Source organism: Thermoanaerobacter sp. CM-CNRG TB177 (genome assembly GCF_018588165.1).
Lineage (GTDB): Bacteria > Bacillota > Thermoanaerobacteria > Thermoanaerobacterales > Thermoanaerobacteraceae > Thermoanaerobacter > Thermoanaerobacter thermocopriae.
Genome location: NZ_JAFCAC010000099.1, coordinates 1 through 43,308, shown reverse-complemented (window position 1 = coordinate 43,308; position 43,308 = coordinate 1). Strand labels below are relative to the sequence as shown.

The 43,308-nt window shown below is 33.9% G+C and carries 34 protein-coding genes, 3 pseudogenes and 1 other annotated feature; of the genes and pseudogenes, 2 read left to right on the top strand and 35 right to left on the bottom strand.

Features of this window, described 5'->3' with window-relative positions:
* Positions 1–94: 94 nt before the first annotated feature.
* The 20 genes and pseudogenes from I4N53_RS11425 to I4N53_RS11330 all read right to left on the bottom strand — a co-directional run bounded on the left by I4N53_RS11425 (position 95) and on the right by I4N53_RS11330 (position 25,021).
* On the bottom strand, positions 95–865 hold the full coding sequence (locus tag I4N53_RS11425; RefSeq protein WP_214496305.1) for a hypothetical protein: 771 nt from the start codon (positions 863–865) through the stop codon (positions 95–97).
* Between the two features lie 38 nt (positions 866–903).
* Complete coding sequence (locus tag I4N53_RS11420; RefSeq protein ID WP_214496304.1) at positions 904–1,665, bottom strand: TSUP family transporter; 762 nt, start codon at positions 1,663–1,665, stop codon at positions 904–906.
* A gap of 187 nt (positions 1,666–1,852) precedes the next feature.
* Positions 1,853–2,815 (bottom strand): tRNA dihydrouridine synthase DusB, encoded by a 963-nt coding sequence (gene dusB, locus I4N53_RS11415; RefSeq protein WP_214496303.1) that lies wholly within the window; start codon positions 2,813–2,815, stop codon positions 1,853–1,855.
* Positions 2,816–2,959: 144 nt separating this feature from the next.
* Positions 2,960–6,610 (bottom strand): 5'-nucleotidase C-terminal domain-containing protein, encoded by a 3,651-nt coding sequence (locus tag I4N53_RS11410; RefSeq protein WP_214496302.1) that lies wholly within the window; start codon positions 6,608–6,610, stop codon positions 2,960–2,962.
* Between the two features lie 373 nt (positions 6,611–6,983).
* Complete coding sequence (locus I4N53_RS11405; protein WP_214496301.1) at positions 6,984–8,150, bottom strand: mannitol-1-phosphate 5-dehydrogenase; 1,167 nt, start codon at positions 8,148–8,150, stop codon at positions 6,984–6,986.
* A 1-nt stretch (position 8,151) separates the two neighbouring features.
* Positions 8,152–8,592 (bottom strand): PTS sugar transporter subunit IIA, encoded by a 441-nt coding sequence (locus I4N53_RS11400; protein ID WP_214496300.1) that lies wholly within the window; start codon positions 8,590–8,592, stop codon positions 8,152–8,154.
* Positions 8,585–10,639 carry a BglG family transcription antiterminator gene (locus tag I4N53_RS11395; RefSeq protein WP_214496299.1) on the bottom strand — a complete coding sequence of 685 codons (2,055 nt, stop codon included), beginning with the start codon at positions 10,637–10,639 and terminating at the stop codon, positions 8,585–8,587. Before I4N53_RS11395 ends, I4N53_RS11400 begins: the two co-directional genes overlap by 8 nt.
* Positions 10,640–10,649: 10 nt before the next feature.
* The gene (locus tag I4N53_RS11390; protein WP_214496298.1) at positions 10,650–12,086 is read right to left on the bottom strand and encodes a PTS mannitol transporter subunit IICB; all 1,437 of its coding nucleotides are present in this window, start codon (positions 12,084–12,086) and stop codon (positions 10,650–10,652) included.
* 152 nt (positions 12,087–12,238) lie between these two features.
* Positions 12,239–12,616, bottom strand: a pseudogene (locus tag I4N53_RS11385) (6-phospho-beta-glucosidase); the annotation flags it as partial.
* A 93-nt stretch (positions 12,617–12,709) separates the two neighbouring features.
* Positions 12,710–13,042, bottom strand: a complete 333-nt coding sequence (locus I4N53_RS11380; RefSeq protein ID WP_214496297.1) for a PTS lactose/cellobiose transporter subunit IIA — start codon at positions 13,040–13,042, stop codon at positions 12,710–12,712.
* Between the two features lie 17 nt (positions 13,043–13,059).
* Entirely contained in the window at positions 13,060–13,371 is a 312-nt protein-coding gene (locus I4N53_RS11375; protein WP_214496296.1) for a PTS sugar transporter subunit IIB, read from the bottom strand.
* Positions 13,372–13,849: 478 nt separating this feature from the next.
* Entirely contained in the window at positions 13,850–15,259 is a 1,410-nt protein-coding gene (locus tag I4N53_RS11370; protein ID WP_214496295.1) for a glycoside hydrolase family 1 protein, read from the bottom strand.
* A 255-nt stretch (positions 15,260–15,514) separates the two neighbouring features.
* On the bottom strand, positions 15,515–16,324 hold the full coding sequence (locus tag I4N53_RS11365) for a Cof-type HAD-IIB family hydrolase (protein ID WP_214496294.1): 810 nt from the start codon (positions 16,322–16,324) through the stop codon (positions 15,515–15,517).
* A gap of 68 nt (positions 16,325–16,392) precedes the next feature.
* Positions 16,393–17,871, bottom strand: a complete 1,479-nt coding sequence (locus I4N53_RS11360) for a glycoside hydrolase family 1 protein (protein WP_214496293.1) — start codon at positions 17,869–17,871, stop codon at positions 16,393–16,395.
* 73 nt (positions 17,872–17,944) lie between these two features.
* Positions 17,945–19,246, bottom strand: coding sequence for a PTS sugar transporter subunit IIC (locus tag I4N53_RS11355; protein WP_214496292.1), 1,302 nt, complete (start codon positions 19,244–19,246; stop codon positions 17,945–17,947).
* A gap of 275 nt (positions 19,247–19,521) precedes the next feature.
* A complete protein-coding gene (locus I4N53_RS11350) occupies positions 19,522–19,821 on the bottom strand; it encodes a PTS sugar transporter subunit IIB (RefSeq protein ID WP_214496291.1) in 300 nt (99 codons plus the stop codon).
* Between the two features lie 97 nt (positions 19,822–19,918).
* Positions 19,919–20,254, bottom strand: a complete 336-nt coding sequence (locus I4N53_RS11345) for a PTS lactose/cellobiose transporter subunit IIA (protein ID WP_214496290.1) — start codon at positions 20,252–20,254, stop codon at positions 19,919–19,921.
* A 219-nt stretch (positions 20,255–20,473) separates the two neighbouring features.
* Positions 20,474–23,179: a sigma 54-interacting transcriptional regulator gene (locus I4N53_RS11340; protein WP_214496289.1), complete on the bottom strand. Its 2,706-nt coding sequence runs from the start codon at positions 23,177–23,179 to the stop codon at positions 20,474–20,476.
* 214 nt (positions 23,180–23,393) lie between these two features.
* Complete coding sequence (locus tag I4N53_RS11335; protein ID WP_214496288.1) at positions 23,394–24,008, bottom strand: DUF47 family protein; 615 nt, start codon at positions 24,006–24,008, stop codon at positions 23,394–23,396.
* Between the two features lie 14 nt (positions 24,009–24,022).
* Positions 24,023–25,021 (bottom strand): inorganic phosphate transporter, encoded by a 999-nt coding sequence (locus tag I4N53_RS11330; protein WP_214496287.1) that lies wholly within the window; start codon positions 25,019–25,021, stop codon positions 24,023–24,025.
* Positions 25,022–25,238: 217 nt separating this feature from the next.
* Between I4N53_RS11330 and tlp the strand changes: the two genes are divergently transcribed.
* Complete coding sequence (gene tlp, locus I4N53_RS11325; RefSeq protein WP_029688453.1) at positions 25,239–25,502, top strand: small acid-soluble spore protein Tlp; 264 nt, start codon at positions 25,239–25,241, stop codon at positions 25,500–25,502.
* Between the two features lie 9 nt (positions 25,503–25,511).
* On the opposite strand, the gene I4N53_RS11320 is transcribed toward tlp, so the two are convergent.
* From I4N53_RS11320 to I4N53_RS11290, 7 genes are all read right to left on the bottom strand, one after another.
* Positions 25,512–26,435: a pseudouridine-5'-phosphate glycosidase gene (locus I4N53_RS11320; RefSeq protein WP_214496286.1), complete on the bottom strand. Its 924-nt coding sequence runs from the start codon at positions 26,433–26,435 to the stop codon at positions 25,512–25,514.
* On the bottom strand, positions 26,432–27,535 hold the full coding sequence (locus tag I4N53_RS11315; RefSeq protein WP_214496285.1) for a PfkB family carbohydrate kinase: 1,104 nt from the start codon (positions 27,533–27,535) through the stop codon (positions 26,432–26,434). The genes I4N53_RS11320 and I4N53_RS11315 overlap by 4 nt, the downstream gene beginning before the upstream one ends.
* Positions 27,536–27,665: 130 nt before the next feature.
* Positions 27,666–27,989 (bottom strand): AzlD domain-containing protein, encoded by a 324-nt coding sequence (locus I4N53_RS11310; protein ID WP_214496284.1) that lies wholly within the window; start codon positions 27,987–27,989, stop codon positions 27,666–27,668.
* Positions 27,971–28,672, bottom strand: coding sequence for an AzlC family ABC transporter permease (locus I4N53_RS11305; protein WP_214496283.1), 702 nt, complete (start codon positions 28,670–28,672; stop codon positions 27,971–27,973). Before I4N53_RS11305 ends, I4N53_RS11310 begins: the two co-directional genes overlap by 19 nt.
* Positions 28,673–28,737: 65 nt before the next feature.
* Positions 28,738–31,188: a leucine--tRNA ligase gene (gene leuS, locus I4N53_RS11300; protein ID WP_214496282.1), complete on the bottom strand. Its 2,451-nt coding sequence runs from the start codon at positions 31,186–31,188 to the stop codon at positions 28,738–28,740.
* 59 nt (positions 31,189–31,247) lie between these two features.
* Positions 31,248–31,455, bottom strand: a binding site (T-box leader).
* Between the two features lie 63 nt (positions 31,456–31,518).
* Positions 31,519–32,274: an iron export ABC transporter permease subunit FetB gene (gene fetB / locus I4N53_RS11295; RefSeq protein ID WP_214496281.1), complete on the bottom strand. Its 756-nt coding sequence runs from the start codon at positions 32,272–32,274 to the stop codon at positions 31,519–31,521.
* On the bottom strand, positions 32,275–32,997 hold the full coding sequence (locus I4N53_RS11290; protein WP_214496280.1) for an ATP-binding cassette domain-containing protein: 723 nt from the start codon (positions 32,995–32,997) through the stop codon (positions 32,275–32,277). It lies immediately after the preceding gene.
* A gap of 233 nt (positions 32,998–33,230) precedes the next feature.
* On the opposite strand from I4N53_RS11290, the gene I4N53_RS11285 reads away from it, so the two are divergent.
* On the top strand, positions 33,231–33,719 hold the full coding sequence (locus I4N53_RS11285; RefSeq protein ID WP_214496279.1) for an ECF transporter S component: 489 nt from the start codon (positions 33,231–33,233) through the stop codon (positions 33,717–33,719).
* Positions 33,720–33,869: 150 nt separating this feature from the next.
* Here the strand turns inward: I4N53_RS11285 and I4N53_RS11280 are convergent.
* The 8 genes and pseudogenes from I4N53_RS11280 to I4N53_RS11245 form a co-directional block, all read right to left on the bottom strand.
* Positions 33,870–34,547, bottom strand: a pseudogene (locus I4N53_RS11280) (acyl-CoA dehydratase activase); the annotation flags it as partial.
* A gap of 6 nt (positions 34,548–34,553) precedes the next feature.
* A pseudogene (locus I4N53_RS11275) lies at positions 34,554–35,655 on the bottom strand (2-hydroxyacyl-CoA dehydratase).
* The gene (locus I4N53_RS11270) at positions 35,656–36,654 is read right to left on the bottom strand and encodes an acyl-CoA dehydratase activase-related protein (protein ID WP_012994428.1); all 999 of its coding nucleotides are present in this window, start codon (positions 36,652–36,654) and stop codon (positions 35,656–35,658) included. It abuts the pseudogene before it with no gap.
* Positions 36,655–36,702: 48 nt separating this feature from the next.
* The gene (locus I4N53_RS11265; protein WP_214496278.1) at positions 36,703–37,287 is read right to left on the bottom strand and encodes a TetR/AcrR family transcriptional regulator; all 585 of its coding nucleotides are present in this window, start codon (positions 37,285–37,287) and stop codon (positions 36,703–36,705) included.
* 326 nt (positions 37,288–37,613) lie between these two features.
* Complete coding sequence (locus I4N53_RS11260; protein WP_214496277.1) at positions 37,614–38,777, bottom strand: M28 family metallopeptidase; 1,164 nt, start codon at positions 38,775–38,777, stop codon at positions 37,614–37,616.
* Between the two features lie 218 nt (positions 38,778–38,995).
* On the bottom strand, positions 38,996–41,521 hold the full coding sequence (locus I4N53_RS11255; protein WP_013149747.1) for a transglycosylase domain-containing protein: 2,526 nt from the start codon (positions 41,519–41,521) through the stop codon (positions 38,996–38,998).
* A gap of 167 nt (positions 41,522–41,688) precedes the next feature.
* Positions 41,689–42,858 (bottom strand): iron-containing alcohol dehydrogenase, encoded by a 1,170-nt coding sequence (locus I4N53_RS11250; protein ID WP_013149746.1) that lies wholly within the window; start codon positions 42,856–42,858, stop codon positions 41,689–41,691.
* A 338-nt stretch (positions 42,859–43,196) separates the two neighbouring features.
* The coding region (locus I4N53_RS11245) for a UPF0236 family protein (protein WP_214496306.1) at positions 43,197–43,308 on the bottom strand (112 nt) is incomplete at its 5' end.

Below are 43,308 nucleotides of genomic sequence, written 5' to 3'. Positions count from 1 at the left end.
TTAGTTTTGTCGCTTTGGAACATCGGAGCGACGATGCAAAATATCTCCTTTGAAAATTTTTTAACTTTGTCAACAAACTGAGGGATAGTACATACTATCCCCTTGAATACTCAAAAACTTCAGTATATTCACTCATAAAAATGTCAATAGGTAAAACCCAATATCCGTCATTATAGTCAATATCAATACCTGTAATTTTATAATATCCTCTCCAAGGAATCAATGAACAATACCAAACTTTTGAGTTGCTTTTATGAGCACTCCAATAATATCTCTCTCCTATATGTTTTGCAAGTTCATCGACAACTGCAATTCTTTGTTGTAAAGTCGTATTAGGCACATAAAGTCCCCATGCTTCTCCAAAGTTTTCATGATAAAATCGAATAGACTCGTATATTACTCCTTTATTTGGTTCTGCAGTGAGTAAGCATTCATCATCAACGCTCCCATGATATCTTCCGCTATCGAATATAGCAGCATGTCTAATAGCACCTTGTATGTGAAATCCCGGGCTTGTGGCTAAAACAATATCGCCTATAGTAAAATTTTCAAAAGAGATATTGTTGCGATAGACTTCTTTTTTTCTTTTGGAAGAAATGTTTATCCCAAATACTTCTTCATAATATACGTTTTTTAACAGTTCATAAAGGCTGATTTTATATCTTTTCTCTTCAAACTTTTCCTCATAGGGTTTTGATATCATTATGTGGTCTCCAATTTTCAAAAATCTATTATAAAAAGTTTTTTTGGGTATTGTGTTTTTCCTTTTAATTGCCTCTTTTTGATAGAATTCTATAATGTCAATTCCTTTATATTTTTTTGTTCTATTTTCCTCCCACATATATGCATCATCTCCATGATACATATATGTGGTTAATCCCTTTTATTTGTGCATGTCTTACTTTAATGATTTGTTATATCAAAAATCATTTTCACTGCATACAACAAAGTGACAGAAATCAATATAGGCCTTATAAGCCGAGCTCCATTTTTTATAGCCAGCTTTGTCCCCAATCTTGCCCCCAGTATCATTGCTAACGCCATGGGAATTGCAATAGAATACAATATCTTACCATGTAACGCAAACATAATTAGTGAAGTTATATTGCTTACAAAATTCAGTATTTTCCCATTTCCTGCACTTATTTTAAAATCATAATTCAAAAGTGTTAAGAATAAAAAAATGTAAAATGAACCTGTTCCCGGTCCAAAAAAGCCATCATAAAAGCCAAGAATTATAGAAATTATAAGGCCTATTGCAATAGTCTTTTTATTAACGCCTTCAAATTTGTTTTCATTGCCTATATTTTTAACAAATAAGGTGTATATTGCAACAAAAATCATTAAAATAATTATAATTATCCTTAATTGTGAGCTGTCTAACAAAAGTACAGTTTTGACTCCAAGAATTGCACCTAATAAAGTCCCAAATACCAAGTATTTTAACAAATCTCCATCATACACTCTATACTTTATAAAAGTTAAAGAACTAGTAAAAGAAGCACAAGAAGCAGCAAATTTGTTAGTTCCAAGTGCAAAAGCTGGAGGTACTCCAAGTACTAAAAGACCTGGAAGACTTATTATACCGCCTCCACCTGCTATAGAATCAATAAATGCAGCTGCAAATCCAATACCACAAAGTGCTACAATATATTCAATCGACAACGTTACCACCTCGACGCTAAAATAAAAATACCCCTCCATTTCATAATATCATCACTTTTATGTTTTGTCACTTATCCTTTGCTGGAACTTGGGTAGAAATTTTTTAACAATTGCTGTATTTATGCCCGATAATTTGAAATAATTTTTTATGAGTCCTTCACAACTTGGCAGGCCTCATAAATTAAAGCTAAGTATAAGTTTTTGCTATATTTAATAAAAACTCTTTTATTTCTTCATACTTTTCCATTTTAAACACTGCTTCTCTCAGTCTTGCACTTCCATGTAATCCCTTTAAATACCAAGCAATGTGTTTTCTCATTTCTAAAATACCTGTTCGTTCTCCTTTATATTCTATCATCATTTCCAAATGCCTGATAATCACTTCTATTTTTTCTTGTATTGTCGGCTCAGGAAGTAATTCTCCGGTATTTAAAAAATGTACAGTTCTTTTAAATATCCAGGGATTACCCTGCGCACCACGTCCTATTAAAATTGCATCGCATCCCGTTTCCTCCAACATTCTTTTTGCATCTTCTGGTGTAAATATATCACCATTGCCTATAACAGGTATTTTTACACTTTCTTTGACTTTTTTTATTATACTCCAGTCAGCTTTTCCAGAATAAAATTGTTCTCTCGTCCTTCCATGTACTGCTACTGCTTTAACGCCAACCTTTTCAGCAATTTGCGCTATTTCCACAGCATTTACATGGTTGTCATCCCACCCTTTTCTTATTTTAACTGTCACAGGCTTATTTGATGCTTTAACAACAGATTCCATCACTTTCTCTGCTAATTCTGGTTTTAGCATGAGTGCCGCTCCATCACCATTTTTAACTATTTTAGGTGTAGGGCATCCCATGTTTATATCGAGAATTAAAGCTTTACTGTCATTTAGCCTTTTTGCTATTTCTCCCATAATGTCTGGGTCAGAGCCGAATATTTGTAAAGCTACACTTTCTCCTTCATCGATGTCTGTCAAAAGCTTTGTATTTTCACTGCCATAATAAAGACCTTTGGCACTCACCATTTCTGTATATGCAAGACCACAACCCATCTCTTGACAAATTAATCTAAAAGGCTTATCTGTAACCCCTGCCATAGGAGATAAAAAAACATTATTTTTAAGAATTATATTACCTATTTTCAAAATTACTTCATCCTTTCGCTGTAAATTCCTCTATATAATCCACTTACCTATATATTTTATCACATTATCACATACTTTCTTCTCTTAACTGTCTTTGCAAAAAAGAAAAGCTGCGGTTTCCCACAGCTTTTCTTTCTTTACATTTTATTTCGTATATTTTGCGTATACATATCCAAATCCGCCCTTATACTGTATCTGATACCATCCATTATATTCTCCAACTACCTTTAGCAATGTTCCATATGGTACTGCTCCTATTTTCTTTGCATTTATAGAATTCTCCACTCTTACATTTAACCCGCTCTTAGCAGTGACTTTTACAGCTTTCAAAACAGTTACATTTGACGGATTGGGCGTTGCAGCAACGTATTTGCCGTAGATATATCCTGTTTTGCCATTGTAGTCAATCTTATACCAGCCGTTGACTTCTTCAAGCAATGTCACAACTTTTCCGGCAGGAAGTACTCCTATAATTTTGCTTGAAGTGCTTGCGCCTGTCCTCACCTTAAGCGCTGATGCAGTTACAATGCCATAGTTGTATACAGGTTGTGGTGCAGGTTGTGGTGCTGGTGCTTCAATTTCTTCTTCTACAGGTGTTGTTGAGATATACCAGTAATTTTCAACAGTTGGTGTAATTGTACCATGCTCTTGAATATATCTGATCATCAAATTCCTTACCTGTCCGTCATCGCCATAAGCTTTTGCGGAATCAAATACGATTTCTGGATTTGTTATTCCAGCAGCTTGCATGAATCCGCCGCCACCATTGAATCTATAGTTGTTTATTGCTACTGTGAATACATCATCGTCTTTGACAAGTTTGCCATTTACTTTGAGGTTCTTAATTCTGTGCCCTGCTGGTTCTGTTAAATCTATTACATAGCTTGCGCCGTATAGTTGGTCAAGATTATAATCTGGTATATTTAAAGTAGGATCTTTTGTTATAGGTTCATCTGGAGAAGAAACTTGTTTGTAATATCTTGCTGACCATTCCATCCAGTCTTTTAATTGTTTGCCTGTCATCTTTATTCCATACAAGTAGTTTTCATATACATATACACCCATAATGTCTTGAATTGTTATATCGCCTTTCAATATCTTTGCTGAACTGCTAAGTGGTGCAGCAATTGATAGATCAGTTTTTGCATAATATTTTTGAACTTTGTTGATAAGGTCCATTATAGCTGTCTCTTTTACTGTCTGTTCAGTACCTAAGAAGTCACCTGCTGCAACACCGATTTTTGTTCCTATATATTTAAGTGTTGCATCTTGATATGGTTGTGCAAGGTTTAAAATATCTGGGTCTGCTTGTACAGAATCATCCATTTTTATAGTTGCACTCCATTTGCTATCTATTACCCATTTTCCATCAGCATTTTTGCTTATATTAAAGTTTATCTGTGATACATATTCGCCCCATCTTCCAGGTTGTGTTACTATAACTGTTTGCCCTGCAGAATTCGTATAGGTACGTTGTGGTATATTAGCATGTGTATGCCCTGCAACTATTGCATCAATGCCATTTACTTGCGTTGCTACAGCAATTACCTGATTTTCTGGAATAATATCTGTTGGTTTTTCTTCACCAGAATGCATTGTAACGACTACTATATCTGCTCCTGCTTCTCTTAACTTAGGTACCCATTTATTGGCTTCTTCTACCAAGTCATTGAAGTGAAGCCCTGCATAGTGGTCTTTATCTTCCCATGATGGTATAGTTTTGGTCGTAAGGCCTAATATACCAACTTTTACAGGCCCTTGCGGTGTATCAAATGTCTTAATATAGTAAGGGTCAACAAAGTTTGTTCCGTCATCTTTATAAATATTTGCTGAAAGCACATGTATGCCTTCACTTCTCATGTCTTTTATAACTCTGTTTAAAACGTCAAGCCCATAATTGTATTCATGGTTGCCCAACGTCCAAGTATCATATTTCATTGCACCCATTACTTTTGCTAATGGATACTCTGTTTCAGTATCTATTTTGTTATAGTAGTAAGAAAGAGGTGTTCCTTGAATAGTATCTCCATTATCTACTAATACCACATAAGGATATTGAGCTCTTACTTGTTTTACATAGGTAGCTACTTTTGCAAGACCTCTATTCGCAGGTTTTGCAGTGTTGTAGTCCCATGGGAATATATTGCCATGTATATCTGACGTAGCAAGTACTGTTATTGTCGCATCACTCATTTTAGCCGGTGCAATTCTATTATCTATTTTTGAAGTAATTGTCTTTTGGGCTTTAACTGCATCTATAAATGCATCTCTTACAAGCTTATATGTGTCAATATAAGTTTTTGCAACATCATGGTCTGTAAATCCTGTAAAGCCATCTCCGCCAGTGCCCATAAAGTTGTTTGTCGCAACAAGATAAGTTTTATCCATAAGTATTGGCGTTCCGTCGGACTTTCTCATGTCAAATACTCTTTGCATTGAAGGCTTAGATGGATCATACTTGAAAGTAAGTCCCGCAACCTGTATACCCTTGCCACCATCTTGTACAGCCTGCTCAAGGATAGTTTTTACTTGCGCCCCTGTCATTTTCATTGTAACTATTGTGTTGTCAAAAGGCATCAATTGATACATCATTCCAACAGTTATATCGCCTTTTGGAATATCAATCCTTAATCCACCATTATTGGCAAATCCAAAATCTGCTCCTACTGCATCCTTTGTAACTTGTGCTGCCCAATTGCCTAAGAGAGAGTCTCCATAAGGTTGCGCACTTTGAGTCCTTGTCAAGTCAATTGCAGCTTGACCTATCACTTCGTTAAATATTGGTCCTACATCTTGAACAGCTTTATCGACAATGGCTTGTACTTCAGGATCCACTACAGGATTTTGTGTAGAATACAAACCTGCAATGTCAATATATTGCATATCATCTGTTGTAACTGTGCCATCATCATTTAATGTAATCTTTAAATTGATAAATCCTTTGCCATAGTTTGCAGCAACCCCAACAGGTATTCCATTTACTCTGGTAGTAACAATTGTATGTGTATGTCCACCGAATATAGCATCTACACCTTTAACTTGTTTTGCAAAGTCTATAAGATTACCTGTAGCATTACCTGACTTATCTTGATATGCGCCCATATGTGCCAGTACAACAACAATTTGCACACCTTGTTGTCTTAACTGCTTAGCTAAATCATTCACAATTGATACAGGATCTTTAAATTCAACATTTTGTATATATGCAGGCATTATTATATTTGGGAATTCTTTATTGTCTACGATGCCAATTATGCCGATTTTAACCCCATCTTTTTCAATCATTACATAGGGTTTTACATAATTCACCAGTTGCCCCGTTGTTTTATCATACACATTTGCTGCAAGAACAGGAATTGTAGAATTTTTCAATGTAGCATTTTGCGTATCAATTACCGAATCAATTCCCCAATCATATTCATGGTTTCCAAGAGTCATTGCATCAAAACCAATATTTTTCATCATTTCAATGACTGGTTGTCCTTTTAAGACGTTGGAAAGCGGCGTTCCTTGGAACATATCTCCGCCAGATAAAATTACAGTTCTGTCAGGATTTTGAGCTTTTATGTCTTTAATTTGTTTTGCCAAAACACCTGCTATTTGCTGCTTATAAGTTGTCCCATCACTTAATTTACCATCATTTTGTAAATAACCGTGAAAATCGGTGACTACTATAAAGTCAAATGTTTTTGACGTTGCAGCAAAGGCTATCTGCGGTATTGCAGAAAAAAACATGCTTAATACCATTATTGCTGCAACAAGTATAGCCAGTATCCCTGACCTTGACCTAAACATTTACATCCTCCCTTTCACTAAATCCTTGGAACAACTAAATAAATATATCTCCTATTGACCACCTCCATATAATACAAAAATGAGGAAAAATTTCTGACATTTTAAGCATATCAGATGAATGTTAAGTTGAAGTTAAACTATTATTAATTTTGTGTAAATTACATCATACATCAGATGTCAGACAAGTCTTAATATAATTATATGAAATACTTTTTTGACCTTCAACAGCGATTTAGAACAATGTCACATATTTATTTCCAATTTTACTCCCCTTTGCTTTTTCTTTTATACGTTTACTTAGTATTGTAAACATTTTTAAATTTATTATAATAATCTTCCATTAAAAAAAAGATGATATAGAATTCAATCTATATCATCTTTTTCTAAAAGTTTCTTTCAATTCTTTATACTTCTTTACAATTTCCTGCAATAAACCACTATTTTCTTCTAAACCTGTAACTTTGCTTATTGTTTTTTCTAAACCGAAATTTTTAATGTCATTTTGGATTTCACAAGCTTTAGGGTCTTCCTTATAATCAAACAAAAGCCCTGCAGCTATACCGTATAGTATAAATTGGGGCATAACTCCAATTTCGTAGCAAAACTTAGCAGGCATTATTAACCGGTCATTTCCCGCTAATTTCCTTGTAGGCTCTCTCCCTACTCTTACAACTTCGTCTTTTAAATAGGAGTTTTTAAACCTTTTTATTACCTTACTTGCGTATTGGCTTAAAACATCTTTTTTTATATTGTGCTTTTTAGAAAGCGCAAGAGAAGCTTCTTCTTGCATTCCAGACACTATATTTCTTATAAAATCATCTTCAATCGCTTCATGTATATATTTATACCCTTTTAAATATCCTAAATATGCAGTGGTAGCATGGGCTCCATTTAATAAAAATAATTTTCTCTCTATATAAGGTTCAAGGTCATCGACAAGTTCCGCCCCTTTGATATTTAAATCCCCAATAATTGCTTTTTTCTCAATATCCCATTCATAAAAGTCCTCTACAGCTACATCTATTGGTAGCTCCTTTTTTATTTCTACATTTGGCACTATTCTGTCAACTGCTGTATTAGGAAAACCAATTTTTTGATTTACGTAATCAACAAAATCTTTATCCCCTTTTTCCAATATACTATTTTTTAGTATATTTGTTGCAAACAGTGCATTTTCGCATGCCATTATATTCAAAGGTTTATCAATGTTAGCTTTTCTTATCTTTAAATAATTTCTTAATTTTTCCCCTATGCTCTTAAGATTATTAGCTCCTACTGAAGTCGTAATTATATCTGCATCTACAATAGCCTTGGATAGATTTTCTTCATCTTCGATATGAATAGCTTTGATGTTTTTTACTTCTTCCTTTTCCACATTATCTTTTAAAATAATCACATTATATCTTTTATAATTATTTATGCTTTCTACTAATTCTTTTGATATATCAACAAAAGTTATTTCATATCCAGACTTATACAACAAATATCCTATAAATCCTCTGCCTATATTCCCTGCTCCAAAATGAACCGCTTTTAACATATTATTCATCACCTTTTTGAAGTATTTCTATTATTTCTTGTTTTGTCCTTGCCTTTTTCAATTTCTCGACATTTTCTTCATACTGGCAGGTAAGAGCTATTTTTGATAATATCTCTAAATGTTCATCTCCCTTGCCTGCAATTCCTATGACAATATAGGCAATATTTCCATCTCCAAAATCTACTCCTTTAGGATATTGCGCTATAACTATTCCAGATTTTTTTATATATTTTACATACTCAGAAACACCGTGAGGAATAGCAATACCATTACCTATATAAGTTGTTACATCTTCTTCTCTTTTTTTCATACCTTCTATATATTCTTTTTCAACATAGCCATTTTTAAAAAGCAAATTTCCTACTCTTTCAATAGCTTGTACTTTAGACTCCGATGGTACATTTAATACGATATTATTTTCGTTTAGTATTTCTTTATTCATCCTCCAAAGCCTCCTGTGTATCATTTAGTATTTTAACTAAGCTATTTCTAATATCTTTGATATCACCAAACCTTAATATTTCATTAAAGGCTTTATCCTCAATTAATGAAATACTTATTTTACCTAACATCTCTAATATCTCACTGCTTTCTGTTTTCCTTGCCAGCATCACAAGAAAAGTATCCACTTCTTCATAAGAAAAACCAGCACTTTTCATCTTTAATGGAGTTTTTAGTTTATAGACGCCGACAAAAGGCATTACCATTTTGTCACTTCTTGTATGAATTAAAGCAATGTGGGTGTTTGGTATGACAACATTGCCCATGGCTTCCCTTTTAAAGATTAGCTCTTCTATTTCTTTTGCATCTTCAGTAAGCATTAAATCATATAAATCTTTTGCAATGAATTTTATTAAATCTGCAATAGTTTTTGCTTCCACGTATTTTAATTGCAAATTCCGAAGTATTTCATCTGCTATTTCAAAGTTTTGTCTCTTTTTCACCATCGGCAAATTCCCTGGCAATTCTTTTTCTTTCTTGACTGCATATTTCTCTATAAACTCTTCGACCTTTTTAATATCTTCTTCTGTCAAAAAAGGCGATACCACAATTACATTATCTTTTAAATCTTCAAGCTTTACTGTAGAAATTATTAGGTCATAGTCATCACTCTTTTTCTTATACTCCCATATTGACCCTATGTCAATAGCATCAATTTCTCTAAAAAGAGTTTTTAATTTAGCTGATAATATTCTCGCAGTTCCCATTCCATTCGGACATATAACAAAAACTCTCAGTTTTTTTGATAAAGCTTGCTGTCTTTCAATTGCAGCTCCAATATGCATTGTAATATAACCAATCTCTTCTTCAGGTATCATGAGATTATATTTAGAAAAAATTAACTTGCAAGCTCTATTTACCGCTTTAAACAAATCACCATAGTAATTTTTAATTTCTTCTACTAATGGATTGGTAGTCTGAAGTCCCATTGTCAATCTATAAAGGGCAGGTTCAAAATGCTGTGACAGCCCTACAATAAGTTGTTCGTCGCAATTTATCTTTATGTTTAAAAGCCGAGAAACTTCTTCCACAACCTCTTTTGATAAATCTTGTAAAGAAATGCCAAGTTCTTCAAATCTATTTTGTTTATAAACGTATTTTTTGGGACTTAAATGAATAGCCAAATATGCCAATTCAGCATCTGGCAAATATATTTCATTTTCTTTCAATATTTTTTCTACATCTTTCATGAAAATAAATTCATTAGAAAGTAAAATGTCCTTTACAAATTCATCGTTAAGTTGTATTGGCTTGTCTATTTTTGTTCTGTAAATAGAAACAAGTAAATGTATAAACATTCCAAAGTAATTTAAGTCAGATAAGTGATCATGTATAACATTTTTAATTTGTTGTACAATTCTTTTCACTAATTGAACTAACTCATTGTCAAAAACTGTGCTAAAAAATGTGTATACATATTTGTCTTTTTCATCATTATAGACAAAAGCTAAAAGTTTTTCTATGGGTTTATAGTTATAAAACAGCTCCACAATTGCATTTCTTTTATCTAATTCACTTCCTTCTACTTTAATCCCGTAACCTCTTCTTCTGATAAGAGATAAATTTCTCATTTTCAACCATTCTTCTATTTTGTCTAGATAGAGACTTATAGTTCCTTCTACAACATTAAATTGATAACTAAAATAAGCAGCTTTTATAGGTTCCTCTGAAAGCAACAATTGTATTGTCATCAATATTTGTCTTTGCTCTGGAGTTAAGAGCCATTGGAGAGGAATAGCACCTAAAGAAGCATGGATTTTATCAAACGCTTCTTCCTCTCCTTTTAAAATGATTTGTCCATTGTCCTCTACAATAACAGCGTTATATTTTTTTAAATTATGGTTTATAGAGGCTATTTCTCTCATAATAGTTCTTCCACTTACATCCATAAGCTTGGAAAGGTCCTCTATATTAGAAGGACCTTTCTCTAATAAAGTTTTTAATATAAATTTTTGTCTTACAGTTAGATCTTCCATACTCTTCACCATAAATTTTATTTTATTTTTTAAGGTTCTTTACAAATTCATCATAGATTGTATTGTCTAAAAAGTTTTTGACCGTTACAATTTTAGCATTTGGCACAACTTGAGAAGCCCTTTCCGCAAGATTCTCTTGGGTAAATACAACGTCCGCTTCTTTTGGTATTTGATTTACAGCTGAATGCTTAACAGCAATATCAAGTCCTGCTTCCTTTAATTTCTTCTTTAAAATAGTTTCTCCCATTGCTGACGAACCCATACCAGCATCGCAAGCAAAAACAATCATTTTAGGCATGCCATCTATTTTTTGTACATTTGGCTTTACTTCTTCAACTTTTTGTCCTTTGCTTTGCGCTTTGAGTCCGCTGACTACTGAACGTGCAAATGTCATACTTTCGGCAGACATGCTCTCTTCACTAGCTCTCTTAACAATCACTGATGCTATAAGGAAAGATACAACTGCTCCAACTGTAATACCTGCAAGTACAGGCAACAAACCGCCTTTTGGTGCCATAGCTATCTCTGCAAATATACTACCAGGTGAAGGTGTAGCTACCAAGCCCGCTTTTGTCAAAACAAATGTCGCATCTGCAGCCATTCCACCGCCTATAACTGCCAAAAGTAGTAATGGATTCATCAAAACGTAGGGGAAATATATTTCATGTATTCCGCCAAAGAAGTGTATTATGATAGCACCTGGAGCTGATTGTTTTGCATCGCCTTTTCCAAAAAGCCAGTATGCCAGTAAAACTCCCAATCCCGGACCTGGATTTGTTTCCAATAAGAAGAATATTGACTTTCCAAACTCTTTAACTTCTGCTACTCCAAGAGGAGCCAGTATACCGTGGTTAATAGCATTATTTAAAAATAAAATTTTACCCGGTTCTATAAAAATCGCTATTAAAGGTAATAAGCCTTTGTTTGTCACCCATTGAGCTGCTGCACCCAATCCTACTGAAATTCCATTTACCACTGGTTCAATGAAAAGAAATGCTAAAATTGCTAATAAACCACCTAAAATACCTGCTGAGAAATTGTTGACAAGCATTTCAAAACCTGCTGGGATTTTTCCCTCTACAAGCTCGTCAAATTTTTTAATGACATAACCTCCTAAAGGACCCATCAGCATGGCACCGAGAAACATCGGTATAGATGAACCGATTATGATACCAGCTGTTGCAATGGCTCCTACTACTCCACCTCTTACATCGTATACAAGTTTACCACCAGTATAGCCAATTAAAATTGGCAAAAGATACGTTATCATAGGTCCAACAAGTTTAGCCAAATGTTCATTTGGAATCCACCCTGTTGGAATAAAGAAAGCAGTAATAAGTCCCCATGCTATGAAAGCACCAATATTAGGTATTACCATGCCAGCCAAGAAGCCACCAAGCCTTTGCAACTTCGCTTTTACACTTCCGCCACCAGTTATAAGAACATTGGTGTTTTGCATAAGTTTTACCTCCTTTTCGCATTTAATCTTCTATAATTATTGTAAACCCCTATATGCATTTATGCAATTCAAAGAAAATCAGTTTTGTCATTCGTTTTCTTTGACAAAATTGAAGATAAAAAAATAACCGGTAAAAAACCGGTTAAACTAGTTTATTTATAATACTGCGGCAAATAATCTTTATTCTGTTCAATTATATCATCAAGTATTTTTTTGGCAATCGTCGCAGAAGGTACAAGCGGATGTACTGATAATGCTTGTAAAGCCGTATAATAGTCGCCTTTCACCCCTGCTTCTATAGTAAGTTCTTCATAAGCTTTCACTGCTTGCATTAAACCTCCTATTTTTGTCGAAACGTGTCCAATATTTATCGGATGTGCACCATTTCTATCTATTATTGCATTTGTTTCTATTACTACATCGTCTGGTAAATCTGCAATTGTACCATTGTTTCTAACATTGACCACATGTATGTCTTTTTTGTCATTATATATTGAACATATCAATGAACAGGCAGCATCAAAATAGTGAGGTAGTTCATTATACCTCTTGATAAAAACCTCAATAAGTTCGGGGGGATATAACTAGAACCCCCTCCAATTACAGCAATTTTTAAATCTTTTTTAAACTTCAAAAGCTGCTCCACTCGTTTGGTAAATAACTTTATATAGCTCAATCATCTCTGTTATTAACTCTTTAGCAAGAATTGCATTCATAAGATGGTCTTCCGCATGGACTAAAAGAAGTGTCACTTCTTGTTTTTCACCTTGAGCTTCTTTGTGTATCATATCCGTCTGAACGTGATGAGCCTCTAAAAGCTCTTCACTCGCTTTATTTAAACACCTTTCGGCCTCCTCAAAATTACCCTTTCTTGCATGCTTCAATGCCTCAAAACAATTGCTTCGTGCATTTCCTGCATGGGATATAATAGCAAATACAATTTGTTCAAGGTCCATTTTTTACCTCCCATTTTTTATTTGTTTTTTAATGTTTCTATTGCTAAATCTAAAGTCTTCGCCCCATCAATAATTCCATATATATTCGGAGGAATTACTCTGTAAACTTTGTTTTTCTCTTTTGTAAGCTCTGCCACATATTTTTCTTTATACCTAATCTGAGGTCCTAGTAATACAACATCATAATCATCTATTACTTTTTCTAAATTATCTGCTGCTTCTGCACAAATGTATAAGTCTTTCATCCCTCTTTTTTCGCCCTCTTTTTTCATCTTTTCAACTAATAAACTTGTAGACATTCCTGCACCACAAATCAATAGAATCCTCATTGTACCTAACCTCCTACTGGTTGTCCCTCAGCTTTTTATTACATAAGGATAAGTTCTACTATTTGCTTTATCCGTGATAAAACATTTCAGGTAGATAACCCTTTGCCGTCCTCATTTCATGCTCCTTCTACTTGATATTCGGCAGAGGCTGCACTTCACGAAAAATCGTTGAAAATTAGAATCTTCATAAATTATCAAAATTTCAGTTCCTTAATAAGAATTTTTAAAAATACTTATTTTAATAAATGTTTATTCATTTATATAACAAGTCACTGCAGTCCAACCTCGTTAGGATGGACTGCATTAAGTTTATTTATAGCCTTTTGGAATTTATCCACCCAATAAAATCAGAATTTATTTTAGTTATTTTTTCAAACTTATTGGTAGTAGAATTATTATCGTCACTTTGTTTTAAGTTCTTTTATTGATGAATATTGTTTTGTATTTATTCCACCATAATTTAACAAAATTAGTTTGATCATAACCTCTCACCATTTGTAGCTATAACATCTTTATACCAATAAAAACTTTTCTTTTTAATTCTTCTTAAGTCTTTTAAATCAAATTCATCTCTGTTGACATATATAAAACCATAACGCTTGCTAAATCCTTGATGTGTACTGACAAGGTCAATTGCTGACCAAGGGCAATATCCTATTAAATTCACTCCATCAGAAATAGCCAACCGTGCTTGTTCTATATGCTTACGTAAGAATTCAATACGATAATCGTCGTTAATAATATCACCTTCTTCTAGCTTGTCATAAGCACCTAGACCATTTTCAGTTACTAATAATGGCAAATTATATCGGTCATTTAATTCGCGTAATGTAATGCGAAAACCTATCGGATCGATTTCCCAACCAAATTGTGTTTTTCCTAAGTATGGATTTGCAACTCCACGGTAAAAGCCGGGTTCTCCAATAGTAATTTGCTGGTCTCCAATTGAATTTTCAACAGAATCATTACTGCTATTTTGCGCTACTGTCACCGTTGAGTAATAATTAAAGGCAATAAAATCTGGTTTTGCAGATTCTAATATTTCCATATCACCTTCTTGAATAGTTGGTGTACATCCTTCTTCCTCCATATAGCTCCATGCAACACTATTATAACGCCCAAATACTGGCATGTCCAAATATAACCAATTTCGAATTGATGAAAAATTTTGTGCTGCTAAGATATCTTCTGGTTTGGAAGAGGCTGGATAAACATAAGCAATATTCGGCGCTGGCCCAATTTTCGCATTTGGACACATTTCGTGACATAAATTTATTGCTTTTGCCTGAGCCAAAAACATATGATGATTTTGTTGGTACAATTCTTTTTTCGGATTTTCTATATTAGGATTTACAATGCCGATAACTGATCCATATAAAATCATCATATTCTGTTCATTAATAGTTAACCAGTACTTTACTCGATCTCCAAAGTATTTAAATAATGTTCTAGCATAATTTTCAAATGCATCGATAGTTTCTCTATTCGACCATCCTCCCTTTTGTTGCAAAGCATAAGGTAAATCAAAATGATACATGGTAACGATAGGTTCAATATTATAGGACAGCAATTCATTTATAAGATTATTATAAAAATCAATGCCTTTTTGATTGATCTCCCCTGTTCCATTTGGATAAATGCGCGTCCAAGCGATAGAAAATCGATAGGCTTTTAATCCCATTTCTGCGAATAATGCAATATCTTCTTTGTAACGATGGTAATGATCACTTGCTACTTTGAAATCCGATGTCCCTTCTGGATATTTTGCCACATCAATAACCGATAGTCCTTTTCCGTCTTCATTCCATGCCCCCTCTACCTGATATGCCGAAGTGGAAGCTCCCCATAAAAAGTCTTTTGGAAATGGTTTTATGTTTTGATGCACCATTTTAAGAAAACCTCCTATCTCGATATTTTAAAACTAGCTTTAAAAAGCTCTTTTTTTATGAACTTTAAAAAAGTAGAAGCAGTTATGGCTACAGATATTTAGACAGTTCAAAACATTGTTCCCACACCTGCAAACACTGGAAATAATACAAAGGGTCGCTTGAGGATATTCTTAATATCTATCTGTCTTGTTTTGACGAATGTCATATAAGATGAAAACAGAAGATCCATGAATCACGCTATGCGAAAGGTTTAGCTAAATTTCATAATATTTTTTTAACGTATGTGCAATTCCATCTTCATTGTTTGACAACGTAACTTCATCTGCAATCGCTTTTAGTTCTTCACATGCATTTCCCATAGCAACCCCCAATCCGGCAAATTCTATCATCGGAATATCATTTTGTGCATCACCAAATGCCATAACTTCCTCTGGTTTGATATTCAAAATGTTACAGATAATCCGTAAGGAACTCGCCTTACTTACTCCCTTCATCGTTGCCTCCAAATAAAATGGCGCTGATAGAGTAAATGACAGTTCATTTTCAAATGGTGCCATAATTTTTTTAGATGCTGATAGCAAAACCTCATTTGGTGCTGCAATTAAGATTTTTATTGGGCAGAAATTAATATCATCGGCAAGATTATTTACTATTTTTATTTTTAAATTATTATTCTGGCTTTCATACCTAATCTGATATGCATCTTCGTCCGTTGTATAAATGTACTTACCATCATCCATAATCGGAGTTACTGGAAATGTCTCCAAATGTTTTAATAGTCTAGTTGCTGTTTCCCTCCGTATACTTTTTTGATAGATTACTTTTTGCGTCGTAGCATCAATAACTTTACCACCATTGTAAGATAATAATAAACCATGATATTTTTCAAGTTCCAATTCTTCACTTTCTCCTAATAAACCTGGAGAAGGGCGGCCAGAAGCCAGTACCACAATTACACCCTGTCTTTGAACTGCAATTAATGCATCTTTTGTTTTTGGTGTGATTATTTTTTCGTCATTAATAAGAGTTCCGTCTACATCCAAAACTATCATCTTGTAGCGCATATTTATCCCGCCCTCCTAATAGATTAAAAACTTAATTGCAATATTAATCAATCATTCAGCTTTTTCAATTAATCTAAATCTTCCCCATTTGTTTCAATCACCTTTTTGTACCAATAGAAACTATCTTTCTTGCTTCTTTCTAACGTCCCATTTCCCAAATCATCACGATCAACATAAACCAATCCATACCGTTTCTTCATTTCTCCAGTTGAAGCAGAAACCAAATCAATACATCCCCACACCAGATATCCCATCAAATCAACACCATCAATATTTATTGCATCTCTCATTGATTTAATATTTTTGCGCAAATAATCAATACGGTAAGTATCATGTATGCTTCCATCTTTCTCTTTTTTATCATCCCATCCAATGCCATTTTCTACAATCCATAAAGGTTTATGGTAACGATCATATAAAGTATTTAATGCAATTCTTAAACATGCTGGATCAATAGCCCATCCCCATGCATTTGTCTCTAAATATGGGTTTTTTACTCCCATCATAAAATTACCGCCGCTTTTGTCAACTTCTTCATGTGTGGTAACTGTAGTTGAACCATAACAAGAAAAAGCTAAAAAATCGCCTGTATACTTTTCAATAAGCTCAAAATCTTCAGGTTCTGTATCCAGTACAATACCTTCTCTTTCATACTTTTTTAACCGATAAGCTGGATAACGTCCGCCTATCTGTACATCTGAATAGAATAATATTGTCTGCATCATTTCCATAACCTTTAATTGATCATTAGGATCACATGTATAGGCATAAATTGGCTGATACGCCAGCATGTGTCCTACTTTTATATTCTCATTAATTTCATGTGCTGCTTTCACAGCCTTTGCACCAGCAACAAATTGATTGTGAGCTGCTTGTGCTTTGTTTTGAGGTGATGGATCAGACAATCCACCCGCAACAAAAGGAGCGAACTCCATAACATTAATTTCGTTAAAGGTTAGCCAGTACTTTACTTTTCCTTCATAATGTTTAAAAACTGTCTTTGCATAGTTTTCAAAGAAGTCTATACATTTTCTGTTGGACCAGCCTCCATATTTAATTGTTAATTGAAGAGGTGTTTCACCATGTGATAATGTTACCAGTGGTTCAATACCATATTTTTTACATTCATCAAAAACTGCGTCATAAAATTTTAAACCCTCTTTATTAGGCTCTGGATCATCACCATTTGGGAAAATACGCGCCCAATTCATACTTAAACGAAAAGCCTTAAAGCCCATTTCACCCATATATGCAATATCTTCTTTATAACGATGGTAAAAATCACTTGCAACATGGCTTGGATAGTATTCACCATCAATAACTGCAGGAATACAATCTTTAGGAAATCGTACATCTCCGAGAGCAACCACTGAACCCGTTTCACCAGTTTTTACATTTTTATAAGTCACTCGACGAGGAACCGTAATAGAACCTGCTGTCATGACGTCTGCCGTGTTAACCCCTTTTCCTCCTTCATTCCATCCACCTTCATATTGATTGGCAGCAGTTGCGCCACCCCATAAAAAATCTTTAGGAAAACCTTTCATTATAACCAACCTCCTATCATTTATTCTAAAGCACCAGCAGAGTTGGTGCTTTTCTATTTTAAATCATATCTTCCTATTCATATTTTGCTTCTTCTAAAGCAGCAGCTTTTTCTTTAGCCACTAATTGCCTTTCATAAATCTTAAAGAATGGATACCAAACAATTGCTGAAGGAATCAACATTAGATAATCCCAAATTGCATTTTGCCATCTTAATGTTGATAAATATGAACCAAACCCCATTGGAAGTAAAGCTAGTATAGGTATCCATGCAGGTTGTAAGAAGCCAAATTTATACCCCAGATATGTGAAAAACATAACAACAGGAATATTTAATACATAAGGAATGGCAAGAATAGGATTGTACATTATTGGCATACCAAATGTAACAGGTTCGTTAATATTACACCATCCAGGAACAAGGGCAATTTTTGAAACTGCCCTGATTTGTTCTGATTTAGAGCGTAACCCCATTAACACAAGGGGTAAAGTATTGCCTGTTCCACCAGCAATTGCAATTGCACCAAATAACATAGCTGGATGGAATACTAATGGTTCGCCGGCTTGATGTAATGCAGCATTTGAAGCTATCGCCTGAATAAATAATGGAAAAATAATCGAACCCACAATCATAGTGCCATGAATTCCAAAGACCCATAATAATGCTGCAAAAATTCCAAGAATAAACATACCCGGAACAGAAACCAAAACATTTAAAGGAATCCCTAATACTCTCATAAATCCAGAAGGTACATTATAAGCTCCTCCAGTAGCTACTGAAACAATCGTAGAAACTGTCAAGAAAAAAATGATACTAAATAATAATGGTAAAATCGATGCAAAACCATCTTGTAAGAAAGGTGGGACAACATCTGGCATTTTAATACGAATATTTTTATCAGCACAATATTTTTCAATATGCACAACTATAAACACAACAGCAAAACCAATAAACATACCTTGTGCACCAAGATAAGTCATGTCAATACCTGTAATTCCTTCTTTTGTTGTAATTAAAGTTCCAGAAACCAATAGAAAGCTTACCAATGCATCAACAGCACTCATTATAGGAGATTTCATTTTTAAATTTTTAGCATAATTATATGCAAGTATTGCAACAGTCCACAATGATAAAGAATTCATTGTGAATTGATAAGGTAGATAGAGAATTGAATAAATTTTACTCTTTGTGCTAAAAAGATTTAACATGTTTTCACTGCCTACCGAAGAAAGAATTAGGAATATAGCACCAACCATGATAATTCCCACTAGCGACATCATGGTGCCTTGTAAAGCAGATAAAAACTTATTTTGTCCTAACTTTTGGCCAAAGTCCTGAAGTTTAACCATAAATTTGTTTTCTAATAAATGTTCCATTATACCACTCCTTTTCATATAGTTTATTTTTGCTTTTGCAAAACCCTATAATAATTTAAACACGAGTTTTGCTTTATTTTTAAAGGATTACCTCCCCTTTTGACAATTAATATATAATATGTTATATTAACACATAGGAGACATAGGAGGTATCCTTATAAACAAGATTCTAATAACTATTTATTAGCAAAGTCTTTTTATTTAGTTCTCACCATTTTTCTTTTTTTATGAAAATTTAATTTTTGTGGGTTGTCTTTTTCTGTTTCAAATTTAATTTATTTTTTTGAATATAAGTCTTTAGCTATTTTCATAATATTAGGACAGTTTCCAACAGCATAATCAGCTGGTGGAATTGCAGCACATGGCAAACCTGTATTTTCTTTTATTTCTTGCAAACGATATGATACTTGAGGACCAACTAGAATTATATCATAATTTTGATATACATCTTGATACTCGCCTAATCCTACTGCTTTAATATCAAGCTCCTCACCAACCTGCTTCCAATAGCTTTCCATCTTCTTCATTAAAATGCTTGTCGACATCCCTCCAGCACATACAAGTAAAATTTTCATACCCTTCTCCTCCTTTTTATTATTTTACTAGCTTATAATGCTTTTTACAGATACTAAACATTAATGAATAATATTTTTATCAAATATGATCCCGTATTTAATTTTTATTTTGTTTTTCATAACCATATAGTTTCTTATATAGAAGTATTATTTCTTTAATAAGTTCGTATGCAAGCATACTTGTCATAAAATGATCTTGCGCATGTACAAGCAATACATTAATTTCTTGCTTCTCACCGTTAGCCTCTTTAAATAGTAACTCAGTTTGAGCTTTGTGAGCTACATGCGCTACTTCCTCTGATTTAGATAATAATTCTTCCGCTTTTTCAAAATTACCCTCTTTAGCTTCCTCTAATGCTTTAAATGCAAAAGAACGTGCATCTCCTGAGTTTGCAATGATTGTCATCGATACTAAACTGATTTCGTCATCCATATATTACCCCTCGCTTTCTTAGAAAAGTGATGTTTCTTAAGCCAAAATCACTATTACAAATCTTTCAATAATGATTTCTTTGCCTTCTATTTACGCAAAAATCATGCCAAATAGTAATTACCTCTGCAAAATCCCAGCTTTTCCGCCTTCATTGACATGGTCTATCAAATCCGTCTCAATGTGTATCGTTTAAAAACGTATTCAATACACATATGTGTATTAAAGTGAATAGATTATTTTCATCATACTTACACATTCTTCGTCTGAAATCTTTACATTACATCCTTCTTCGATAACTTTTATAGCTTTTTTTATAATATCAAACTCCTTTGGGTAATTCTTAATGTATTCTTGTGTATCCTTTATGTGTATTAACTGTTTTCCTTGTAATATACGCTCAATTACACAAGCAAGATGAAGTATTAATCCTATTGTAATATCTTCATTTAAATTTTCCCCATCTCTTATTAAAGCTGCGTAAAATCTTTTAAAAGAAGATATATACTTTTCTGAATCTATCTTTATATTTTCTCTTATAACCTCCTTCATGTTATCAATTATCTCGATTTGTGAAAGAGCCTCAATTTTATTTTTCAATACAGATAATTTATCATTATCAAACACATCTGATGTAGAAATATACAATATAGAATCATCCTGTGGATTTATAGCACTTACAACAGCTAAAATATTTTTTTCTTCTTTGATGTTGAGTAGTTTTCTTCTAAATTCTCTGGTGCTTTCAATTTCAATTGGAATAATATCTATATCTTGCTCTTTTAAGTCAAGGTTTTTTTCAAGTATTGATTTAAGTTTAACCGCTGTACCTTCGCCGGTTATACAAGCAGTTATGATAACATTCTTTTTAAGAGAATCTTCAAATTTAACACTGTCTTTGTAGATTCTGCCTACATAAGGACTGAAATTGACAACTGCATCATACACTTCATCTAAAGAAGCGTTAAGGATTGCCTTTCTTGCCGCCTCTAAAACCATAGGAGTGGAAACCATTTCAATTGTTTTGACGGGTATTCCTGTCCTTTCGTATATCATGTCACCAAATAATACTAGTGAACCCATGTCAACAAGAAGTAATACGCCTCTTCCTTTGTCAGCTCTTTTTACAATATTAGTTAAATTATTTAACGCAACTTCTGGTTTTTGATCAAGTGGCATATTGTACCCAATTACATAATTGTCACCTAAAAGCCTATTGGAAACCTCCGCTATTGAAGTAGCAGCGGCTTCTCCATGCATTGCAACAATAATGCCTACCCTTTCGTCTTTTTCCTTTGTTTCTTCGTCAAGGCATAAAAACATCGTAACAAAGCCCACTTCATCATCAGGTACTTTTATGTTAAACTCTTTTTGGACCCTTTCTCTCAAAGCATTTGCCACTTCAAATTCTTTCTCATATACCTTCTTTATATTTTCCAGCTGATGATTTACAATGTCTTTGCCGCTTAGTATTCTCTCAACAGAACTGGCTACATGCATAGAAAGGCCGTATAAAGTTTTTTCACTAAAGGACCTTTTTAACTTTTTGCTGGCATAATTCAAAAAATCGTTTACTATATCGACAATCTTTTTATCCACTACTTTATACAATTCCTCCAAATTATTTTTATCCAGATTTAAGAGATACTTTTTCAAATATGTCTCTATATCAATACTCATGATGAGTCTTATATCACTTTCGTTAAGTCCTTTTTTCTCCAAAGCTTTTCTTTTTTCTTCTAATGCCTCATAAAAATTGAATATCTGATTATTCTGTTGGATAACAGGAGTAGCATTATCAATTGAAAACTTTATTATATCTCCCGTAATAAATCTATCAATTTCATCTTTCGATTCCTTATACCTAAACAATCCTCTTCTGACATACTCAGGTAAGTCCTCAGTATGCACGCATACTCCTTTATCTCTTTTCATCATGTATCCAAGATAAGCTTTTGCAATTGAAAGTTTTATATCACTTTTCAGCTGACCTATATTATTAGGACATTCATAAAGCAAAAGAGCTTTTAGAGCATTTGAAGTGATCATAATATCAGTGTTAATAATAGCTGCTTCTTCTCTAAAGAAATTTTTAATAAGTTCAAATCTTTCTTCATATGTTCTTTCCGCTAAAGCCGGCAATTTAATCACCATTGGTATCCGCCTTATAAAAGTCCTAAGAAGAGTAGACTCAATGTTCTCTGTTGTAGCACATATTATTAAAACATTCGCTTTATGTTGTGTTTCAGATTCTCCAAGCCGTCTATAAAGTCCTTTATCAATCAGATAAAAAAGCATCTCCTGTCCTTCTGGTGGAAGCCTATGGACTTCATCAAGGAAAAGTATGCCACCATCTGCTTTTTCAACAAGGCCCATTCTATCCTTATCGGCACCAGTATACGCTCCTTTTTTCACGCCAAACAGTTGTGACATTAAAAGTTGCGGATTATTAGCATAATCAGCACAGTTAAAAGTCACAAAAGGAGCGTTTCTTTTTATTCTCCCAATTTCTTTTGCGAAACTATACATGACCTCTGCAAACATGGATTTGCCTGTACCCGTCTCCCCAAGCAAAAGTGTATGAAGCCCATTAGGTGGGTAAATTATAGCAGCTTTTGCTTGCTGTACGGCATTTTTAAGGCTTAAATTAGCTCCTATTATGCTGTCAAATACATCTTTCACTACCATATCACTTTCATCAGAAACCATATCAAGTTCTTTAACCTTATACAAAACTGGTTTACCTTCAATTTTTATGACTTTTCCTTCTCTAAAAAGGGTATTTAAATCGCTGGAAGCATTTGTTCTTTGTATATTAAGAGCATGTGCAATTTCCATAGCTGAGACTCCAATTATTTCTCCTCTTTCAGCAAATTGCTTGCTACATAATTCTTTTACACAATTATAAACTTTATCAATTCTTTTCACATCACTCGCCCCCTTTACGATACATTTTATCATAAAAGACAAAAAAATAATACACTTTAAAACACTTAATTTTTATCTTTACTTAGAGTATCTACCTAAATTTAAACCACCTTAAAAAAAGATGAATAAAATAAAAGCGCCCCAATGAGCGCTTTCAATCCGCAACATTTCCATAACCTTCGTAAAAACTCTCCCTATAACTTTATATTACACTTTACATCATTTTTACATAAATATGCCCTAAAATATCTCCTGCAAGGTCTATTTTGTCAGCACAGTTGCTTAAATGCCTGAAAATCTCTCGCATTTTTAAAATATATTTTATGTCATCCTCTTCGAATAATTTCGCTAAATTTTTTCTGTATAAATTTTCTACTTCGTTCTCATATTTTTTTGCCTTTAATGCCTGTTCCATACCTTCTTTTTTATCTTTTTCAAGATTGCATACAGATTTGTGTATAGATTCTGTGCTTAATTTTATAACTGTAACAATTTCTAACAGTCCCGGTGTTGGATTAAGTTTGTATATCTCCATCTCTTTTACAGTTGTGTTCGAATAATCCAAGATGTCGTCAATCGCCTTTGACAAATTAAAAATATCTTCCCTATCAAAAGGAGTGATAAAAGTCCTGTCAAGCTCGTCTACTAATATTTCTCTTTTTCTGTCTGCAATTTTTTCTAATCTATTTACCTCATGTCCATCTTCTATATTCCCTGTCATCATGTATTTTTCAAGAGCACAAACTCCTTGTAATGTGAGTCTTGATTGCTCTTCCAGCAATTTATAAAAATCTGTTTCTTTGGAAAATAACCATTTAAATACATTCACTCTTTACACCTCCCTCATAAAAGCTTAGTCAAAGCGTAAATCAAATAAGAGATCATAAAAGATACAGGAATTGTTATAAACCACGCCATAATCATTCCCCTAGCAAACTGCCACCTAACAGCAGTAGGTCTTTCTTTTGCCCCAATACCTAAAATTGAAGAATTAATTAACTGTGTACCGCTGATTGGTGCACCAATGATTGCTGCTATACTTACAACTAAAATGGAGGAAAGCTGTGCATTAAAAGAATGAAAAGGCCTTACTCTGTATATTCTTGTTCCTACGCTTTTGATCATCCTAAATCCCCCTAATACAAGTCCTAAAGAAATCATTAGAGCTACCATGTATTTTATGTTAAAAGGTACTTTAAAATTATGAGTTTGTCCCTTTATCATCATTAAAATAACCATTAAACCCATCCCTTTTTGGGCATCATTTGACCCCTGTCCTGCATTGAGAAAAAAGAGAGTAAAATATTGCAGTTTTTTAAGTACGTTATTCGCTGCCGGCGTTTGATTTTTCAATATTTCTGATAAAAAAAACGTTACTAAATATCCCGTAACAAATCCTATTATAGGAGACAGAAACAACGGAAGAATAGCTCTAAATAGTATACCTTGTACATTTATTGAGTTAAAACCGTATTCTAAGACAAAAGGTCCTAACATTCCGCCAATTAACGCATGAGAAGAACTAGAAGGTATTCCAAAATACCAGGTAATAAAGTTCCATATCATGGCACCAATTAAACCACATAATATCAACAAACTGATATTGTAACCGTTTCTAAATAAATATTCATATTTTACAATATCCTTTGCCATTGTTTTACTGACATTAGTACTTATTATTGCTGTACCCAAAAATTGCGCAACAGCTGCGAGAATAAAAGCTTTTTTTACATCTATAGACCTTGAATATATAATCGTAGCAATAAGATTTCCTTCGTCGTGAAAACCAGTTACAAATATATAAAAAAATATTACTATAATTGCAATAGAGTAAAAATCCATGACATCACCTCAAACAAAAAAGCCATATTTAACTTTTATTTTATGCACAAATACTTAACACAATTATACAAGTTATCTACATATACTTCAAATTTTTAAAAAATAAAAGCATATTTTAAAATTTCCGCACTTAAGAACATGCTCTTTCTACAATACATATAAATATTTTTTATGAACAAAATAAATATGACAAACTTTAAAATTAGGAGTGAGATTTATGGCAAAGGAAAATGATAAATACACAAAACCTCCAAAGCCGGATGACCGCTCAGACAATGTAGAGAAATTACAACAAATGATACACGATACTATAGAAAATTATAGAGAAGCAGAAGATTACCTAAAATTACACGCAGAAGAACTTTCTCCTGAAGAAATAGAAAGGATTAAGCAGAAAAACAAAAATAGGCTGACAAGTATACAGAACATGAGAGAAGAAATAATAGATGAAGTACATGACAACGACAAAAAGCAAGTATAAAGAGGCGGATTACGCCTCTTTATACAATTTATTTAGTTCAATAGCAATTTTTGCGCCAACAAAAGCATTGTTTTTAACAAGTTCAATATTAGCTTTTAAACTTTCACCCTGTGTCAAATCTTTTATTTTATCTAATAAAAAGGGTGTTATTTCTTTACCTTTTATATTGCGTTTTTCTGCCTCATCAAGAGCATCTTCTATTGCTTTATCTATATAAGCCTTATCCAAGGCATATTCTTCTGGAATAGGATTTGCAATCAAAACCCCACCTTTTAAGCCTAAATCCCATTTTGTCTTTATAATTTTTGCAGCCTCTATTTCGTCATCAACTTTATAATCAACTTTAAGTCCGCTTTCTCTTGTATAAAAAGCTGGAAATTCCCAAGTTTTAAATCCTACCACAGGAACCCCAAAGGTTTCAAGGTATTCAAGAGTGCGAGAAAGGTCAAGTATTGCCTTCGCACCTGCACATACAACTGCTACATCTGTATTTGCAAGTTCTTGTAAATCGGCTGATATATCAAAGGTTTGTTCTGCTCCTCTGTGAACGCCTCCTATGCCTCCTGTAACAAAAACCTTTATGCCCGCAAGATTTGCGCAAATCATTGTTGCAGAAACTGTAGTCGCTGCACTAAGTCCTTTTGCCAAAACTACGGGTAAATCCCTTCTGCTAGCTTTTAATATTTCTTTTGAAGTTCCCATAAATTCGAGTTCTTCTTCGCTTAAACCAATTTTTATTCTTCCATTTATAATTGCACTTGTAGCAGGTATAGCTCCATGTTCTCTTATAATATTCTCCAAAGTTTTAGCCGTTTCAATGTTTTCAGGATAAGGCATTCCGTGAGATATTATAGTGGATTCAAGTGCAACAACAGGTTTTCCTTCCTCCATTGCTTCTTTAACTTCTTTTGACATATCAATGAACTTATTCATTTTACAATCTCCTTTACTATATTTTTTAATTGATTTTCATTTAAAAATGGATTTACTGTATAAGGTGAGGATATTGTAAGAGATGCCGCAGCAAGACCAAATTTTGCTGATACATCCAGAGGATAGCCATTAAAAATACCATAAACAAGGCCAGCGGTCAAAGCATCTCCTGCACCTGTAGCATCAACAATTTCAGCATCATACGGTTTTATAAATTTTTCAAATTCTGCTGATGAAATATACACGCCTCTTTCTCCTAAAGTTATTATGACATTTTTAACACCTTTTTGTCTTAAATGCTTTACTGCCTTTTTCATATCCTCATCATTTGCTATTTTAACTCCGGATATCGATTCAAGTTCTTCTTTATTTGGAGTTACATAATCGATTTTGTCAAGTACACTCTTTAGTTTTTTCGCCTTATCTATTGAAACGGGCTCTGCCACTACAGGAATATTATTATTGTAGCAAAGCTCCACAATATATTTGATGCTGTCTTCAGGAATATTTGTATCAAAAACTACAATTTCACTATTTTTTATAAATTCCATTTTGGACTCAAGATATTGTATATTTAACTCTTCTAAAATGTCCATTCCTGAAAGAGCCACATCCATATCACCAATTGCATTAAGAATGGCAAGATATATACCTGTACGCCTTGTATTTGAAATTACAATCTGTTCAACATTTACCCCTGCTTGCCTTGTCTCCTCAAGAAGCCTTCTTCCTTCATCATCATTACCTACAACGCTCAAAAGTGTAACAGGTAAGCTAAGCTGTGCAAGGTTGTGAGCAATATTTCGTCCAACACCACCAGGTGCTATGTTTATGTGTCCCGGATTTGAAGTGTGCTTCATAAGCTCTGAATAGGGTTTACCTTTTATATCTATATTTGCTCCTCCAACTACAGTAACACCTTTAAAGTCCCTCACTACATAGCCTCTTCCTAATATAAAGCCCTTTTTCATGAGGTTTGCTATGTGCCCTGCAACAGCTGACCTGCTAATACCCATAAGCTTCGCCAATTCTTCTTGGGAAATCATGGGATTTTTCTTGATTAATCTTAGTATCTCTTTTCCTCTTTGTGTTAATGCCACATTCACACACTCCCAAACAATTATTTGTTTATCAAACATTTGCAAGTATATTATATCACAAAAATGCAAATAAAAAAACTGCTTATTTTAAAAAGCAGTAAAAACATTGTTATCCAGAAAGCATACCAATCTACTTAATAATAAATGATAAAATCACATAGCTGACAATACCAACAACAACAGGTGTAAATAACTTTCTCGTAAAATACGCGGCTATAAATGTCGGTATTGCTGAAAGTAAATATATATTTGAAAAAGCTAGAAATAACCTTCCATCCTTAATGAAAATTACCGGAAATAAAAGAGCTGAAAGAACTGCTACAGGCACATACTCAAGAAACGACTTTACAGCTTGAGGAAGTTCTATTTTAGTTAAGCCATAAACAGGCATAAATCGCGGAATATATGTCACTAAAAACATTCCAATAACACTTATTATAAATTTCGTACCCATTTGTCAAGCAATACCCCCATTCCTGCACCTATTAATGCGGCTACAATGACATTTGTATTTCCCGGTAATACAAACATCAAAGTTATAGACAACAGCCCCGAAAAGACACTTATAAAAACTTTTTTATAACCTGATATTTGCATAAATAGCAAGGCAATATACATTGCTGGAAGTGCAAAATCAAGCCCTATGTTTATAGAGCCTCCTATCAAAGTTGCTGATACAGCACCTAAAAATGAAGCAAATACCCAGGCAGTATATGAGGTTAAAAATAGTTGGTAGAAATATCCTTCAGTGTATTTAGAGTTATTTTGCAAATCTGTAATCGCAACAGCATATGTCTCATCAGTAATAAAAAAAGATAATATTGGTATATGTTTCCTCGATATATGTTTCATATACTGCGACAGCGATGTACTATATAAAAAGTGCCTCAAATTTACTATAAATATTGTAGACACCAGTGTAACAATATTTGTTCCTGCACTAAGCAAACTTATAGCAATAAATTGTGCTGAACCAGCATACACAAAAAGAGACAATGCCACCACTTGTGAAATAGTAAAACCGCTTTTCACACCAACGAGTCCATAAGCAAAGCCTATTGGCAAATACCCTAACACAATAGGTAATGCACTTTTAACTCCATTTATACTCTTTTTAACATCACTATCTACTATCACAATTACCTCACCATCACTAAAAAATATTTATTTTTTAAAAGCAGGAGTGAGCCTCCTGCCTTTAATTATTTCACAACAATATTTACAAGCCTGCCTTTAACAACTATGACCTTCTTTATTTCTTTTCCATCAAGGTAGGATTTTATTTTATCATCTGAAAGTGCAATCCTCTGTACTTCTTCGTCAGGAGCATTTGAAGGAACTTCAAGTCTTCCTCTTACCTTGCCGTTTACCTGCACAGCTATTTCTACAACATCTCTTTGTAGAGCTTTTTCATCCCACTTTGGCCATTTTTGATTGAAAACAGAATATTCATATCCAAGTTTTTCCCACATTTCTTCGGAAAAGTGAGGAGCAAATGGCGCCAAAAGCCTTATTAAATCTGCCACCACATCTTCATAAAATTCGATATTTTTAACTTCCACATCTGTGTCGTATTTATAAAGAGCGTTTACCAGTTCCATTATCCTCGCTATTGCAGTATTAAACTGAAATCTCTCTGCATCTTCTGTCACACTTTTTATAGCATAATGTCTCACATAGTTTAATTCATTTTCATCTTTTCCCATTTCGTCTTTAGTCTTGCCAGGATTGTTTTTTGTCTCTATGAATTTATCTATAAATCTCTCCACTCTATTGACAAATCTGGAAATTGCCTTAATACCATCATCATTCCATGGCCCACCTTCAGAATAAGCAAATCCAAACATCAGATAGAGTCTGAATACATCAGAACCGTATTCTTTAATGTATTCGTCAGGCGAAATGACATTTCCTTTAGATTTACTCATTCTGCTTCCATCAGGGCCCAATATTGTACCTTGATGCACTAATGATTTAAACGGCTCATCAAAGTCAAGATATCCTAAGTCTCTCAAAGCCTTTGTAACAAACCTTGCGTACAAAAGATGCATTGTCGCATGCTCTGCTCCACCTACGTACTTGTCAACAGGCAACATTTTATTTATCCATTCTTTATTGAAAGGCTCTTTGTCGTTTTTGTTATCGGGATATCTTAAAAAGTACCAAGAAGAATCTACAAAAGTGTCAAGAGTATCGGGGTCTCTTAACGCTTTACCTCCACATTTAGGACAAGTTACATTCATAAAGCCCTCATGCTTTTTAAGTGGAGACTCACCTGTTGGAGCAAATTCCACATCATAAGGAAGTAATACTGGCAAATCTTCTTCTGGGACAGGGACTATGCCACACTGTTCACAGTGAATGACAGGTATTGGAGCACCCCAGTATCTCTGCCTTGAAACAAGCCAATCCCTCAATCTGTAATTTACTTTAAACTCTGCTCTACCTTCTTGCTTTAATTTTTCTACAATTTTTATCCTCGCTTCTTCTGATTTCAAACCTGTAAATTCTCCACTGTCTACAAGCTCTCCATATTCGACAAAAGGCAAACTATCGTCTATATCTCCTATTCCTTTTATCACTCTTTTTATAGGAAGGTTGTATTTTGTTGCAAACTCATAATCTCTTTCATCATGGGCAGGAACAGCCATGACACATCCTGTTCCATATGTTGCAAGGACATAGTCTGCTATCCAAATAGGGAGTTTCTCTCCCGTCAGAGGATGAATTGCGTATGCTCCTGTAAATACCCCTGTCTTTTCTTTTTCAGTAGACAACCTTTCAATCTCACTCTGTTTTCTCGCGTATTCTTTATACTCTTCAACAGCTTGTTTATATTCTTCTGTAGTAATTAAATCTACAATTTCGTGTTCTGGCGCAATAACTACATACGTCGCTCCGTATAGCGTGTCAGCTCTTGTAGTAAATACCTTAAATGTCAGGTCTTTTCCGGCTACTTTAAATTCTATCTCTGCTCCATCCGACTTTCCAATCCAATTTCTCTGCATTATTTTTGTCTTCTCAGGCCAATCAAGTTCATCCAGTTTTTCAAGGAGTTCTTCTGCATAAGCAGTTATCTTAAAAAACCACTGAGTCAAATCTTTCTTTGTAACTTCAGTGCCGCACCTTTCACATTTCCCATCTATAACTTGTTCGTTTGCAAGAACAGTTTGACAACTGGGACACCAATTTACTGGAGCTTTTTTTCTATAGGCAAGGCCTGCCTCAAAAAGCTTCAAGAAAATCCACTGCGTCCATTTGTAGTATTCCGGTAAGCAAGTTATTACTTCATAGTCCCAATCAAAAGTCGCCCCCATTTCTTTAAGCTGCTTTTCCATCGTCCTTATATTTTCCATAGTAGAATCATAAGGATGTATTCCCGTCTTTATAGCATAGTTTTCTGCAGGAAGTCCAAAAGCGTCAAATCCCATCGGATGAAAAACTTCATATCCCTGCATTCTTTTCATACGCGCCCAAGAATCAGTAGGTCCATAATTGTACCAATGCCCTACGTGAAGCTTTGCACCCGAAGGATAAGAAAACATTTCAAGGCAATAAAGCTTTTTATCTGCATTTTCAGGATTAAATTTGTAAAGTTTTGTCTCCTCCCATTTTTTTTGCCATTTTCTATCAATTTCAACCGAATACGCCATACCCTCCACCTCTGCATTAAATTTTATTATTTTTCTCTATTAAAAAAAGTCTTTCATCTTTAAGAGACGAAAGACTTGCACTTCCGTGGTACCACTCTTTTTGGCGTAAAGCCCACTTAAACCTGTAACGGCGGTAACCGTGCATACCTACTACACTTCAGTATGCCTGCTCCGTGGCGAGTTTCGGCATCTTAGGCTACCGTTTTGCACCGACCAACGGCTCTCTTAAAGCTTACAATGCCTACTGCTCCACTTCATTGCATTTACAAATTGATTTGTACATTATTTTATTACAAAATAGAAATAAATGCAATATCATTTTAAACAATATTATTGTAAATCAGACACAAGTTGATGGTACTTTGTAAAAAAGTTTCTGTATGTAAGAAAGGTAACACTAAAACAGGAAATCGCTACTGTAGAGGCTAACATAAATGTAACCATTATCTGATATTTAACTGCCTCAATAGGGTCCACTCCTCCCAATATGAGACCTGTCATCATCCCTGGAAGTTGGACGATACCAAGAGTTTTCATACTGTCAACTGTAGGAATCATACCTGTCTTTATCGCTGTCTTTATCACTTTTTGTGCGGCTTGCCTTGAAGTTGCACCAAGTGACAAATACGCTTCTATTTCCTCTGACTTATTTTTTATTTCGTCTTTTAGCCTTGAAACAGCAAGCCCCGATGCCACCATTGCATTACCTATTATCATTCCTGACACAGGTATAACTTCCTGGGGTCTAAAATGTATATTCCCAAATAAAATAAGCAGAGAAATTGTAATCGCGGCACTTAAGGCAATTGAAAAAGTGATAAAATAAAAAACATTCGGTATTCCCTTCCCTCTCTTTGAAGCATTATTTCCAGCAACTACTATCATTAAAGTCACCATTGCCAAGGTAAATAAAGCATTATTTGCAGAAAATATGTAGTGTAAAATGTATCCCACTATTGCAAGCTGCACAACTGCTCTTATAGTACCTATAACTATTTCTTTTTCAATCCCCAGCTTTTGGTAATAAGAAATAAAAATTGATATTATCACAAGACTTGACGCCAATGTCAAAGACAATACACTCATTTAACCTTCCTCCTTTAACTTGCTTTGTATAAACAATTTTGTAATTTCATTTTGGGGATTTGTGAAAAAATCGTAAGTTTTTGCATATTCTACTAATATCCCTTTGTTAAGCAGTGCTGTGTAATCCCCAATGCGCTTAGCCTGCTCCATGTTATGAGTTATCCAAATAACCGTCAGATTCATTTCTTCCTTCAGCTTAACTATTAATTCTTCTATTATTTCTGTAGAGGTAGGATCAAGGGCTGATGTAGGTTCATCAAGTAAAAGAGCTTCAGGATTATTTGCAAGAGTTCTCGCTATAGAAACTCTTTGCTGTTCCCCTCCTGATAAATTTTTCACATCTCTTGTAGCATACTCATTATTCAATCCTACAATGCTCAAATAATACTCCACGTTTATATTTTTTTCGCCTTTAAGCATTGGACCATACTCAATATTGTCTTTAACTGTTCCTTCAAAAAGATGAGGCTGCTGAAAAACCATTCCAATTCTTCTTCTTAAGTCTATCACATCTATTGTTTTAATATCCACGTCGTCTATTAAAATACTGCCATGGGTTGGATCTATCAATCGGTTTATCAGTTTAATCAGCGTCGATTTTCCAGCTCCAGAAGGGCCGACAATAGTATGTATTGCTCCACCTTCAAACTTTACAGAAATGTCTTTTAATATCTCTTTTCCAAAACTACTGTAACTTACCTCTTTAAATTCTATTTTATTCACATAAATCACCTCTATTGTAACAACTGTTACATTTATATTTAAATTGTATCTCTATCTTTCATTAAAGTCAACAAAGTAAAAAATTCTTTGCAACTTTGATATTTATTTGACATTCTTTTGTTAAAGTAATAAAATATAATTGACAATATGAGGTAATTATTTCCCTATGCTATCCTGAACCGAACATTGCGAGGCGAAGATTCCCAGACAAGAAAGGAAAGGAGGCGATTTGTGTGAATGTAAAATTCATAACAAGAACCGCTATTTTACTCGCCATCACTTTAATATTTCAGTTCTTAAAAATGCCCCAACTAATAACAGGTTCTATCGTTAATGCAATGCTTTTAATCGCTGCTGGAACTGTAGGAATGTGGTCAGGAGTTATAATAGGACTTTTAACACCGGTAATTGCATTTTTGGTAGGCATAATGGGATTTCCTTTAATGATTCCTTTCATAATGATTGGCAATGGAGTATATGTAATACTTTTTTCAACGCAAAAAAACAAAGTAATAGGAATGATACTAGGTGCTGTAGTTAAGTTTATATGGCTTGCTTTATCAGTAAAATATATAATGCAGCTGTTCAATGTAAAAGTTCCATTAAAAATTGTACAGGCTTTTACAACACCCCAGCTTATAACAGCACTCATAGGAGGTATACTGGGAATTATAGTAATTGCATTGCTTGAAAATTACTTCAAAAAAGCGAAAGAACAATAATAAAAACAAGGGGAGAAAGTTTTATTCTCCCCTTGTTTGGTAAACTAATCCGGAGGCTTTTTATTTTCTGCAAGACCTATAGTAGCAACTACTATCATTAAAGCACCATCAATCGGTTCTGGTTTAAAAAATTTTATATATGCTTCTTTAAATCGCAATATTTGCCGCAACACCACCTTGGAATACAAAAACCGGCCTCAATTTTCTTCCTCTTACAAGGTTGTTCATATAATTTCTTACAAGCGCTTTTGAAAGACCTCTTAATATTTCCGCTTTACTAAAACCGTATTGCTGTTTCGAAATCATATCAGATTCTGCAAAGACTGTACATCTACCTGCGATTCTCACTTCTCGTTTTGCAGTCAACGCAATTTCTCCAAACTCCTCAATTTTTATTCCGAGTCTTTGCGCCTGGTGGTCAAGAAACGACCCTGTACCAGCAGCACAAACTGTATTCATAGCAAAATCAGCTATTGTCCCATCATTTATAATAATAAGTTTGGAGTCCTGTCCACCAATTTCAAAAATAGTACTAACATCTGGATGAAAGTGTAATGTAGCAGTAGCATGGGCAGTGATCTCATTTTTTACTACATCGGCACCAAGGACATATCCAAGAAGCTGTCTACCACTTCCAGTTACGCCAACCCCACCTATTTCTTTATTTGCCAATTCATTGTGTAATTTTGCTAGCTCATCCTTTACAGTGTCAATTGGTTGCCCAACATTTCTTACGTACGACTTGAATAAGACCTCGTTATTTTCATCAATGGCTACAACATTTATACTTACTGACCCTACATCAACACCAATATATATTTTCTCCACTTTTGTCTACCTCGCTATCCTTTTTCTGTGTTTTTTTAGTTTTATAACATCTAAAAAAGCTTCTATTCTCGTTAATACATTGGCAATCGCCATTTGCTCATCTACAGAAAGTGACAAAATTGGATAGTCATACTCTCTCATTATTTTATCTATCACACTTTGAGAAATAAGTTCTGGTAAACATCCAAAGGGTTTCAAGTGAATAACTCCATCAAATCCTCTTTCCATAAAATCAATTATTGCACCGACAGATTGCTTAGCATGGCCTCCAATTATTATCTCTATGTATTTTTCAGCTTTTTTCAAAATCTCGTGCTCTTTCTCCTTGTAAGAAGGCAAAGGTATCAAATTAAAATCAATCCATTCAGAAATATAATGGGACCTTTCAACCTCTGCACCATAACTATTTAAAACTTCTTCTATATTGCCATTTACAGAAGGTTCCATAACCACATATATTTCTCCCACTATTCCTATTCTAATTCTTTCTTCTTCCGGAACTTCACAAGTTTTTATACTATTTAATCTTTTAATAGCTTTTTCCTCAATGACTTTCACATCTTCAGAAGTTTTTATCTTTCTATACTCTTCTGCAATCTCATGCCATGCTTTAGTAAATTCACCTTTATTGCATTCATAAGCTCTTTTAACTTCAACAATTTTTTCTACTTTGTCCATAGATTTAGCCATATCGTAAACAGTTTTTACAGTTTTGAGAACTTTTCCCCAAGAATTATTACCTTTTATTTTTTTCACATTATCCATAAATCCCTTTAAATCTCTTTTAGGTTCGCCAAATATTATAAATTCAATGTCATAACCCATATTTTTGAGTATTTTCTTTTGAGCTTCTCCATAATAGCCCGCTCTGCAGGGACCATTCCCGCCAGAAGTTACTATATATAGTATCTGCTCCTAATTCGATAGCTTCAAGATACGTGCCTAAAATAACTTTTAGAGGAAAACAAGCAAATTCAGGGCTATATTTTACACCATAATTTATCGTTTTTTGAGACGGTCTCGGTGGCGTTACAACTTCGTGGCCAAGCAAACTAAACAATTTTTCATATATATAAGGCGAACCCATATAGGGAAATGTTATCTTCACTCAAATCACGCCTTCCTTAGACTTTTCTTCAGCTATAACAGAATCTTTATGCTTTTTTAACTTGATAAGGTCAGTAAAGGCCTCAACTCGTGTAATTATATGACTTTCACCTGTTTGCTCATCAATCCTTAAAGTCATAAAAGGTTTTTTATATTTTTCAGAATCTATAATTAAAAAAGGCTCAAGAATTGAATCAGGACCACAACCAAAGGCGGTAATATGAACAATACCGTCAATGTCGTCTCTTTCCATAAACTCATAAGCCGTACCTAAAAGCATATTAGTAAATTCCCAAAACATATTCTTTTTAAATTTTTTTAACTGCCGTTGTATTACCTTTTCTTCCATCATATCAAAAGTCACAACTTTTATGTTGAGCTTGCGAAAAACATTAAGCAAATCCATATTAACAAATCTATCATAAACATTATATACATAACCAATTAGACCTATAGTAATATCGCCATCATATTTTTTTGGTTCTTCATTTGTCAAAAGCTCATTTAAATCATAGCCTTGCTTATTTAAAACTCTAAACTCAAGCCATTTACTTCGAGCTTTCTTTAAAGCATTTTTTAAATCTCTTCTACTCACCCCTAATTTGTCAATAAAGACTGTGTAATTATGAAATTCCGCTATATCCGTACTCTTTGCTACTATACTATGGGTTAGAATTTTATCCTCAATGCCATCAAAAAGCCCTTTGATCATATCAGGTAATCCCATAAATTTAGGGCACATAAAAATACCTCTTCTCAAACTTACAAACCTTGGAATATATATATAATCAACATTTTTATCTAGCAAGTTTAAAATATGTCCTGTATATACTTTCATAGGTACGCATATTTCAGCAACTGCCTCTTTCACACCGGCATCTAAAACACTCTTTGAAGTATCACCAGATGTGACCACCTCAAAACCGAGGCTTTCAAAAAGAGTTTTCCAGAAAGGATAATAAAAATAATACATTAAGGCTTTTGGAATACCAATTTTCATTATTTGTTCTCCTCTCCTAAAAACATCCTATATCATATTTTAACTACTTCAGTCACTCTTTTCTACTCCCCTTACAAAAATTTCTATGGTTTTTTTGACAAATTCACTATCTCCAAAGCCAATTAACTTGTTACCATAAGAAACATTCATTAAAATAAAGCCGAAATTCAGTGACATAAAAGCAAAGGCTAAAAGTTCAAAATTATCGGTATTTAATAATCCCTTCTCATACATTTTTTCAAAATATTTTATCAAAACTTCTTTAAAACCTTTCGGAATCTTCATCAAATATTCTTTCACTTCTTCAAAAATCTCTGGACTCCTCAGACCCATCATGATTTTAGCCTTTTCCTCTGTAAAGTTTTTATGATATTCATGTGCCAGCATAATTAGGTCTTCTTTTAAATTCCATGTACATTTGTCCAATATTTTTTCATTTACAGGTTTTAATAATTCTAGCTCTTTTAATGCATAAAGCACTATATCTTTTTTGCTTCCAAAACATCTAAAAATCGTCACTTCATTTACTCCTGCTTCTTCTGCAATATTTTTAGTAGTAGCAGATTTATATCCCTTTTCAGAAATCAATTTTAAAGTAGACACAACTATTCTTTCCTTTACTGAATCGCCCATTAAAACACCTCACAACAGTATGCAAGTAATTGCTTGCATACATATTATAACATATCTTTGCCATAAAACAAAAATGCTCTTTATTTATCTTCTTTCCTTATCAATCCAACACTCATACATCTTTTATTCTTTTCCCTTTGATTAACTAATTATTTCAACACTATAAACAATATATAAAAATATAACTTCGATTACCGCCAAATATTTAATTAAGCAGCAATCGAAGTTTATCATAGTTACTTTACTATACAAATCAACTTCCACTTTTCTCATCCTTCCATATAGATTATATTCGATTTTCCAAATATAGTTAAGTTAATTTTTTGTCAATTTAATCTTTGGGCTACTTTAAGCAAATATTCCTTAAAAAATTCTTCTTCATAATCTAAAAGTTCTGTATCGACATTTTCTATTGTATCTGTATACCAGTGGTAATTTCCTAGTCTGCCCTTTTCATCTTTTGCAAGAAACGCTATTGCATCAAATCCAGCGGCCATTGCTGGAAGAGCATCTGTAGGAAGGAGCAAATTTTTCATCTTTTGAACTTTGTCAGCGTGACCTTTTGCCATGTCCTCTGCTACGTCAAACAACAATTCACTCGCTCTTTTATAAAATACCATTCCTTCTCCCTCAAGATATGTAATTTTTCCACTTCCAAGATTGTCAAGTATTATAAATTGTGTATCTTTAGGAAGCTTTTTACCATACTTCTTTATAAAATTTTTCATCCCTCTTTCCCCAGCTTCTTCACTGCCAGTAAACAAGAATATTACATCCACATTGTCAGGAAATTTATCTTTGTTATTTATGTAGCAATTAGCCAATGCCAAAGTAAGAGCTGTCCCTGTCCCATTGTCATTAGCCCCCTGTGTGTATCTACCTGTCACTTCACATATAGCCATAAATATTACAGTTACAAAAACAATAAAAAGCCCAAGATACAACGAGATATAAGCTATAACATTAAGTTTTAAGGCTTTTAGCAAAATCCCAATAGGAACTAACCCAAATCCTACATAACAAATGTTATAAATAATACTCAGTTTATCTACAATTTTAGGATGAAACATAAGACTTCCTCTTTGCGTATCATAATGAGCTGATACAATTATTCTTTTGCTGCGGCTTTCATCAAAAGTTGTAAAAACATTTTGAGACAAATGCCTTGGCATTATGCTTGTTTCAATTGGCTTACCACTTACTTCTAATAGCAAAAGACTTATTGCAAATAAACTGAGTAAAAATGCTGCTATTTCTAAAGGTCTACCGTACATCAATGAGAATAAGCCGCAAATAAATAGCAAAACACCCACTTGTAAAGGAAGCATATAGAGATTATCTCTTGTAGTTTTAAAAGTCTGGATTTCAACTTTATAACCCATCTTTTTTAATTCATTTAAAATATAGTCTGCAGCTTGCTTTTCATTTTTTGTTGCGGAACCTCTATGTCCAAACTTAGTCAATTCTTTTAAATAGTAAATACTTTTCAAATTAAAAGCCCCCTTTCAATAGAATACTTATATTATGTATTTTTTACTGCGCTACATGCTCAATTTATTATCACTCATTATAAAGCGCTTTACCTATATGCTATTTTAGCTATACTTTCAAAATATTGTTAATATCCGACCTCCATTTATCTTAATAATACCACATTTGTAAAAAAAGCATACTCGAAAGCCAGGCTTTCAAGTATGCTTTAAATTTTTTATGGCCTCCCATTTCCTCTGTTCGGAAAAAGTTTTTGCAAAATATTCGAGTTCGAGTTGGTATCTTGTGTATTATCAGGATTTGTCTGAGTATTGCCATTATTATTAGGTGGTGTATTGGGTAATTGTTCATCAGGAGGCTGTGCGTTGTTGTTATTATTATCAGAAGACGGCTGCTGGCTATTATCAGGCGGCACAGTTTCATTAGTAGGTTCATTATTTTCTGGCAATATTGAAGTTGTGTCATCATATTCTGTCGGTACTACATACTTGCCATCTCGTGCCACCGCATTTTGCTCTGGTGTTCTTCCTGGTGGATCTATAAATACAGCATCTTTTACTAGGTCAGGAGGCGTTAAGTCAGTTGCAAGTTTTCCGTTTTGAGAATTTATTTTTACTGCAACATGAACACTGCAATAGGTAGTAGGCTGAGTACCCTGTGCAAAAATTTCAGTATAGGCTCTACCACCTCTAGGATCCAAATGACATAAATCTGTAGGAAGTTCTCCTGAATCTTTACATACTGTGGCAGAAATAATTCCTGGTGGTCTTACAAAATCTTTATATGGCAAATCTTTGTGTATTTGAAGCATCACTGTCTTCCATAACTGGGCAGGGTAAGTGCCTCCTACTACGTTTCTACCCGTTCTACTATCGTATAGTGATATGGAATTGTTATCATACCCCATCCACACAGTAGCAACATAATAAGGTGTAAATCCTGAAAACCATGCATTAGTGTACTTATCAGTAGTACCAGTTTTGCCAGCAACAGGCATATTGGGAAGTTTTGCACGAGAACCTGTCCCGTATTTTACAACGTCTTGCATCATGCTTGTCAATATATAGGCACTTTGCTCGCTTAAAACTACATGTCGTAAGGGTTTATTTTCTAAAATTAAGTTCCCTTCAGAATCTGTGACTTTCGTAAAAGTAATAGGTGTTGTATATACTCCCCCATTTGCAATTGCTCCATAAGCAGCAGCCTCCTGAAGAGGCGTGATACCCTTGTAAAGTCCTCCAAGAGCAAGAGCAGGCAAATACATGTCGTTGTCAGTTATAGTAAGTCCAAATTTTTTACCGTAGTTTGCAGAAGTAGCTATACCTATCCTATCAACAACTTTGACAGCTGGGACGTTTAAGGAATCAGTCAAGGCTTCCCTCAACGTTACAAGTCCTCTATAGGTAGAACTTTCATAATTGTGAGGGGTCCAATTACCAAAACTCGTTGGAACATCATCAACTACTGTTGCTGCTGTAAGACCACTTTCCAAAGCCGGGCCATAAACCGTCAGAGGTTTTATTGAAGAACCCGGTTGTCTATAAGCTTGAGTTGCCCTATTGAATCCTCTAACTATATTTGAGGAATCCCGTCCTCCAACAATTCCCTTAACCTCTCCTGTTTTCCAATCCATTACAACCATTGCACCCTGAACTTCTTCTTTAATCTTTGAATTAACGGGAAAAAGTTCTGGGTTTTTAAAAGCTTCTTCAATATAACTTTGTATTTTTAAATCCATTGTTGAATAAATTCTGAGTCCTCCATTGTATATTTTGTTTATTGCTTCGTCATGAGAAATACTGAGTTTTTTAGACAATTCCTCTGCTACATCATTTATAACTTGGTCTATAAAATATTTATGGTCATATGTGGTAAAATCCGTTTTCTTAAATTCCAATTTTTCTGCTATTGCTTCATCATACTGTTCTTTAGTAATATAACCTTGTTCAAGCATTTTCTGTAAAACAAGATGTTGTCTTTTTGTAGCAGCCTCTAAATTGGCATAAGGTGAATACAGTGACGGGTTATTAGTAATGCCAGCAATCATAGCACACTCGGCTAAACTTAACTGGCTTACATCTTTGCCAAAATAAGCTAATGCTGCTGCTTGAACGCCATAAGCATTTACGTCAGGTCCTCCAAGGTATATGGTGTTGAGATAAGCTTCAAGTATTTGCTGTTTCGAATATTTTTGTTCCAGTTGCCACGCAAGAATAGCCTCTTGTATTTTTCTTGTGAGCGTCTTCTCACTAGAAAGCATAGTATTTTTTACAAGCTGTTGTGTTATAGTACTTGCTCCTTGAACTGGTTTGCCTCCTGCTTTAATATCAGCAATAAGGGCTCCAATGATTCTTTTAGGATCAATCCCTAAATTATTTTTATAAAACCTTTGGTCTTCTATAGCAACAAAAGCATTCTGCAAATCTTTAGGTATTTTTTCTATAGGAACCCATAGCCTATTGTCAGCACCATGAAGTATTGCAACTCTCTGCCACTGACCATTGCTGTCCTTTGCATACACAATGGAGGATTGCCTTTGCGCTGTTAAAGCCTCTTGCGAAATCGGAGGAGTATTTTTAATTATAGCTAAAACTTTTCCTCCAATTGCCCCAATCCCAGCAAATATTAAAATTATGACAGCATATATTATAAACTTTAAAATGACCACTGCCGTACTTTTATTTTTCCCCTTTACTTTATGCTTTTTCCTTTCACTACGCTTTAAATTTGCGTTATTATTCATATTGATCCCCCATATTAAAAATTACTAATTTCTACTGTGCCATATTGATTATATCACAAATTATATCAATTTTTTATGACCAATTTGTAACAAATTATTAATTAATAATAAAAAAATATAAAAATCTATAAAAAAGCCAGTCAATAAATGACTGACTCTTTGAAAGATTACTTTGCTAATTTATATATATTAATGACATCTTCCTTTCCTAGTTTTACAAAATTACCAATCTTTTTGTTGCCATTGTCTGTACACTTATTGGCCATCTCTTCAAATCTGTCATCAGAAATACCTGCTTCTTTGAGCGTAACAGGAAGACCAATCTCTTTAAAAAATTCCGTCATGCGCTTTATGCCTTCTAATGCTATATCTTCGAGATTTTCATAAGGTAGGTCCACATCCCATACTCTTACAGCAAATTGTACAAAGCGATTTATATTATGCTTGTATACGTACTTCATCCAGGCTGGAAAGACAATCGCAAGTCCTGCACCATGGGCAATATCGTAAATAGCACTTAATTCATGTTCAATTTTATGGGAAGCCCAATCTCCTATTCTTCCTGTGCTTAGTAAGTCATTGTGTGCAATGGTACCAGCCCACATAATTTCTGCCCTTGCATTATAATTTGTGGGATCTTTTAGTACTATACGCACATTATTTATAACAGTTTTTAAAGTAGCTTCACAAAGCCTATCAGTCAAATCAACATTTTTGACATTTGTAAAATACCTTTCCATTACGTGTGCCATAATGTCTGCAACACCACAGGCCGTTTGATAATTGGGTAATGTATATGTAAGCTCTGGATTCATAATTGCAAACTTAGGTCTTATCAAGTCATGGTGAAATCCTCTTTTGTACCATCCGTTTTCATTTGTAATAACTGTAGCATCACTCGCTTCACTTCCTGTTGCAGGAATAGTTAAAATTACACCTACAGGTAAGGCCCTTTCAAGCTTCGCTTTTCCTACAAAAAAGTCCCACACATTGCCATCATAGGGTACACCCATTGCAATAGCCTTTGCAGTGTCAATGACACTTCCTCCACCAACAGCTAAGATAAAATCGATATTGTTTTCTCGGCATAATTTTATTCCTTCCTGCACAAGACCAAGCCTTGGATTAGGCTTTACACCTGACAGCTCTATAAACTCAATCCCAGCCTCTTTTAAAGAATCTACAACTTTATCATATAAACCAGTCTTCTTTATGCTTCCTCCCCCATAACAAAGCAGCACTTTACTGCTGTAATTTTTTACCTCTTCACCCACTTGATGTTCTGTTCCCTTACCAAAAATAATTTTTGTAGGGCTTGAAAAAACAAAGTTCTCCATAAAACCACTCCCCTGAAAGTTTTTTATCGTGTTGCCATATGTGAAGTTATCAAGATGTCAAAACACATTAATAAAAATGTCCTTTAGAAAATTATAACACAAAGGGAGAAAATAATGAAATATGAAAATAAGGAAATTTTTGTTAATAATTATAAATTGCAATCCTCAATTTTATCCGATGCATAGCAAACCATTCTTCCATAATCATTTTTTTAATTATATCGACGACTTGTTTTGCAAATTGTTTTGTATAAGACGATAGTGTCAAGATACTGTAGGATTTTTTTAAGACAACCCCTGGAATTTACTTAATTCAGGGCTTCGTCTTATCATGTTTTTTATATGACTTGTGCATATTTTATTGCTCTTAAAATCCTGTATATTGGCGTTACTTTCCCTATATTCAAAACCGTAATATTATTTATCTTTTCATTTGTAGACGTTTTAACT

Excerpts from the sequence above, each read along its gene's own strand:
- I4N53_RS11375 (WP_214496296.1), bottom strand. The coding sequence starts at position 13,371 with ATGAGGATTCTATTGATTTGTGGTGCAGGAATGTCTACAAGTTTATTA.
- I4N53_RS11330 (WP_214496287.1), bottom strand. The coding sequence starts at position 25,021 with ATGGATTTTTACTCTATTGCAATTATAGTAATATTTTTTTATATATTT.
- I4N53_RS11350 (WP_214496291.1), bottom strand. The coding sequence starts at position 19,821 with ATGAAAATTTTACTTGTATGTGCTGGAGGGATGTCGACAAGCATTTTA.
- I4N53_RS11270 (WP_012994428.1), bottom strand. The coding sequence starts at position 36,654 with ATGAAAATTGGTATTCCAAAAGCCTTAATGTATTATTTTTATTATCCT.
- I4N53_RS11405 (WP_214496301.1), bottom strand. The coding sequence starts at position 8,150 with ATGTTAAAAGCGGTTCATTTTGGAGCAGGGAATATAGGCAGAGGATTT.
- I4N53_RS11395 (WP_214496299.1), bottom strand. The coding sequence starts at position 10,639 with ATGGTGAAGAGTATGGAAGATCTAACTGTAAGACAAAAATTTATATTA.
- I4N53_RS11345 (WP_214496290.1), bottom strand. The coding sequence starts at position 20,254 with ATGGATGACGAAATCAGTTTAGTATCGATGACAATCATTGCAAACTCA.
- I4N53_RS11265 (WP_214496278.1), bottom strand. The coding sequence starts at position 37,287 with ATGGGCGATTCAGTAAAGGAAAGAATAGTTGTGTCTACTTTAAAATTG.
- I4N53_RS11410 (WP_214496302.1), bottom strand. The coding sequence starts at position 6,610 with ATGTTTAGGTCAAGGTCAGGGATACTGGCTATACTTGTTGCAGCAATA.
- fetB (WP_214496281.1), bottom strand. The coding sequence starts at position 32,274 with ATGAGTGTATTGTCTTTGACATTGGCGTCAAGTCTTGTGATAATATCA.
- I4N53_RS11360 (WP_214496293.1), bottom strand. The coding sequence starts at position 17,871 with ATGAAAGGTTTTCCTAAAGATTTTTTATGGGGTGGCGCAACTGCTGCC.
- tlp (WP_029688453.1), top strand. The coding sequence starts at position 25,239 with ATGGCAAAGGAAAATGATAAATACACAAAACCTCCAAAGCCGGATGAC.
- I4N53_RS11370 (WP_214496295.1), bottom strand. The coding sequence starts at position 15,259 with ATGGTGCATCAAAACATAAAACCATTTCCAAAAGACTTTTTATGGGGA.
- leuS (WP_214496282.1), bottom strand. The coding sequence starts at position 31,188 with ATGGCGTATTCGGTTGAAATTGATAGAAAATGGCAAAAAAAATGGGAG.
- I4N53_RS11380 (WP_214496297.1), bottom strand. The coding sequence starts at position 13,042 with ATGGACCTTGAACAAATTGTATTTGCTATTATATCCCATGCAGGAAAT.
- I4N53_RS11310 (WP_214496284.1), bottom strand. The coding sequence starts at position 27,989 with ATGGGTACGAAATTTATAATAAGTGTTATTGGAATGTTTTTAGTGACA.
- I4N53_RS11255 (WP_013149747.1), bottom strand. The coding sequence starts at position 41,521 with ATGAATAATAACGCAAATTTAAAGCGTAGTGAAAGGAAAAAGCATAAA.
- I4N53_RS11400 (WP_214496300.1), bottom strand. The coding sequence starts at position 8,592 with ATGAATAAAGAAATACTAAACGAAAATAATATCGTATTAAATGTACCA.
- I4N53_RS11365 (WP_214496294.1), bottom strand. The coding sequence starts at position 16,324 with ATGCGCTACAAGATGATAGTTTTGGATGTAGACGGAACTCTTATTAAT.
- I4N53_RS11425 (WP_214496305.1), bottom strand. The coding sequence starts at position 865 with ATGTATCATGGAGATGATGCATATATGTGGGAGGAAAATAGAACAAAA.
- I4N53_RS11250 (WP_013149746.1), bottom strand. The coding sequence starts at position 42,858 with ATGGAGAACTTTGTTTTTTCAAGCCCTACAAAAATTATTTTTGGTAAG.
- I4N53_RS11390 (WP_214496298.1), bottom strand. The coding sequence starts at position 12,086 with ATGCAAAACACCAATGTTCTTATAACTGGTGGCGGAAGTGTAAAAGCG.
- I4N53_RS11355 (WP_214496292.1), bottom strand. The coding sequence starts at position 19,246 with ATGGAACATTTATTAGAAAACAAATTTATGGTTAAACTTCAGGACTTT.
- I4N53_RS11320 (WP_214496286.1), bottom strand. The coding sequence starts at position 26,435 with ATGAATAAGTTCATTGATATGTCAAAAGAAGTTAAAGAAGCAATGGAG.